This window comes from Arthrobacter halodurans, assembly GCF_041877255.1.
GTDB classification, from domain to species: domain Bacteria; phylum Actinomycetota; class Actinomycetes; order Actinomycetales; family Micrococcaceae; genus Arthrobacter_N; species Arthrobacter_N halodurans.
On sequence record NZ_JBHDLJ010000018.1, the window covers coordinates 1 to 57,095 of the forward strand.

Below are 57,095 nucleotides of genomic sequence, written 5' to 3' on the forward strand. Positions count from 1 at the left end.
GCGCCGGCCGGTTGGGGTGTCCCCTGCTGGGAAATCGTCGCCTGTGACATCAAATCCTCCTCGTGGTTCCTGCGTCGATAGTTGCTCGTCGACAACTGATATATCAGTGTTTGAACCATAGTATGATGGGGATCACAGACGGTCAAGACCCCCGGGCGGCGGATTCCCGGACGTGAGGAGCGGAACCATGGGCAGCACCAGTGTCATCGCGGACGAGGGCCTCTCGCTGGCCGAGCGCGCCTACCGGACCCTGCGCGACCGGCTGATCATGCTGGACATCGCGCCCGGCGAGCCGATCAACGAGGCCCGCCTCGCCGCGGAGCTGGGCTTCGGCAGGACGCCGCTGCGCGAGGCGCTCAAGCGGCTGGAGACGGACCATCTGGTGGTCTCCTATCCACGCCGGGGCACCTTCGCCACCATCGTGGACATCACGGAGCTCGCCGCGATCTCCGAGGTCCGCCAGGTGCTGGAGCCGCTGGCCGCCCGGAGCGCCGCGCTGAACCCGCACCCTGGGATCCGCGCCGAGCTCGCGCAGGTGGCCGACGCGATCGAGTCCCTGGACACGGGCCGGGACCGCCGCGAGCTGATGCAGTACGACCTCGAGGTGCACCGCCTGATCTACCGCGCCGCCGGCAACCACCACCTCGAGGAATCGCTCGTCCGGCTGGACAACCTGGCGACGCGGATCTGGTGCCTGGTGCTGGACCGCCTGCCCTCGATCTCGGGGCACATCACGGAGCACGTGGACCTGTTGCGCGCGATCCTCGCCGGCGACGCGGACCGCGCCGCCTCGCTGGCCGCCGACCACATCGGCCACTTCGAGCGGACGGTGCGCTCGGTGCTGTAGGTCGGCGCCAACCCTTGACTGTGAGGGGGGTCACGGTATTCTTGAGTGCAACCGGGTTGCGTTTATTGCAACAAGTACATCGCCGGCTCCCACCACCCACAGCCCATTCCGGCCCTCCAGAGACCGGACCTTCGAAGGGTCGCCTTCATGTCCATCCACGAACCACAGGCCAACGGCAAGGATCCGATCCTCGGGGATCCGGACGCCACCGCGGAGCACGCGGTAAAGACCGAACAGACCAAGTCCAAAGCCGCGCAGGCCGCCGCGGGCGGCCGCGGGCGGCGCCACGGCGGCGAGCTGCCCCGCTTCCGCGGCCGGCACATCCCGCCGCTGGACCGGACCATCATCAAGGTCCTCCCGCCGCTGCTGATCATCGGCGTCATCATCGCCGTCACCGCCAATCCGGACGGGGCCGCGGAGGTGATCAACCAGATGCGCACGTTCGTCACGTCGGGCTTCACCTGGCTCTTCATCCTCTACTCGGCCATCGCCGTCGGGGTGTGCGCCTGGCTGGCCGTCGGCAAGTCCGGCCGCATCCGCATCGGGGGTCCGCAGGCCAAGCCGGAGCACAGCAAGTTCGCCTGGTACTCCATGCTCTTCGCCTGCGGCCAGGGCATCGGCCTGATCTTCTGGTCCGTCGCCGAGCCGATCATGCTGCGCGACGAAAGCCCGCTGATCCCGGCCGGCGCCAACCCGGGCGAGGGCGGCATCGTCTGGACCTACTTCCACTGGGGCCTCACGGCCTGGGCCATGTATTGCGTGGTCGCCGTCTGCCTCGCCTACTCGCACCACAACCTCGGCAAGACCCTCACGTTCCGCGAGGCGACCGTCGACATCCTGCCGCACCGCGCCCAGCGGCCGGCCGGCGTCGTCGTCGAACTCCTGGCCATCATCGCGACCGTGCTGGGGCTCGCAACGTCCTTCGGCTTCGCCGCCCTGCAATTCACCTCGGGCATCTCCACCTTCACCGGAGTGACCCCCGGCCCGGGCATCTGGATCGCCGTGATCTGCGGACTCGGCGGGCTGGCGGCCATCTCCGCCTTCGTCGGCGTCAACAAGGGCATGAAGCGCATCAGCGAGGCGAACTCGATCCTGAGCATCGTCCTCATCGCGGGCGTCTTCGTCTTCGGACCGACCGTCTACATCCTCTCCAACCTCTCGCAGACCTTCGGGTCGTTCGCCTACAACTTCATCCCGATGAGCCTGTGGACCGACGCCGCCACCGCCACCGCCCCGCTGGAGTCCTGGCAGGACAGCTGGAACGGCTGGTGGACGGTCTTCATCTGGTGCTGGGTCATCGCGTTCTCCCCGTTCGTTGCCGGCTTCATCGCGCGCATCTCGCGCGGGCGCACCATCCGCGAGTTCGTCCTCGGGGTGACCATCATCCCGTCCCTGATCGTCATGATCTGGGTCGGCGTGATCGGCTCGGCCGCCCTCTACTACGACGACGCCACAAACCGCTCGATCTCCGACGACGTCGCCGCGGACACCTCCAGCGGGCTGTTCTCGACGCTGGAGATGATCCCCGTCATCGGCGGCGTGCTGCTGGTGGTCGCGACGATCCTGGTGGCCACCTACTACATCACCAGCCTGGACTCCGGAACGTACGCGCTGGCCGAGTTCGTCTCCGCGCCGAAGAAGGCCGGCCCCTGGTTCCGCGTGGTGCTGGTGCTGAGCATCGCAGCCGTCGCGGTGGTGCTGCTCTCCATCGGCGGCACCGCCGTCGTCGACACGGTGCAGACCGGCACGATCATCGGAGCCTTCCCGTTCTCCTTCGTCATCCTGCTGATGATCGCCAACCTCATCCGGCGCCTGCGCAAGCGGGACAAGGCGATCAAGCGCCTGGAGCGCGAGGTCAACGACCCCAACCACCGCGACGGAGACGAGGACTTCGAGGGCGTCGGCGTCGGCGTCGACGACAGCGAGGGCGACGGCACGCCGAGCCCGAAGGAGCGCACCCCATGACCGCCACCGACGGGCCGCGGAGCCTCCGCCTGGCCGAACTCGACGCGCACACCTTCGCCGCGTGGCTGCGCGACGGATCCGGCACGGTGCTGGTGCCGGTGGGCGCTCTCGAGCAGCACGGACCGCACCTGCCTCTGGGCACGGACGCGATCCTGTCCAGCCGCATCGCGGAGGCCGCGGCCGAGGCCACCGGCTCGCTCGTGGCCCAACCGGTCTCCTACGGCTACAAGTCCCAGCAGAAGTCCGGCGGCGGGAACCACCTGCCCGGCACCGTCAGCCTCGACGCGGCCACGCTCATCGGCCTGACGCGCAACCTCGTCGCGTCGCTGCTGCGCCAGGGCGTGCGGAACGTCGTCTTCGTCAACGGCCACTACGAGAACTACCAGTTCCTCTACGAGGGCATCGACCTGGCCCTGGCAGACCTCGGGCTCCGCGACGGCGACGGGCCGGCCGTGCTCCTGCTGTCCTACTGGGACTACGTCTCCGAGGAAACGCTGCGCACCGTCTACCCCGAGGGGTTCCCCGGCTGGGACATCGAGCACGGCGGCGTGCTGGAGACGTCGCTGATGTTGCACCTGGAGCCGGACCTGGTGGATCTCGGGCGGGCCGTCGACCACCCGCCGGCCGCGCTCCCGCGGTTCGACCGCCTGCCGGTGGTCCCGGGCCGGACCCCGGCCTCCGGATGCCTGTCCGCGCCGGCGGGATCCGACGCGACCAAGGGCGGGCTGCTGTTCCGCCAGGTCACCGGGGACCTGGCCCGCGACATCGCGGCGGAGCTGGGCGGCACACCGGGGTAGGCCGCGGGAGAGGGGACCCGGGCGGTGGGACCCGAAGAGTGGGACGAGGGACGGAATCGGCGGGCGCCGGCTCCGTCCCTCGTGCGTTGCCCACCGAGGGGGGTTGACGTGACGCGGAGCACATGGTGATATGAATGCAACCACGTTGCAAAGAATGCAACCACAAGCATTGGTGGTCCACCTTGTCTGAGAACCCGAGCGGCACCGCTCCCTCCCCGTCCGCCCCGCCCCGGCCCCCGGTCGACGCCGACGCCGACGGCAACCGCTCGCTGAGCGGCCAGCCGCGGCCCGACCACGTCTCCTCCGGCACCCGGCGCCGCGTGGTCACCGCGAGCTTCATCGGCAACTTCGTCGAGTGGTTCGACTACGCCGTGTACGGCTACCTCGCGGTGACCATCACCGCGGTCTTCTTCCCGGAGTCCGACCCGCAGACCGGTCTCATGCTGACGTTCGCGCTCTTCGCGATCTCCTTCCTGGTGCGGCCCCTGGGCGGTTTCGTGTGGGGCCACATCGGCGACCGCATCGGGCGCCGGACGGCGCTGTCCTGGTCCATCCTGCTGATGTCGCTGGCCACGTTCTGCATCGCGCTGATCCCCTCCTACGCCGCGATCGGCGTCTGGGCCCCGCTGACGCTCCTGGCCATGCGCGTCGTCCAGGGCTTCTCCGCCTCGGGCGAGTACGCCGGGGCCTCGGCGTTCCTCGTCGAATACGCCCCCGCCCACCGCCGCGGCCTGTTCGCCGCCGTCGTGCCGGCCTCCACGGCCGCCGGCCTGCTCTTCGGCTCGCTCATCGCGGCCGTGCTGACCGCGAACCTGGACTCCCAGCAGATGACCGACTGGGGATGGCGCCTCCCCTTCCTGCTCGCCGCGCCGATGGGCCTGATCGGCCGGTACATCCGCACGAAGCTCGAGGACACCCCGGCCTTCCGCGAGATCGCGCAGGAGGACGAGGCCGTCAAGGCGCCCGTCGGCGACCTGTTCCGCAAGCACTGGCGCGACCTGCTGCTGGCCTGCGGCGCCGTGCTGCTGAACGCCGTCGGCTTCTACGTCATCCTCAGCTACATGCCGACGTACCTCTCGCAGGAGGTCGGACTGGAGACCACGCTGTCCTACGTCGCCACCACGGTGGCCCTGGCCACCTACATCGGATTCATCTTCCTCACCGGGATGCTGTCCGACCGCTACGGCCGCCGCAAGGTGCTCATGAGCGCGTCCATCCTGTTCCTGGTGCTCACCGTGCCGGCGTTCCACCTGCTCGGGACCGGGAGCTTCGCGGTGATCCTGCTGGTCCAGGTCCTCCTGGGCGCCATGCTCACCCTGAACGACGGCACGCTGCCGAGCTTCCTGGCGGAGATGTTCCCCACCAAGGTCCGCTACACCGGCTTCGCCGTGAGCTTCAACCTGTCCAACGCGATCTTCGGCGGCACCGCCCCGCTGGTCGCGACGTGGCTGATCGCGACCAGCGGCAGCAACCTGGCCCCCGGCTGGTACCTGATGGGCGCCGCGGCGATCTCGCTGGTCGCCGTCGCCCTCTCCGCCGAGACCAGCCGGAAGCCGCTGCGCCACGCGTAGCCCCGCACCCCACCAACCCCCTCCCCCGCGCTGCCCGACTTCCCGCGCAGCCCGATACCCGGCCACCGTGGCCACACCACCCAGAAGGAGCACACCATGACCCCGACCACCCCGAACACCGTCGCCGAACTCGAGCGGCTGAAGGTCCTGCACAACGGCACCAAGCAGGCGCTGACGTTCTCCGACGCCGAATTCGAGCGCCGGCTCGCCGGCCTCCGCCGGATCATGGCCGCCAAGGAGCTCGACGCCGTCGTGCTGACCAGCTACCACTCCATCAAGTACTACTCGGACTTCCTGTTCACGTACTTCGGCCGGTCCTACGCCATGGTCGTCACCGCCGACGACTCCGTCACCGTGACGGCCAACATCGACGCCGGCATGCCGTGGCGCCGCAGCTACGGCGAGAACATCGTCTACACCGACTGGCGCCGCGACAACTTCTACTTCGGCCTGCAGGAGGCCCTGCGCCAGCGCGGCGTCGCCGCCCGCCGGCTGGGCGTGGAGGACGACTCGCTGCCGCTGGACAACCGGAACAAGATCCAGGCCGCGTTCGACGGCGCCACGCTGGTCGACGTGTCCCGGGACGCCATGCGCCAGCGCATGGTCAAGTCCGCCGAGGAGATCGAGGTCATCAAACACGGCGCGCGCATCGGCGACCTCGGCGGCGAGGCCATCAAGGCGGCCATCCGCGAGGGGATCACCGAGTACGAGGTCGCCCTGATCGGCACCGAGGCCATGGTCCACGAGATCGCCCGGACGTTCCCGGATTCCGAGATCCGCGACACCTGGGTGTGGTTCCAGTCCGGCATCAACACCGACGGCGCGCACAACTGGGCCACCACGCGGAAACTCCAGCGCGGGGACATCCTGTCCCTGAACTGCTTCCCGATGACCAGCGGCTACTACACGGCGCTCGAGCGCACGCTGTTCCTGGGCGAGCCGGACGAGCGCAGCCTGGAGCTGTGGAACGTCAACGTGGAGGTCCACCGCCGCGGCCTGGAGCTGATCAAGCCCGGGGCGGTCTGCAAGGACATCGCGGCCGAGCTCAACGAGATCTTCGTCGACCGCGGACTCCTCGCCAACCGCACCTTCGGCTACGGGCACTCCTTCGGCGTCCTGAGCCACTACTACGGCCGCGAGGCCGGGCTGGAGCTGCGCGAGGACATCGACACCGTCCTGGAGCCGGGCATGGTGGTGTCGATGGAACCGATGATCACGGTCCTGGACGGACAGCCGGGCGCCGGCGGCTACCGCGAGCACGATATCCTCGTGGTCAACGAGGACGGCGCCGAGAACATCACGAAGTTCGGCTTCGGGCCGGAACACAACATCATCCCCTGCTAGCAAGCCGGGGACTGTTCCCCGCGGTTCGGGGGCGGCGGGCCGACGGCCCGCCGCCCCCACGCGGCGACACCGAGGAGTCAAGCATGCCCAGCCAGGACAGCGACACGCGCACCGAGCCGCGGAACGCCTCGGTCATCGTCAACGTGGTGCAGGTGCTGCGCTGCTTCACGACCGACACCCCCCTGCTCGGCGTCACGGAGATCGCGGCGCAGGTGGGGCTGCACAAGTCCAGCATCTCGCGCATCCTGGCGACCCTGGAGCAGGAGCGCATCGTCGAGCGGGAAGAGCTCTCCCGCAAGTACCGCCTCGGCATGGGCCTGATCGCCGTCGCCGGGCCGCTGCTGGCCAACCTCGACGTGCGCCGCGTGGCGTTCCCGACGCTCCAGGAACTGGCCGAGTCCACGGGCGAGACGGTGGCCCTCAACGTCTGGGACGGCGCGGAATCCGTGACCGTCGAGCAGATCCCCAGCAACCGGCAGGTCAAGCACACCTCCCCCATGGGCAGCCGCTACGCCACGGCGCTCAGCGCCACGGTGCAGGTCTTCCTGGCCCACGAGGACGAGGCCCGGGCGCGCCGGATGCTCGCCGACGGGACCGTTGAACTCAACGCGGCGGAACCCGACGCCGCGGCGCCCGGAACGGTCGAGGGCTACCTCGAGCGGCTCGCCACGGTCCGCGACCTCGGCTACGCCTGCAACTACGGCGAGACCTCCCCGGAGGAGGTCGGCGTCGCGGCCCCGATCCTGGACCACCGCGGCACGGTCGTGGCCGCGGTCATGGTGGCCGCGCCCTTCTACCGCGTGCCGGAGGAACAGCTCGCCGACCTCGGCCGCGCGTGCGCCGCGGCCGCCGCGCAGATCGGCCTCCGGCTCGGCGGGCAGCCGAAGCGCGCGGCGTCGCCCGGGTCGGCGGGTTCCGCGGGCTGAGACGCCGCGCCGCCTCGCTCCCCCGGTCCCGGGCGCCGGTTCGGGTTCCGCATACCTCTAAAACATATAAAGATACTTTTTATTGCCTAGCTGCGCGGCGCGTGCCACCATGGAGTGACCCACACCACACATCGCCGTCGGGCATCCCGGACGGCCGAACCCGCACAAGGTGGCGCTTCCCATGACTGTTGCCGAGACCGCTCGCTTCTCCGTCCGACGTCCGACCACGCCGCCGGAATCCGGCGCGGGCCTGCCGCCCGCGGGGCATTTCATCGGCGGGGCGTTCGTCCCCGGTACGGGTCCGGGGACCCTGGACGTGGAAAACCCCGCCACGGGGACCGTGATCGCCACCGTGGCCGCGGGAAGCGCCCAGGACGTCGACGCCGCCGTCGCCGCCGCGGTCTCGGCCAAGGACGGCTGGGCCGCGACGACGCCCAAGGAGCGCTCCGACGCGCTCCACCGCATCGCGGGCATCGTCGAGGAGAACCGCGCGTTCCTCGAGGCGTTGGAGTCCCTCAACACCGGCAAGCCGGAGGCCGTGGCCGAGGACGACATCACCAGCGTCATCGACACCTTCCGCTTCACGGCCGGCGCGGCCCGGACGCTGACGTCCCTCGCCGCCGGCGAGTACGCGAAGGGCCACACCTCGGTGATCCTGCGCGAGCCGGTCGGCGTGGTCGGCATCATCACCCCGTGGAACTACCCCCTGCTGATGGCCGCCTGGAAGCTCGCCCCCGTGCTGGCCACGGGGAACACCCTGGTGCTCAAGCCGTCCGAACAGACGCCGCTGTCGACGCTGAAGCTCGCCGAGCTCATCGCCGACGTGCTGCCGGCCGGCGTGCTGAACATCGTCACCGGGACGGGGCCGGTGGTCGGGCAGCGCCTGGCGGAACACCCCGACGTCGACCTGGTCGCCATCACCGGGAGCGTGGGCAGCGGCCAGAAGGTCGCGGCCACCGCCGCCGGCAGCGTCAAGCGGGTCCACCTGGAGCTGGGCGGCAAGGCGCCCGTCGTCGTCTTCCCGGACGCGGACCTCAAGGCGGCGGCGGAAGGGGTCCGCGCCGCGGGCTTCTGGAACGCCGGCCAGGAATGCGGAGCCGCGTGCCGCGTCCTGGTGCACGAGTCGGTCGCCGAGGAGTTCACCGCGCTGCTGGTCGCCGAGGTCCGGTCCATCGTCGTCGGCGCGCCCGGGGCCGGGGACGACGTCGAGGTCGGCCCCATGATCTCCCGGGAGCACTTCGAGCGCGTCAGGGGCGCCCTGGAGCGGGCCGAGGCCGACGGGCTGCACCTCGCGGTCGGCGGCCGCCCCATCGAGGGCCCCGGCTACTTCATCGAGCCGACCGTCGTCACGGGCGTCCCGGCCGGCGCCGGGATCGCCGCCACCGAGGTCTTCGGCCCCGTCGTCTCGGTGGAGACCTTCGCCAGCGACGAGGAGGCCGTCCGGCGCGCCAACGAGACGCCCTACGGGCTCTCCGCGTCCGTGTGGACCACCGACGCCGCCCGCTCGATGACGGTCCCGCGGCGGCTGGACTTCGGCACCGTGTGGGTCAACAGCCACCTCACGCTGGCCTGCGAGGTCCCGTGGGGCGGATTCAAGGGATCCGGCTACGGACGGGACCTCTCGCTCTACGCCCTCGAAGACTTCTCGCGCACCAAGCACGTCATGTTCAACCACGGCGCCTGACGCCCACGCCCGGCATCCGAAGCCCCCCGCCCCCACAGGAGAATCCCATGACCGACATCCACCCTGCCCCCACGAATCCCCCGCGGAACCGGTTGACACCGCCCCTTCCGTTCGAGACGGAGAAGGCCTGGTCCAACTGGGGCGGCAACCAGAGTGCCACCCCGGCCTACACCGTCCGCCCGCGCACCGACGACGAGGCCCTGGCCGCCGTCCGCTTCGCGATCAAGGAGGGCCTGTCCGTCCGCGCCGTCGGCGCCGGTCACTCTTTCACGCCCCTCGTCCAGACCGGCGGCATGCTGATGGACCTGTCCGGGCTCAGCGGCGTCACCGGAACGGACACCGCGCGCCGCCGCGCCCGCGCCAAGGGCGGGACGGTCATCAGCGACTTCGGCGACACCCTCTGGGACCAGGGGCTGGGCCTGGCCAACCAGGGAGACATCGACAAGCAGTCGATCTCCGGGGCGCTCTCCACCGCGACGCACGGCTCGGGCATCGAGCTGGGCTGCTTCTCCTCCGCCCTGCGCTGGGTGCGGCTCATCAACGGCCACGGGGAGATCGTCGAATACGGCGAGGACCAGTTGCGCGAGCTGCGCGCGGCACAGGTGGCGCTGGGCACGCTTGGCATCTTCCTGGACGTCGAGCTGCAGGTCGTGGACCGGTACTACCTCCAGGAGCGGGTCACCTACCCCACGTGGGAGGAAACCCGCGCGACGTGGGACGAGGACATCGCGGGCAACCGGCACTACTCGTTCCTCTGGTGCCCGGGCGAGGAGTCCGCGGGCCTCTACGAGCTGCCGACCCCGGCCGGCGAACCCATGACCAACCGCAGCTACACGAAGAGGTACAACGCCGTCGACATGGACGACGCCGGCATCGACCCCACCGAGGGGGCCCGCCGCGACCGCTCCTACCGGATCTACCCGGGCGGCTTCATGATCCCCTTCCACGAGATGGAGTACTACGTTCCCGCCGAACGGGGCATGGAGGCCGTCGCGGCCGTCCAGGAGCTCATCCGCACGGCGCACCCGGACCAGAAGTACCCCATGGAGGTCCGCTGGGTGCAGCGGGACGACGCCTACCTGTCCCCCTTCCACCAGCGCGACACCACGGTGATCTCGGTCTCCGGCGCCCCGGGCACCAACTACTGGCCCTACCTGCGCGACGTCGACGCCGAGCTCGAGCGGTTCGACGCCCGCGCGCACTGGGGCAAGATCCACTTCATGACCCGGAGCCGCCTCGAGGCCCTGTACCCGGAGCTCGACGCCTTCCTGTCGGTGCGCCGCGAGCTGGATCCCCGCGGGATCTTCCTCAACGACCACACCCGCGCCCTGCTCGGCTAACGCCCCTCCCACCACGTCGGCCGGCGCCCCCGCGGGCGCCGGCCCCGACCGAAAGTCACCGGTAGCGACTATGGAAATCATCGGCCAGGTCATCATCTACATCATGATGGCGTTCCTGCTCATCGGCGCCGTCTCCGCCATCATCGACGACGACAAGGGCTTCGGTAAGGAGTTCAAGGAGGGCATCTACTCCATCGGGCCCATCTTCCTGCCCGTGGCGGGCATCATGGTGTTCATCCCCATCCTCAGCGACCTCATCACCACCTACCTGGCGCCGGTCTACGCGTGGTTCCACGCGGACCCCTCCCTGGCCGCCACCACCCTCATCGCCGGCGACATGGGCGGCTACCACCTGGCCTTCGAGACCGCCGGCGGCCACGGCGCCTGGATCATGGCCTTCGCCGTCAGCCTCACCGCGGGATCGACCATCATCTTCTCGATCCCCGTGGGCCTGGCCATGCTCGACAAGCGCGACCACAAGTACATGGCACTGGGCATCATGGCCGGGCTGCTGGCCATCCCCTTCGCCGTCTTCATCATCACCCTGCTGCTCCAGAGCGGCGGCACCCTGCTGCGCGACGAGATCTCCACAACGTCGGAGTCGAACACCGCCTTCAACCTGCCGCTGGGGGACATCCTCCTGAACCTGGTGCCGCTCGCCATCGTCGTCGTGGCGCTGGCCGCGGGACTGCGCTTCTTCTCGCGGATCATGGTGCGCGTCTTCATCGGCTTCGGCCGGGTCCTGGACGCGCTGATCAAGCTGGCCCTCGCGCTGTCGATCGTCCAGTACTTCACCGGCGTCTTCGACGTCCTCGGGCCCTGGCCGCTGGCGCCGTTCATCGCGGACGCCGACGACCAGTTCCGCGCCCTGGAGGTCGCCGGCTACATCGGCGTCATGCTGGCCGGCGCCTTCCCGATGGTCTACGCCATCCGCACGTGGCTGGCCGTGCCGCTGGAGAGGGTCGGGAAGCACCTCGGGTTCAGCGAGGAGGGCGCCGCGGGAATCCTCGCGGCGGCGGCCAACATCCTGGCCCTCTTCCGCGTCGTGCGGTTCATGCCCCCGCGGGACAAGGTGCTGGCCATCGCCTTCGCCGTCTGCGCGGCCTTCACGTTCGGGGACCACCTGGCCTTCAGCGCGAACTTCCAGCCGAACATGGTGTTCCCGCTGATCGTCGGCAAGCTGGCCGGCGGCGTCATCGGCATCTTCCTCGCCCTCTGGCTGGCCCTGCCCTACACCCGCGTCCTCGAGGCGAAGGACCGGAAGGACGGGACCATCACCGAGGGCGAGTACCTGGAGGGGACCCACCTCTCGCGTAAGGACCGGGAAAAGCTCGCCAGCCCCTGACCGGCGCGCGTCAGGGCAGCGCGGGCGAGAACAGCTTCCAGGCCGCGCCGGCGGGGAACACGTCCGCCGCCACGTCCAGGCTCCCCCACGCGCCGTCGGCGCGCACCAGGTCCCCGGGCAGGTACTCGGCACGGTTGGACGCGATGACCCGCAGGTCGGCGTTCGTCAGCACGACGGGCGCGGCGCACCCGGCGGACAGCAGGAGGCGCTCGTACCGGGCCACGGCGATGTCCGCGCCGGCGATCCCGGCGAATCCCCGGTCGGTGTCGATCGGGACGGAGACCGTCACGGTGTACGCGTTGGTGCCGCCGACGTCGACGTAGGGTCCCACGATCTCCGTGCGGCCGGACGCGGCCGCCGCGGAGAACCAGTTCCGCGCCGAATAGTCGTAGAACAGGTCGCTGCGGGGACTGAGGCTGTGCGCGACGAACTCCAGGCCGCCCCGCCGGTCGTGGCGCCACCACTCGAGCCAGTAGTCGCCGTCCGCGAGGTACCCGACGGCGGCCGCCACCCCGACGCCGTCCATCGGGTGGCCGGGACGGCCCAGGCACGCCTGCAGCTCCCCGCGGATGCCGCCGAGGTCGACGCGGGACGGGCGGCGTCCTTCCGCGTGGACCCCGTCCAGCAGCCGCCGCACGTTCTCCCGCACCGCGCCCAGCTCGTCCAGGGTCAGCCGCAAGTGGCCCGCGATCTCCCCGGACAGCCTCGTCACGTCGTCGTTCCCGGTGTCCACCATCCGCGCCTCCCCGCTCATGCCGTCGCCAACGCCAGGTGGCGGCCGATCAGCACCCGGGCCTCCCGCTCGCAATGCTCCACCGCATGCCGCTGGGCGCCCTCGGCGTCGCCGTCGCGGATGCACTCCACGATCCGCGCGTGGTCGCGCACCGCCTCGTCCGACGGCAGACTCCCCGGCACCCACAGCAGCGGAACCACCCGCCCCTGCGCCTGGACGATCAGCGCGGTCAGGCGCGGCGACTGCGCCACCACGCCGAGCTCGATGTGGAACCGGCTGTCCGCGCGCCGCCGCGCGTCCGCGCTGGGGGCGTCCGCGAAGTGCCGGGCCAGCTCGTCGAGCCGGTGCACCTCCTCGGGGAGCGCGCGCCCGGCGGCCAGCCGGGCGGCGGCGCCGTTGACGGAACCGGCGAAGTCGCCGAGGTCGCGCAGCTCCTCGGTGCTGGCGGCGCGCAGCTGGGCCTCGGCCCGTTCCGCGCCGATGGAGCTGGAATCCTGGACGTAGCTTCCGCCGGCCCGTCCCCGCCGCGTCACCACCAGGCCCTTGTCCCGCAGGATCGTCAGCGCCTGCCGAAGCGTGACGGTCGAAACCCCCAGCTCCCCGGCCAGCTCCGCCTCGCTGGGCAGCCGCTGCCCCTCGATGAGCAGTCCGACGTCGATCGCCATCTCCAGCTGCCGCACCACGCCGTCGGCCCGCTTGGAGACCGACTCGTCGTTGAGCCGGCCCAGCCCGAACGGGAAGATGCCCTTCTCCAAAGTGTTCATGATCCTTGCTGGCCGAGGTGCGGACGTGGGACGGTGCCAATCGGATACAGCACATCACATGTTCGGGGAACTGGCGACCGGCCCGGGCCTCAGTGCCCCCTGAAGGCCTCGGCCAGCCACCACGCTCCGCCGTCGGACGCGATGCGCGCGTCGATCACCAGCGGCGCCTCGCGCGGGCCCGCCAGCCACGTGGTCACCCCGGCGAGGTCGCCGACGCGGCGCACGGTCAGCCCGGCGGCGCCGTAGCCGCGGGCGATCGCCGCGAGGTCCACCGGCGGGAAGCGCACCACCTCCAGGTCGGTCTCGTCGGCGTCGAAGTGGTGGACCTCGGCGCCGTACGCGGAGTCGTTGTAGACGATCACCACCAGCGGGATCCGCTCGCGCACGGCGGTCTCCAGCTCGGAGATGGCCATGAGGAAGCCGCCGTCGCCCACGCCCAGGACGGGCAGCCGGTCCGGGCGGGCGGTTGCGGCGCCGATCGCGGTGTGCAGGCCCAGCCCGATCGACTGGAACGCCTGGGTGAAGCAGAAGCCGAACTCGTCCGGGACGGACAGGTACGCGCTGGGGTAGCCCATGAAGTTGCCGGAGTCGATCGAGACGATCCGCTCGGCGGGCAGCAGCCGGTCCAGCTCGCGGCTGAGCACGCGCGGGTCGATGCTCAGCGCGGTGGACAGGTCCGGGGTGTCCTCGCTGTTCCAGCGGGAGCGCGCGGCGATCGCGGCCCGCGTTTCCCCGGTGCGCAGCCCGGTCCTCCGGTGGCCGGCGGCGCGGAGGCGTGCGTGCACGGCGGCCGCGGTCCGCGCGGAGTCGCCGAGCACGCCGAGGTCGATGGGCCGGTTCGCGCCCAGGCCCGCGTCCTCGACGTCGACCTGGGCGACCTTCGCCGCGGGGCCGATCAGCGCGCCGTGGCGCATGGTCCACATGTTCAGGGCGCAGCCGAAGCCGACGATCAGGTCCGCGCCCGCGATGGCCGCGGCGCTGTAGGGCGAGGAGAACCCGCCGGAGATGCCGAGGGAGAACGGGTCGCCGGCGAAGAGCCCGTGCGCGACGGCGGACGTCGCCACCAGCGCGCCACTCGCCTCGGCGAGGGCGGCGATCTCGGGGCCGGCGCAGCGCCCGCCGCGGCCGGCGACGAACACGGGGCGCTCCGCGGCGCGGATCAGGTCAGCGAGCGCGTCGACCGACTCCTCGGCCGGCCGCACCGGCCGGGGTGCCGGAAGGCGTACGACGCCGGTGCCCGCCTCCGCGGGCACCGGGGCGGCCTGCACGTCGATGGGCAGGGACAGCACCACGGTGCGCCGCTCGTTGACCGCGGTGCGGTACGCGCGGACGGTGTCGGCGACGGCGCTGGCCGGCGAGTGGACGCGCTCGGCGACGGCGCCGACGCTGCGGGCCAGGCCGTCCTGGTCGATCCGGAAGTTGGAGCGGACGGCCGCGGCCGCGCTGTCCGCGGTGAGAACAATCATGGGGGTGCGGCTCTTGGCGGCCTCGCCGATCCCGGTGACCGCGTTGGTCAGCCCGCAGCCCTGGTGCGTGGTGACGATGCCGACGCGGCCGGACATGCGGCCGTAGGCGTCGGCCATGGTCGCCGCCCCGCCCTCGTGCCGGGCCGCCGTGAACGGCACGCCGTGGCGCCGCAGCGCGTTGGTGACCGAGAAGTTGCCGCTCCCGACGACGCCGAACGCGTGGCCGGCCCCGAGCCGGGCCAGCGTCCGGCCGACGAGCTCGGCGACGTTCGTCGGGGCGGGCTGTCCGTTTGTCGGTCCGGTCCTTGGTTCGGTGCTGCTGTGCACGGGAGTCCTCCGTCGGCGGCGGTGCGGGCGAATCTGGGCAAGAGCGTTGTCCCGATCCTACGGCCGTCCTCCGCGGCCGGCGCCCCGGATCAGACGACCGCCGGCTGCTTGAGCAGGTCCCTGAGCGGCACGGCCGGATCCCCGGCGGGCCCGGCGGGTAGTCGGCCGCCGGTGCGCAACGCCGTCTTCACGGCCATGAAGTCCCGCGGGCTGTTGATGCAGTCCGCGGCCAGGATGAGTCCGTCCCGGTAGTAGAGGACCGAGAAGCGCTCGCTGTCCGGCACGCCGCGGAGCACCACCTGGTCGTGGCCGACGGAGAGCCCCGCGATCTGCAGCCGGAGTTCCCCCTGATCGGACCAGAACCACGGCACCGCATCGTAGGTGGCGTCGAGACCCATCAACGTGGCGGCCGCGACCCGCGCCTGCTCCGCCGTGTTGGGCACGCTTTCGAGCCGGATCCTGGCCAGGCCGCCGCGGGCACCTCCCGGCAACGGCATGTTCGCGCAGTCCCCGACGGCCACGGTGGTCCCGTCCGAGCACAGCATGCGCCGGTCGACGACCACCCCGTTGTCCACGTCCAGCCCCAGACCTTCGGCAAGCGCCGTGGAGGGCACGACGCCGATCCCGACCACCACGACGTCGGCGGGCACGATCCTCGGCTGTGCCTCGCCCCCGGGTTCGCCGGAGGTTCCCGCGATCCGGACGCCGGCGACGCGGCCTTCCGCACCCTCGAACGCCTCGATCCGCGCATCCAAGACCACCTCGACGCCCCTCCGGCGGTGCGCCGCGAGGTAGAACCCGCTGGTCTGTTCCGACACGGCCCGGCCGATCAGACGCGGCGCCGCCTCGAGTACGGTCACGCTGGCTCCCGCCGTGCGCGCGGCCACGGCCACCTCCAGGCCGATGAACCCGCCGCCGACCACGGCAACGGAGGTGGCGCCGGCCAGGTCTTCGGCGAGCGCGGCGGCATCGGCGGCGGTGCGCAGGTAGTGCACCCCGGCGAGGTCCGCGCCCGGGCAGACAATCCGGCGCGGGGAGGCGCCGGTGGCCAGGGCCAACCGGTCGAACGCTAGTGCGCGCCCTCCGGCGGTCGTCGCCGTTCCCGACCCGTCCGGCTTCCGGTCGATCCGCAGGATCCGTTCCCCGGTGACGAGTCCGACCCGGTTCGCCTCGAACCACTCCGGGCCCCGCAGTTCGATCGACTGGTTCGTCTGGTCTCCCGCGAGCCAGCCCTTGGACAACGGCGGCCGCTGGTACGGGTGGCGGGCCTCCTCCCCCACGAGGGTGATGGGCGCATCCCATCCGGCGGCCCGGAGCTCCGCCGCGAGTTCGACACCGGCCTGGCCGGCCCCGACAATGAGGATCCCGGGCCCCGTGTGCCCGCTCATTGCTGGCACTCCGGCACACGCACGGTCAGGCCGTCGACCGCCGGCAGCTGGCAGGACAGTCGGCTCCCGCTGCGCCGCTCGGCCGCGGTGCAGTCCAGCAGCTCGTCCTCGTTCGCGCCCACGGGCGGCAGGAGTGCGTCGGACTTTGGGTCGACGTAGACGTGGCAGGTGGCGCACATGGCGTTTCCCCCGCACTCGGCGACGATGCCTTCGACGTTGTTCGCCAGCGCCGCTCGCATCACGGTGTGCCCGGGATCGGCCTCGACGGTCGCGGACGTTCCGTCCGGCTGGAGGTAGGTGAGGCGCCGCTGGATGCCGGGCTCCGGCGTCGTGCACTGGGGTGTGGTCGCGGACTGGCGTGTGGTGGCGGACTGGGGTGTGGTGGTCAGTGGGGACACGGTTCCGTTCCTTCGGTCGACGGCGGCCCTCAGGCCGCGGGGGTCAGGCGCAGCGGAAGGCGTTCCAGACCGCGCAGCGTGTTGTTGAGTTGGATTTCGGGCTCGCCGGCCAGTTCGATCCGGTCCACCAGCCGGGCGACGGCACCTAAGAGGCACTCGCCCTCGAGCCGGGCCAGCATTTGGCCGAGGCACGCGTGGACGCCGAACCCGAAGCCGACGTGGCCGCCGGCGCGGCGGGTGATGTCGAACTCGTCCGGCCGCTCCCACTGGCGCGGGTCGCGGTTCGCCGCGGCGAGGAACATCAGGACCTTCGCGCCCTCGGGGAGCGGCACACCGGACACCTCGGTGTCCGTGTCCGCCGTCCGGAAGAACGTCTGGACGGGCGAGGCGTGCCGGATGGTTTCCTCGAACGCGGCCCGCGCCAGCGAGGGCTTGTCCTTCAGGAGCCGGAATTGCTCCGGGTTCGCGGCCAGACAGTGGAGCGCCGAGCCGATGCCGTGGACGGTGGTGTCGACGCCCGCGGACAGGAAAGACCGCAGCAGCCGGGCTTGGTCCTCCTCGGTGTAGCCGGCCGCGGCCGCCGAGGCGTGCAGTTGCGCCCCGAACCCGCCGGGCTCGATGTTGCCCGGGGTGCATTGCTCCATGATCCAGCCGGCCGCCCGCGAGCCGCGCTCCATCGCCTTCTCGTAGAGGTGGTTGATGGGGCCGAACGTGTTGAAGACCATCGACCCGTAGGGCAGGAGGTTCTCGCGTCCCTCCCGCGAGAGTCCCACCCAATCGGGGAAGACCTGCAGCGGGTAGCGTTCCGCGAGGTCGTGCACGCCGTCGACCTCTCCCCTGGCCGCGACCTCGGCGACGAGCGCGTCGGCCTTCAACTGGAAGTCCTCCTTGAGGGTCCGCAGCAGCTTGGGGTTGAGGATGCTGGTCACGACGTGGCGGGCTGCCGTGTGCTCCGGCGGGTCGGCCTCCAGTAGTAGCGACGGCGGGCGCCACGGCTTCTCCTTCGCGAAGTCGGAGAGGCCGACCCCGCGGGAGGAGACGAACGTGCCGTGGTCTGCGAGAACGCCCGACACCTCCTGGTGCCTGGCCACGGCGTACACACGGTAGCGCTCCAGCCACACCACGGGTCCGGCGTCCCGCATGGCCGCGTGTCCGGCGTAGGGGTTGCGGAGGAAGTCGTCGCTGAACGGGTCGAGGTCCAGGCGGGGGACGCCCGCCGGGGCCTCGGCCGCGCTCCGGGCGGTCCGGGCCATCGCTGTTCCCTTCATTCGTCGGCCCCCGCTACTTCGCGGCCAGCAACGGCGCGACGTCGAGCGGGGCATCGATGATGCCGTACTCCTGCATCAGGTCCGCGGCCTTCTGCAGCTGCTCCTGGTCCAGCTCCCCGGCGAAACGCGGCATCTCGATCGCCTCGACCACCTCGGCGGACACCTTGGTGTAGGTCGGCACCAACTCCACGAGCGCCTCCCGGTCCCCTTGCAGGTCTTCCGTGGAGGCGGTGATGGCCTCCTGGAACGCGGCGACGGCCTCCGGGTTCTGCTGGGCGAACTGCTCGGTGGTGACCCACCCGGCCACGGGCATGTCGGCGATGGATCCGTCGAACATGTCGCCGATCTTCCTGAAACCGGCCGCCTCGGCGCCGGCCTGGAAAGGCTCCACCTGCCAGGCCGCGTCGGCGACCCCCTTCTCGAGGGCCACCTGCATGTCCGGGTAGGGCATCTCGATGAACTTGACGTCGCCGGGCGCCAGGCCCGCGTCGCGGAGAAGCGAGTTCACGGCCACGGTGCCGATGTTCTGGAGGTTGTTCACGGCGAAGGTCTTGCCTTGGAGGTCCGCGACGTCCTCGATGCCGGAATCCGCGGCGACGAAGATGCCGTGGTCGGAGTCTCCGACGTCGTTCCCCGCCACCAGGCGGATCGGCAGGCCCTGCTGGACGGCCAGGAGTGCGGACGTGTAGTTGGTGTAGGCGAAGTCGATGCTGCCGGAGACGAGCGCGGGGATGGCCGCCGCTCCGCCCTGGGTCTGCACCAGCTCGACGTCGAGACCCTGGGCCTCGAAGAGCCCGTCCTGGTCCGCGTGCACGGCCGTGGCCGTGTGGACCAGGGGAAAGTAGCCGACCTGGTAGGTCTCGGCCTCGCCGGACCCGGCGGCCGGCTGGGCGTCTCCGCCGCACGCCGAGAGCGCAAGGAGGAGGGCCGAGCTGCCGACGGCGAGGAGGGCATTGCGGGTGGCGCGGTGAGAAGACATCTTTGTCCTTCCGGAGGCCTGTCGCCAGGCGGTTGCTGATGCGCACCACTATGCTGTGGGTCACACTCGCCCAACAGGTGTCTTTCCGTTGAAAGGAAGAGATGGCCAATTCCTCCGCCGGCCGCTCGTCGTTGAGCCGCGCCATGGACCTGCTCGCCGCGTTTGACCTGGATGCCGTGTTCCTGTCCGTCTCGCAGCTCTCGGCGCGCAGCGGTCTGCCGTTGACAACGACGCACCGACTGGTGGCCGAACTGGTCCAGCTGGGACTGCTGGAGCGCCAGCCCGACCGCACCTACCGCCTGGGGGTGCGGCTCTGGGAGCTGGCATCGAAGACCCCGGGCGCCGTGGGTCTGCGGGAGATCGCCCAGCCGCACCTGCTGGCCGTCCATTCCCGGGTCAGGCAGCACGCGCAACTCGGGGTTCTGGATGGGCGCGACGTGTTGTTCCTCGAGCGCCTTTCCACCCGCGAGGCGGTGGTCAACTTCACGGTCATCGGCGGGCGCCTGCCGCTGCATGCCTCGAGCAGCGGCCAGGTGCTGCTGGCCCACTCCCCCACCGCTTTTCAGGAGGAGATCCTGGCGTCGGAACTCGTGGCCTACACCCATAACACCGTGCACCGCCCGGCGGATCTCCGCTCACTGCTGGACGGGATCCGGCACGACGGCTTCGCGGTGGCTGACGGCTTCCTCCACGAGAGCGCGCGCGGCATCGCCGTTCCGGTGCGCGGCGTGAACAACGACGTCGTGGCGGCCATGAGTGTCGTCGTTCCCAATAACGATTCCTCGCCGATGCCCCACGTGAGGCTGCTCCTCGCCGCCGCCGCGGCAGCGTCGAAGGACCTCTTGGCCGCCTACTCCCCCGGGTCGGAAGACGTCGCCGGGGGCGCGTTTCGCGTGCTTATGCGATCGAGCGAGCAGTCCATGGCTGTGTTCCCGGGGATGCCGCGGGCCGTGTCGAGACCTCGCCCATGAGCGCATCGCGGAAGTCGTGACCAAGTACCTCGAACACAGGCCTCCAAGCTAACTTGCGTGGGTCGTGGGTTTACCTGTGGCTGAGTTGGCGCGTAGCTGAAGTTGGTAGCGCCAGTCCGGCGAGTTGGTATGAGATCTCGTCACATTGTGGACGCTAGACATCCCGGCTTCGGAGACGCCGGAGCTCAACACTTCGTGGACAACAACCGGCACGGCGCGGGCGCCCCGTCGATAATGTATCCGGCATTGAAGATCTACGGGACTTGGCCTCTGCGCCGGGCGGACTGGGCACAGATCTCCGCTCCTTTCCGCTCCCAATTCGGGGTCGGATGCGCCATCTCAACGCCTTGGATGGTGTACTAGAACACATAGCCGCCTCGCACCTGCAGCGCCATCATCGGCAAGGGGAAGAAGAACACGACCTCGCCGCTGGCGATGTCCGACAGTAGGAACTCGTCGTCGGTGATCGTGCGGTGAAACTCGCGCCCGGTGAAAGTCGTCGGCAGCGACACGTGATACCCCTGAAAGTAGACCTACCGGTTCGCCCGCGTGACCTCCACGATGGACTGGTCCGCCGCCTTAGGCGACGCGCCTGCCGGTACTGGGACGCCTTCGCCTCGAGCACCTCAAGCGCGATCGGCTCGGTCGCTGGCGTGTGTTCGAGCGTAGACCTTGATGAAGCTGCTGTGCGTGGACTCGAGGTTTTCCGCTCCGGAGCATATTTGTCCTGGGTTGAGCAGGGATGGTGGCCGGTGACGAGAACTGAGTGGGTCTCGGCCATACAAGTGTGTACAGCCATCAAAATGCCCTGTGGCGTCCTGATCGGAGATCGGGACGCGCCGCATCGTCGGAATCACCTGGTAACTTAAAGGGGCAACATTAGGACATTAGGAGGTCCCCCGGTGATACCGGTTATTGACGTATTCGCCGGCCCCGGCGGCCTTAACGAAGGATTCTCTAGCGTCCTTGATGAGACCGGCAACCATATTTTTCGTACAGTAGCGTCGATAGAAATGGAGAAGTCGGCTGTACGCACGCTGCGCTTTAGAAGCGCCATGCGGCACTATCGCCGAACAGTTGCCGGGTCACAGTCGGCTCTGAACGACTTCTTGGCCAACCGAAGTTCACTCCACGAACTGATGGAGAACGAAGATTTTAAACTAAGCCACAAACATGCAGCCAGAGAGGTGCATGAGTTCGAACTCGGACCGGACAATCGCCCAGATTCGGACGCGATAATTTCCGAGGCCCTCGGCGCCGCGAGGGAGCAGCCGTGGGTACTAATCGGAGGGCCGCCTTGCCAAGCCTATTCCCTGGCAGGTCGTTCTCGCAGGACGCATGATGAAGCCTTTCAGGACGACCACAAGCACTTCCTATACAGGGAATATCTGCACATAATTCGGGCTCACAAACCAACCGTTTTCGTCATGGAAAATGTAAAAGGACTGCTCTCCTCGACCAACAGAGGGCAGAACATGTTTGATCTCATCCGTGGCGACTTGGAAAAGCCGAGTGACGACCTTGAGTATGAGCTCTACTCCATGGTCAAGTCTGACCTTGCACGACTCCAGGGTCAGGACTTTCTCATCCGGGCAGAAGACTACGGCGTCCCTCAGAAGCGGCATAGGGTTATTATCGTCGGCGTCCGTCGTGGGAGCGGACTCTCTGCGCCCGCAGTGCTCGAACAACGCGATCGCGTCTCTGTTGGGCAAGCCATCTCCGACTTGCCGAAGCTACGCTCGAGCGTCTCCCGCGGCATCGACGCCCATGGGGACTTATGGGCCACCCTCTCGGACAGTGTGCGCACACTTCTCGCCGCCCAAGACATCCGGTTCGAAGCTTCCGGGCCGTGGCCTACGAGTTCGAAGGAACGGCCGAAGGCCCAGTATGACGTCGAGAACGCTTCGTTGCGCGAATACTTCTCGTTCGTGCGACCGATACTCGTTAAGGACCTTCCGACTTGGAACCACGAGTCCCGCGGCCATATGACGAAAGACCTATTGCGTTATGGCGTCATGAGCGGCATGTCGAAGGAACGGGGCCGCAGCGTCAAGGTTCGTGAGCTTGACCGATCCCTGTGGCCCGCGCACAAAAACATAGACGCTCTCGTTGTGCCGTTCGCGGATCGATTCCGTGTGCAAGTTGCGAACGAACCATCGACCACGATCGTGTCGCACATTGCGAAAGATGGGCACTATTACATTCATCCGGATCCTGCCCAAATGCGCAGCCTGACAGTTCGAGAGGCGGCCAGGCTACAGACCTTCCCGGACGACTACATCTTTCTGGGCAACCGCACCCAGCAATTCACGCAGGTCGGAAATGCCGTCCCACCACTACTGGCTAAGTTAATCGGTGAACGCATTGCCACGATTATGAGGTATTAGCTAGTGCCATTGCCTCCTCGCTCTCCGTGAAGACCTCCTCGACGAAGAGCCGAATCTGCGACTCGTCCATTACGAAAATGCTCACTACGGCCAGCCGACGGGTCAATCGCTTCATCACGTCTCGAAGTAGTTCCATACGCTGAGACGAGGCCGTGGATTCAATGTGGCGCCTCGCTATCGCAGCGGCGAGCCTGGGGTAACCTGCGATGCGCGGACGTTCGACAATCTGAACCGCTTCGTCTTCCGCAAGCTGGGAAGCTTGCGACGTGCCCAGTAGTTGGGCGCGCCACCAAAGCCGACCGAAAGTACTGCGGTTGAACGTGAAGATTCGGTCGATGGAGACTCGCCAGTCGGCCTCGCCCATTCCTGGAGACCCATAGCGCCAGACCATGATGTCGGGCAAAAGCCGCACATTGAGGAAAATCCAAACTTCGTTGCAGGCGGCGTCAGCAGGAAGTATGCCCATGGAATCGTGGAGAACCCCTACCGCTGCACGGTCGAATCTCGTCTTGTCGGACCGGCTGACCTCCCTAGGGAACCCATAGTCCTCGGCTAGGGCTACCAACTTCATTCGTATTCGCCTGAGGTCGTCATCCGAACACCGGGCACTGGCCATCGGATAGAAGAGTGCCCCCGCCGTCGTGGCGGTAGCGGCATATGCCGACAACTCGTCCATGCTCTTCACACGAAGTTCGTCCCAGAGCAGCGCGCCATGCGCGAAGGTGTAGCGCGGATAGCACTTGAGCTGAGGCTTCAATTTGCCACCTTATTCACGATCGCCTGTAGTTCCGTTTCTACACGCCCTGGGTCCTCTTCAAACTTAGCCCTCGCAACGGCGATACTCGGCGCGATCAGATTAACGACGGACGTTAGGAGCTCCCCGAGGGACCCTTCGGGATACTGCTCACTAGTGTCGATCTCTTCGGATGCGAGTGCCTCACGCAATAGCTGTCGCACGAAATCGGTCCGGAGCAGATGCATCCATGTTGTCCCCACGTCACCATCGGGGCGCTCCAAGAGTGGCTGCAACAGCTTGTTGTCGGTATTGAGCCACAACCAGAGGACTGCGTCCGCCGAAGCATGCAGGTCGCGACTCATGACCTTCAGCCACCACATCGCAGTGGACGGATTAGTGATGCCTTGACCCGCGAACGACACGGGAAGAATGGGCACTTGACCTCCGCTGCCTTCCAACGTCAGACGCGTCTCTCTGGACAATACGACGTGACCAAGTTTCGAAGGAGCAAATGGGGACGTCACGAAAGTGGGAACGTCCAGTGTGACCATGGTGAGTTCCACGGTGAGAACGCCGCCGAGCGACGAGCCCGACAACTCCATGCGTAGTTCTTGAGATCCGCCCGCGACGTCTAACGGCCTACTTGCACTGATGACTGGTGAGCCTGAGCATCTAGCGACCAATACCCAGCCCAGTCTCGTTTCCTCTGAAATCGAAAGCTCGTTGCGCACCGCTCCAACATCGACCGAAACCATGCAACTGACCGAAACCGTTGAGTAGTAATTCCAGTCCTTCAGGAAACCACTCTCCACTGACGTGACCCTGCCGTTTAACGCGAACTCCCAAGTCACATCCACCGCCTCGGGGTCGTCGACAACCAAGTGGCCCAAACTCACAGTTCTCACGTCGCGACCTCAATCAATTCGAGCGTGGCCTTGACCGCCGTGTCCTCAGGCTGGATAAAAACGGCGGTCAATTCAGACACAGCCGGTATCTCAATGTCTGCTATCTGACGAACTTCCCGCTCGCGTCCGACCAACCAACCGGCGAAGTCAGGCGTGGAACCTCGGGCGGGGCCCTCGTCGCGTTCAGTTCCTCCGCCATCCACCACGATCTTCGCCGTAGCTCGCAAGGCGAACCTTTCGCCAGACTTGCCGCCCTTAATTGCATAGGGGAAGCCGACATAGGTGGTGCCGTCCATTTGAAGGAGATATGGGGGACGGACCAGCTGCGCTGACGCCCGCCTGCTTGGCGGCGGTCCAGGTGGTGAAGTGGGACCCGGTTCATTCGCGCTAGGAACCGATGCGCCCCTGCCGGTGAAGGACCCCATGAGAGTTCCCAAGGCAGAGGAAATGTGGCTCGCGCCCTGAACTTGGTCGGCTCCCGACGCATTCGCCGTCGAAGAATTCTGGACGCTGAAGAACTCTCGGATGCGATTCAGTGCAATATTCACGAAGTTGGCTTGTCTGGCCTTCTGATTCTTGGCTGCAATCCAGTCATCGTGGGTGACGGGCTCGGCTTGAGCGAAGTCGGTATCCACGTCAGGATGACACTTGAATACGGCATACGTACCTCCCTCCGCCGGCGGAGCGGAGATTGGCATGTACTTGACAATCAGCTTTGGCGACCTCATGAGCGCCACAGTATTCATGAGTTGCTCATCATCATTCGAAACCTCTGCGACGTGGCGCGCGACCAGATGGCCAAGTAGGCGTTTCGGTCTCTGCGAGCGAACCTCATCGCCCCGGCTGAGTCCCCCAGGCCCTTTGGATCTTCCTCCCTGCCACCGTTCAAGTTCTTGATATGCCTTGACGAAGTGGCGCACTAGGGGCTCGTTCGATGGTTCAATCGGCGCTAAGGCTAGGCCGTCAATGCTAAATGAGAAATCTACGCTCGGTCCCGCCCCTAGATCCACGGCATGGGGCCAAGCCCACGTAACCGCGGCTTCCCGCAATGCTTGAACGCGGGCATCGAGTTCCACGTTTCCGAGTCGCTCAGCGTACGCCTCCGGCGCGAGGATCATGATCGACGTCCCAGACTCATCACTTTCCGGAACAGGCATCCCGACAGTTTGCGCGAGGAGCCGAGCCTCCACGCCAATAAGCGGGTCAACAACTCCATCGTCAGCAATTACTCCCCACCAGTTGCGACCAGTGAACTTATAGCCGTCTTGAACGTAGTCAGAATCGCCACCGGACACTGCGATCAGTCGGGGCTCAATGGCACCGTTTATCCGCGGCTGCGAGTAGACGAGACAAACGCCGATTCGACTGGCGGAGTACAGGACGCCCTTACCGAGTCCATACGTGCCTCCTTCGAGCCCCTTGCTATGAGACCGGCCGAAGTTCCTGATGAAATCGGCGAAGTCAGTTCTTTGGCCCTCTGCAGGCGCGATATTAGCGCGGATCGGACCGCCGAGACCTCGCGTTTGCCTATCCGCGATGGTCAGGACCCGCATGCGACCTCGACTGGTCTTCTGGCGGATATCCCTCGACTTACCTTCTGGCGGCAGTTCGGAAAACACTTGATGCAGTAGCGCATCAGTCTGTTCTGTAGTCAGTTCCTTTTCCGCAATGTCGAATCTGATTCTCTCCTGAAGTCTTGCATCCCAAGAATTCTGCAGTGTCTCGCGAAGCAGAACGTTCCACATGTCGAGGCTTGTCTTGCCCATGGCGTTTTGTATGGATTGTGCGTCACCGCTGCCAGCGGCGTCCCACTGATGCCTATAGAGGCCGAGTTGGATTGTCATGGGACCAGCTCCACGACCAATGCCGCGATATCGAGCGAATCGTTGCGTTGCGAGGCGAGATCAACCGAGTACTGGAGACCGGTGATCTGGTCAAGAATCTGACTCGCGACCGTTTCCTGGGTCAGCCGGGGGAAACTCTCATCGACCAGCGAAGTCCGTTCACAGATCAATGTGTACCGCCGTTCCGCGTAGTGTCCGGCGTCCGCTTCGCTGTAGCCCATTTTTTCGACTAGTTCGAAGAGTTCGTATCGTGAGAGCCCATTCTCAACCAAGCGATACAGCAATTGGGGTACGGAGGTTCCGACAGGTGACGACTCGAATTGATAGCCTCGAATGAACAGCGTTCCCCCAGGGGGGGCCTCAAGTTGCTTGGATCCGTGAATCGTAACCGTAAACGATTCCCTGGAGACCGTCGCTTTCACTTCAACAGACGCACTCGCAAATACAAAGTCATGTCGTGCTCGGCGTGGCCCCAGCCAGTAACGAAGTGCGTCAGCACCATTGTGGAACGTCAATTCATCCAAGAACGTCAATTCTCCGAGTAGGCCAACAAGCTGAGCGTCCGACAGCAACGGCGGTTTGGTGTCGCGGAGCAGTTCTTTCCACCGCTCCAAAGTGTCCCTGGCAAGGGCGGGCGCTTCTTGGGGGCACTCCGAGGCGGCTTCCAAGATGTCATCGACTAGCAGACAGAAGGGCCCTAAAAGCCGTGGCTCGCGGCATTGCAGAACGAGAAATTCCTGGGGGCCAGCCTGCGACTTGATCGTGCGCTGTCCAAATGTCACTGCCCGATTCTGCCAATCTTCGACGCAAGTCTGGTGCCCCGCCACTGGGATTAGGAGCGACGGATTCCCACTCCCGTCAATCGCATGCGCTAGTGGGCCAAACTCAGTAAGGACGTCGGAAGTACGGACAATCAGTCTTCTTGCTGCGGACACTTGGGTCCCAAGAAAAGCAAAGATTGCGCTGGACGTTTCTACTACGGCGGTCACAGCGTTTTTGCCTCTTCGATCTCAGCGCGTTTTTCATCAAGGTCGTCGGCCATTTCGGCCTCAGAATCGACATCCTCCAGATATCCGGCGTCCACCTTCGCGGCGTAATAGTCCACGGCGTCGTAGTGGTTGGGCGTTTCTGGGAACATCACGCTGATCCCAATCACGTGGTCCGCTGCGGATAGCGGCATTCGAACTGCGCTCTCTATTCGCGCGGAAGTCTCAGTCCCAGCATCGGGCCTTTCAACCTCAGAGTTGCGATTGATGGGGTAGACAACGAGCAGTCCGGACTTTCCGTGTCCTTGCTTGTGTCGAACGAATCGCAGGACATCATCGGAGACTTTCCCTTCCTGACCTTTGGAGAACGTATCCGCAATACCCTTCTTGGAGTAGTCAAGATCTGCCACTCGGTCCCAGCGCGACGTGATCGCTTTAAGATTCGCAGTTCCGTCGTCGTTGGTCATCATTTTGCGACGCCTCAGCAGACGCAACGGAGTCTCAAGACCGAGTGTCATTTCAGATGGCTTTTCATCTTGGCGTTCTATGAAGACCACGTTCCAGTTGAGCAGGGCGCCCTGGTCATTCTGTTTTGCTATGTATTGCTTCACGGCATCAGGATTGATCGTCCGCGCATCTTCGTGGACTTGGTAGGCCTCAATGAAGCGGATAATTTCCCCCGAACTAATCCCTTGGAACCCGCGGAACGTTGGGCTATCGAGCTCGTCTTCTCGGTGTCCCGCTCCTTTGGCCCTCAACACGAGGTCTTCGACTGCTTGCTGGTTACTTTTCAGCCAATTGGCGTCTTGATCTCTGAAAAGGATGGTTTGGATTTTCTTGCCTGAGAAGCTGACACTCACCTTCACGGCGTCGCGCATCTTGGCGGCGGAAGTGATCGCCATCTGAGGGTGCGTTCGAATGCGCACGGGAAGATCCATAGGTGTCTTCCCTTCGCGAGCGTAGATCTCAATCTCCTCCCGTATTTCCATTTCGACCGTCGCCAGCGCCATGAACCACTGTCGAAGTTCGTTCGTCATCCAGATACGAACTAGGTCCTCGTAGCCGTTCCTGTAGCCGAACCACCTGCCCATTTGCAGGAGCGTGTCATAAGCCGTGGATGCCCGAATGAAGTAGCTGGCGATGAGCCCTTCCAAGGTGAGGCCGCGCGAAAGGGTGTTTCCCCCAACCACGATGACCGTTGCTGGCGAGCCCGCCTCGTAGTTCAAACGATCCGTCGATAGATAGTTGTCCACTACGATTTTCACTGCATCCAATGTTGCCCCAAGCCCTTGCCTCAGCTCTGAGAAGTCGAAGTCTCTATTGCCGAAATCGGCGCCGAGGACTCGCTGACTTTCTGAGGTCCATAATTCGGACATCTCCTGTTCGAGCGCACTCTGATCACTCTGGAAGGCGGCCCGAATGTCCTCTAGCTCTTCCTCAACCGCGTCAGCGGATTCCATGTGAACCTTGGCCAGCATCGAGGTGTGAACCAACATTGAAGAATGTCTCACATCTCCTGACCTCATCCGCCGGGCGGTAGTGGCCAAGACGAACCACAGCATCGCACGCCTGAGGGAGTCGGGAACTTGGGGAGCCCAGGTTTCTTGGTCGGCCTTCTTTCGAGGCGGGCGGAGCATTGCCACATCTTCCTCCGCGATCGGCCGGACTATATCCATTCCGTCATCTGGGATCGCGCCCTCTTCGCATTCGAGGGATCCGAATACACGCTCCGGGCCAAAATACGCTTCCGGTCTCGGAAGATTAACTACGAAGCTTCGGGGATAGAGACCTTTCTCGTTCTGCGGGTCAATGAGTAGGTTGGCAAACGGGGTTGCCGTGTAGGCAACATACGCCGCTTTGGGATGGGAGAGCAGCTCCGCGATCAGGGCGTTGATTGTGGATTGACGCTTACTACCTACGTCAATGGAAGCTTGGTCAGCTTCATCATCGATAATCAGTATGGGCAACTTTGCCAACGTAGTTGTCGAGGCCTTCTTCAGCCACTTATTCAGCCTGCGAAGCCGAGCAGGATTCTTCTTTACAACCGCCAATAGGCGAAGTTCGTCGCTATTGAGGAGCGCATTTGGATTCGTGGTCTCAGCGAAATCCTGATCCTCCGTCGTAAGGAGGTGAAAGCGACCGGCGCATGGGGCAACAACATAGTCGCCAAGCCTTTGTTGAGTCTGTTGCCGCAAGTTGTCAGTAATACCGGAGAGCACGATGATCAACTTGTACCCGACATCGGCAGCTTTGGCGATGACGGACATGAAGTTCGTGGTCTTGCCGCTCTGCACGTAGCCAAGGACCAAGCCGCGCGTGTCAATCAGTTCGTCGCCAGGTTTCGCTCCTAGTGAAACGACCCGAGTGGAGGATGCGTCAATATCCTTTATCGCGTCGGACAGTTCACTCGCTAGCCTGCTCCTTAGTGGGGGCCAGAAGAAGTCACCGTCCTTAGGCCCCCCATACCAACTCTTGGCTCCATTCTTGATGACACCGCCCTCGCGGTCCAAGGTGCCCTCTGAGTCATCCCAGTACTCAATGATCTTCATACGCTTCTCGTATTCGGCCCGAGCAGCCGAGACGAGGGCAGGCGACACTTTCAAGAATCCTGACTGAAGCTTCTCGCATACGACAGCCACGGCTTGGCCGCCCCGAACAAGGAACTCGATATGGTCCGCTACTTCGCGGACGTCTTCGGCAACATCTGCGGTGTCGGTCTTTGCGTCAATAAGTTCGTTTGTCATTCTGCCCCCAGGTGTGCCAGCTCTATATTGCCGATGGTAACCAATCAATGCCCTTTATGTGCCCGTTAGATGCGAATTTTCTCTTGAGTTCCCTTTTGCCTCAGCTATGCTGCACCTGAAGAACGAAGCCACGAGGGCAGCGATCCTCCCAACAATCCGGAGCAACTGTTATGGCACGCGTGAAGTCGCTACTGTCAGGCAACCAATCCGCGCGTGAGCATCCCTCGGAAGTCGACTGCTACTGGCAAGTAATCGGAAACCAGTCCGAAGACAAGCTCCTGCACTTGACCACCTTTGGATCCGCCAATCGAGCCTCCCGACCTAAGAGCAGCCAGTCCCTGCAGGTGGATGCTGAGTTCGCACAGAAACTCGTCGACCTGCTGAGGAGAGTCTTCCCCACGGTGCAGTAGATGTCCGACGCCGACTCACGCCATAGCGTCGTAGAGACCAATCGCTGAGAGTGGGCGATGGTCAACAACGGCGTCTCAGGACGACTCCGGCGTTCGGCGTTAATAAGCGGAACGCTCAAATCACATATCCACTCGAGTCCCGTGCGCCAGCAATGTTTCTCCTCTTCCGCGCATGCCGAATTATGATGGCGCGATAGCACCGCCGGGTGGACGCGACCGGCAGACGACGAAGCATGTATTCGTACGCGCGCAACAGGAAAGCCCACATCATTATGGTTTCAAGAGACGTCCCGGACCGCGAAAGCGATTCTGACGCCGCGCAGCACGGCGGCGTGCAGTCCGTGGATCGGGCGCTCGCGATCCTGGAGATCCTCGCGCGCACCGGGCACGCCGGCGTCAGCGAGATCGCCGAGGAAATCGGCATCCACAAATCCACGGCCTCGCGGCTGCTCGGCTCGCTCGTGGCCCGGGACATCGTCCAGCAGAACAACGAGCGCGGGAAGTACCAGCTGGGGTTCGGCGTCCTGCGCCTCGCCAGCTCCATCCCCGGACGTCTCAGCCTGGTCCGCGAGGCCAGGACCGTGATGGAGGCCCTCGCCGAGGAGCACAAGGAGACCGTCAACCTCGCGGTCCTGCGCTCCAACTACGCCGTCAACGTCGACCAGGCCATGGGCCCGTCCACCCTGGCCACCTACGACTGGGTGGGGAGCCTGACCCCGCTGCACGCGACGTCCAGCGGCAAGGTCCTCCTGGCCGCGCTGCCCGCCGAGGAGCGCGAACGCGTCCTGAAGGAGACCGGCCTCCCGGCACGCACGCCGCTGACCATCACCAGCCGCAAGCAACTCGAGCTCCAGCTCCTGGAGGTCTCCCACCGCGGCTACGCCGTCACCCGGGAGGAGTTCGAGATCGGCATCAACGCCATCGCCGTCCCCGTCCACAACCACGCGGGGACGGTCATCGGCGCGGTCAGCATCGCGGGACCGGCCTTCCGGTTCGATCCGGAGGACAAGCCGGGCCTCGTCGAGTCCCTCCAGGCGGCCGGCCTCCAGATCAGCGCCAACATGGGGTACACCGGCCCGTAGCGGGCTAGGAGGCGCCCTCCCCCAGCCTTTCCTGCACCCAGTCGTGGAACGCCCCGATGTGGTGCTCGCTCGGGACCAGCACGCCGCCGTTCGCGTAGACCCTCGATCCCATGGCCGGCTGGCACCGCTCGCAGGCGTCGAAGTCCTGCTGGTTGACGCGGTGGAACAGCTCCACGGACGCCGTGACGTCCTTGCCGCTCTCCACCACGCTGGGCAGGTACAGCCAGTCGCACTCGACCACGGTGCGGTCCACCGCCATCGGGAACATGCGGTGGATGATCACGTGGTCCGGGACCAGGTTCACAAACACCGTGGGCTTGATGGTGATCGCGTAGTACCGCCGGTCCTGATCCTCGCCGACCCCGGGGATCGCATCGAGGCCCTCCGAGCCGTCGATGGTGAAACCCTTGACGTCCTCGCCGAACTCCGCGCCGTGCCCCACGAAGTACTGCGCTGCCAGCCCGTCGGCGAACTCCGGCAGGACCTCGGTCAGCTCGGGGTGGATGGTGGCGCAGTGGTAGCACTCCATGAAGTTCTCGACGATGAGCTTCCAGTTGGCCTTGACGTCGTAGCGGATCCGGCGCCCCAGGCTGAGGTTGGCGACGTCGTACCCGTCGATCGCGTGCACGTCGCCGAGCCGCTCCTCGATCGCGCCCATCACGTCCGCCTCGAACGACGGCGGTTCGTCCGCCAGGCACACCCACACGTACCCGAGGTACTCGCGGACGTGGACCTTGACCAGCCCGTACTCGTCCCGGTCGATGTCCGGCATCTTGGTCAGGTTCGGCGCCGCGATGAGCTTGCCCTCGAAGTCGTACGTCCACGCGTGGTACGGGCACTGGAACGAGCGGGCGGCCTCGCCCTGCTCCTCCAGGCACAGCTTCACCCCGCGGTGCCGGCAGATGTTGTAGAACGCGCGGACGCCGCCCTTGCGGGTGCGGCTGATCAGCACGCTCTCCCGGCCGACCTGCACGGTCCGCCAGGCGCCGGGCTTGTCCAGGTCGGCGGAGCGCACGGCGCAGAACCACATCTGCTCGAAGATGCGCTCCTGCTCGGTACGGAAGACGGCCGGGTCCACGTACGCGGCGCCGGGCAGAGTCGGGATCAGGCTGGGGGTGCTCATGCCGGGGGTGCTCACGCCGGCGGTGTTCAGCTCAAGGGACACGGTGTACTCCTTACAGGACAGACAAGACGGGGACGAGATCCGCGGGGACCGGGGTCGGGAGGCTCCGCCGCCACTTGGTGAAGAGCCGGGGCTGGTTCATGCCGAGGACCGCCACCAGGTCGTCCCCGCGGTGGTACAGGGCCACGAAGCTGCGGCCGGCGGTGTCCCCCGCCGCGATCTCCAGCCGGTCGTAGCCGGCGGCATGGCCGGCGAACTGCAGCCGGACGCCATGCTGATCGGACCAGAAGTACGCGGGCTTCGGCGCCGGCGGGGTGCCGCCCAGCAGGGCGGCCACCGCGAGGGCGGGCCGCTCCGCCGCTCCGGCCCAGTGCTCGACCCTCCGGTGGGATCCCCGGGCGTCGTCCCACCAGGCGGCGCAGTCCCCCACCGCGGCGACGCCGGGCAAGCTGGCGCGTCCCGCGGCGTCGCATAGGACGCCGCCGTCGGTCAGCACGCCGGACCCGGCCAGCCACTCGGTGTTCGGCACCGCGCCGATCCCGACCACCACGACGTCTGCGCCGACGTGCCGGCCGTCGGCGAACCGCACCCCGGTCACCCGGCCGCCGTCGGTCCGGAATTCCGCGATGCGCGCGGACGGGACGACGTCGACCCCATGGTCTCGGTGCAGTCCGGCCACGACGGCGCCCATCTCCGTCCCGAGCGGTCCGGCGAAGGGCTCCGCGCGGCGGTCGAGCAGGGTGACGCGCAGGCCGCGGGCGACCGCCGCGGAGGCCACCTCGGCTCCGACGAATCCGCCGCCGACAACGACCATCCGCCGGCCGGGCACCAACTCGGGTGCCAAGGCCCGCGCGTCGTCGAGCGTGCGGAGCGTGAAGACGTTGCCGAGCCCGGCGAGCGCGGGAAGGGTCCGCGCCCGGGCGCCGGAGGCGACGACGACGCCGTCGGCCCGCACGGTGGTCCCGTTGCCGAGCACGACGGTGTGCGCGGCACCCTGCGACAACCCGCTCTCCGACGAGGCGCCCCTTAACAGCACGGCCGGCGAGCCGAGCAGCCATTCGGCGCCGAGGTCGTCGCCGTCGCACTCCAGGGACAGGTCGGCTTCCGCGATCGCGCCCAGCAGGAAGTCCTTGGACAGCGGCGGCCGGTCGTAGGGCCGGTGCGGCTCGTCGCCGACGATGACGAGGCGCCCGGCGAAGCCCTGGGAGCGGGCCGCGCGGGCGGCGGAGAGTCCGGCGAGGGACGCCCCGACGATCGCAAGGGTCTGCATAGGCGGCGTCTTCCTCCAATTGCTTCTGACGCAACAACGTCCGTGATAGTCAACAGCGTGGGCGCCGCCGTCGTCCCCTGTCAATGCCTGTGCGTGTGATGTGGCGTTGGCCGGGGAATCCTTGACAAGCCTGGGGGGCGGGCGCACTCTGTTGCATATTGCGGCGACAGTTGATCACTGCGGAACTCAACGTGATCCGTTGCCAGCGAATCCCGGACGAAAAGAGGTCGCACCATGTTCAAGGCCTGCCCGCTGAGCCAGCTCGTCCCCGGGGAAGCCCTGCGGCTCGACACCTCTCCGCCGATCGCCGTGTTCCACACGGAGGAGGGCGAGCTCTTCGCCATCGACGACACGTGCACGCACCAGGACGCCTCGCTCGCCGACGGCTGGGTGGAGGGGTGCGAGGTCGAGTGCCCGCTCCACGCCTCCCGGTTCGACCTGCGGACGGGCGCCGTCGACGCGCCGCCGGCCAAGCTGCCGGTCCGCACCCACGGGGTGAGCGTCGTCGACGGCGACATCATGATCACGGAGTCCGGGGAAGTTCCCAACCTTCCGCCCGGCCTGACGATCGACGGCCACCGCTAGCAGCATCCCCCGCACCCGACCGAAGGACGCCCCATGGCACTGAACAGCGACATCGGCCTCGGCCAGGAGCCCGCTCCCCCCGGCCCGCGCGGCGACAACGAACAGATCCTGGACGAACTGCGCCGGACCGACGCCGAACAGGCCCACCAGGACCGCGGCCGCCGGCCCGCCGGCCTCGACAGGACGGTCTTCGGCATCACGGGGGTCCTGGCGCTGGCCTTCGTGGCGTGGGGCCTGCTCGGGACCGCGAACCTGTCCACCACGTCGCAGTCCGCGCTGGACTGGGTCATGGAGAACACGGGCTGGCTGTTCATGGTCCTGGCCTCGTTCTTCGTGGTCTATGTGCTGTGGCTGGCGCTCGGCCGCTTCGGCGACATCCCGCTCGGCAAGGACGGGGAGAAGCCGGAGTTCCGGACGGTGTCCTGGATCGCCATGATGTTCGCCGCCGGCATGGGCATCGGCCTCATGTTCTACGGCGTCGCGGAGCCCCTCTACCACTACGTGTCGCCGCCGCCGGGAACCGTCGACGGCCAGACGCCGGCTGCCATCCAGACCGCCATGGCCACCTCGATCTTCCACTGGACCCTGCACCCCTGGGCGATGTACGCCGTCGTCGGGGTCGCCATGGCTTACGGGACCTACCGCCTGGGCCGCAAGCAGCTGATCTCCTCCGCCTTCACCTCCCTCTTCGGCAGCAAGACGGTCGAGGGTCCGGTGGGCAAGTTCATCAACATTCTCGCCATCTTCGCCACGCTCTTCGGCACCGCGGCGTCCCTGGGGCTCGGGGCGCTGCAGATCGGCAGCGGCCTGTCCTCCAACGGCTGGGTCGGCGAGCTCGGCACGCCCGTGCTGGTGGGGATCGTCGCGATCCTGACCGTCTGCTTCGTGGCCTCCGCCGTCTCCGGCATCCGCCGCGGCATCCAGTGGCTGTCCAACATCAACATGGTCCTGGCCGTGCTCCTGGCGCTCATCGTCTTCGTGGCCGGTCCCACGCTGTTCATCCTCAACCTCATCCCCGCGGCCGTGGGCGACTACGCGCGGGACTTCGCCGAGATGGCCTCCCGCACCGAGGCCGTCGGCGACGAGTCGCTGCGCACCTGGCTGTCCGGCTGGACCATCTTCTACTGGGCCTGGTGGGTGTCCTGGACGCCGTTCGTCGGCATGTTCATCGCCCGCATCAGCCGCGGACGCACCATCCGCCAGTTCGTCACGGGCGTCATCCTGGTGCCCAGCCTCGTCAGCGTCATCTGGTTCGGCATCTTCGGCGGCACCGCGTTCAGCATCCAGTCCGCCGCGGACCAGACGGACGATCCGTCCGACGGCCTGGTGACCATGGTCGACGGCGCCCCCACCATCTCCTTCGACGGCGCCCTGTTCGACCTCCTGGGGAACCTGCCGCTCTCCAGCGGGATCGCCGCGGCCGTCGCGGTCCTGGCCATGGTGCTCGTCGGCATCTTCTTCGTCACCGGCGCCGACTCGGCGTCGCTGGTCATGTCCACGCTGAGCTCCGACGGCTCGACCGATCCGTCCCGCGGGCTCGTGATCTTCTGGGGCACGCTCACCGGGGCCGTCGCCGCGGTCATGCTCCTGGCCGGCGGCGAGGCGCCGTCGGAGGCGCTGTCCGGGCTCCAACGCATCACCATCGTGGCGGCCCTGCCATTCGTGCTGGTCATGCTGCTGCTTTGCTTCGCCCTGACCCGCGACCTCCGCCGGGATCCGCTGTCGCTGCGGCGCCGGCTGGCCCACAACGTCGTCGAACGGGCCATCCGCACCGGCGTCGACCAGCACGGCGGCGTTCCGTTCGACCTCGTCACCAAACACGAGTGCGACGAACGCTGCGCGGAGGACGGGCACTGCACCGTGAACCAGGAGGAGCGTCCATGAGCCGCACGCCCCGCGTCGTCATCATCGGGGCCGGCATCGTCGGCGCGAACCTCGCGGACGAGCTGGTCGCCCGGGGCTGGGACAACATCACCGTCGTCGAGCAGGGACCGCTCGAGCTGGCCGGCGGGTCCACCTCACACGCCCCGGGACTGGTGTTCCAGACCAACCCGTCCAAGACCATGACCGAGTTCGCCGCGTACACGGTGGACAAGCTCCTGTCGCTGCGCGCCGACGGCGTCTCCTGCTTCAACCAGGTGGGCGGGCTGGAGCTGGCGACCACCGAGGCCCGGTTGCACGACCTCAAGCGCAAGCTGGGCCTCGCGACGTCGTGGGGCATCGAGGCCCGGCTGATCGACCCGGACGAGTGCGAGAAGCACTACCCCCTGCTGAACACCGACCCCTTGGCGAACGGCAACCGGGTGCTCGGCGGACTGCTGGTCCCGAGCGACGGGCTGGCCTCCGCGGCCCGCGCCGTCCAGCTACTCATCCGGCGCACCAGGGACGCCGGCGTGGCGTACCTCGGCTCCACCCGGGTCACCGGGATCGCCCAAGCGGCGGGCCGCGTGACCGGCGTCGAGACGGACGACGGCGTGGTCCCCGCGGAAATCGTGGTGTCCTGCGCCGGGTTCTGGGGGCGCGAGGTCGGCAGGATGGCGGGACTGGAGGTCCCGCTGCTGCCGCTGGCCCACCAGTACGTCACCACCACCGCCCTGCCGGAGCAATTCCGCCGCAACGACCCGCCCGCCGCGCAGCTTCCGGGACTTCAGGGTCCTTCGAGCGAGGCCCGGCTACCGATCCTCCGGTACCAGGACCGGGACCTGTACTTCCGCGAGCACGGCGACCGGATGGGCATCGGCAGCTATGCGCACCGCCCCATGCCCGTCGACATCGGCACGCTTCCGCGCGTGGGGGCGGACGAGATGTCCGCCCACCGCATGCCGTCGCGGCTGGAGTTCACGCCGGAGGACTTCCTCCCCTCCTGGGAGGACAGCCGGGACCTTCTCCCGGCCCTGCGCGGCGCCGAGATCGAGGACGGCTTCAACGGGATCTTCTCCTTCACGCCCGACGGCGGCCCGCTGCTGGGCGAGGCGCCGGAGCTCGGCGGGTTCTTCGTCGCGGAGGCGGTCTGGGTGACGCACTCCGCCGGCGTGGCCAGGGCCATGGCCGAGTTGCTGGTCGAGGGACAGTCGCGCACGGACCTGCACGGTTGCGAGATCACGCGCTTCGAGGAGGTCCAGACGTCCGACGCGTACGTCGACGAGACCTCGCGGCAGAATTTCGTCGAGGTGTACGACGTCATCCACCCGCTGCAGCCCCGGGAATCGCCGCGGGACCTGCGCGTCAGCCCGTTCCACGCGCGCCAGAAGGAGCTCGGCGCGTTCTTCCTGGAGTCCGCCGGCTGGGAGCGGCCGCACTGGTTCGAGGCCAACCGTCCCCTGTTGGACGAGCTGCCGGACGAGTGGCGCGCCCCGGAGCGGGACGAGTGGTCCGCGCGGTTCCACTCCCCCGTCTCCGCCGTCGAGGCGTGGAAGACGCGCACCGCCGTCGCGCTGTACGACATGACGCCCCTGAAGCGGCTCGAGGTCGCCGGGCCGGGCGCGCTGGGGCTGCTGCAGCGGCTGGGCACCGGCAACATCGCGAAGAAGCCGGGGGCGGTGACGTACTGCCTGCTGCTGGCCGGCGACGGCGGCATCCGCAGCGACGTGACCGTGGCCCGGCTGGGCGAGGAGCGCTTCCAGCTCGGCGTGAACGGCAACGTGGACTTCGCGTACCTGCGCACGGAGGCGGCCCGGCAGTCCGCGGCGGACCCCGCGCGCTGGGTCCACGTCGCCGACACCACCGGCGGCACCTGTTGCATCGGGCTCTGGGGACCGCTGGCGCGGGAGGTCATCGGCAAGGTCAGCGGCGACGACTACTCCAACGACGCGCTCCGCTACTTCCGGGCCAAGAGGGTCCATATCGGCGGGATCCCCGTGACGGCGATGCGGCTGTCCTACGTCGGCGAGCTCGGCTGGGAGCTGTACGCGTCGGCCGAGCACGGGCTGCGGCTCTGGGACCTGCTGTTCGAGGCGGGGCGGGAGCACGGCATCGTCGCCGCCGGGCGCGGGGCGTTCAACAGCCTGCGGCTGGAGAAGGGCTACCGGCTGTGGGGCACGGACATGACCTCCGAGCACCGCCCGGACCAGGCGGGCCTGGGCTTCGCCGTCGCGAAGGGCAAGGAGGGGTTCGTGGGCGCCGAGGCGCTCGCCGCCCGCGCGGACCGGCCCGAGGAGAAGGTCCTGCGCTGCCTCACGGTCGACGACGGCACGTCCATGGTCCTCGGCAAGGAGCCGGTGTACGTCGACGGCGAGGCCCGCGGCTACGTCACCAGCGCCGCCTACGGCTACACGGTCCGCGCGCCGATCGCCTACGCGTGGCTGCCCGCCACGGTCGGCGTGGGCGACGCGGTGTCCATCGAGTACTTCGGCGAACGGATCGCCGCGACCGCCAGGGCCGAGCCGCTGGTCGATCCGGGGATGGAGCGGCTGCGCGGCTGACAGACTCCGGGGCCGGGGGCGGCCCCGGTCAGCCTTCCTCGACCGGCGAGCCGTGCCGCACGAGCCACGGGCCGACCGCGCGCAGGCCGCCGGCGATGGTCCGCACCGGCCCGTAGACGGTGAACCGGCCGTAGGGGCGCTGCTCGACGGCGAGCGCGGTGAAGTCGTCGCCGTCGGCCGCGTGCTCGCTGTCGTCCGCGAGCGCGAGGCCGCGCAGGGACTTGTCCGGCACCCCGGCGGAGGACGCGACGGGGATCCCACCGACCGTCCACGCCTCGCCGAGGGCGGAGTAGAACGCCGGGCCGCGGACGATGTAGCGGCCGTGCTCGGTGCTCTGGAACAGCGCGTGGAAGCGGGCGCCGTCGCGGAGAGTCTTGCACGCGGCCTTGAGGGCGGGGAGGTCGCGCTTCGCGGTCCCCTGGACCGCGTCCGCGCCGGTGGGCGCGGGCGCGGTCGGCAGGTCGGTGTCCGGGACCACGACCCCGCCGAGGTAGGCGTCGACGAAATCCTTCTCGGAGACGACGGCGATGCCATACTCGTGCGCCTTGCGCGCCTTGGACGAGTCGACGTCGGGGTCGCCGGCGACGAGCAACGCGGTCTTCTTCGAGACGCCGGGCCCGACGACGAACCCCGCGTCCTTCGTGGCCTGGGCCAGGTCGTCCTTGTTGGTCAGCTCCAGCGAGGTGAAGACAATCTGGTCGCCGGGCTGCAGTTCGGGTGCGCTCATGGTGGTCGAGTCTATCGGCGGTCGCGGCTCTCGGCGAAGGTCCCCGCGCCCCTAGAGGTGCCCCTCGCCCGCGCCGGCCCAGCGCAGCACCCGCAGGGCGCGCAGGGTGTTCCAGCGGCTCGGCTCGCCCTCCGGCGCGTCGACGTCGAAGTGGGTCTCGCCGGGCCACCGGATGCCGGCCGCCCAGCGGCCGTCCTCGCCGCGCCGGCCGACCACGGCCTCGACCGCATGCTCCAGCCGCGGGTCGAAGGGGCCGCCGGCGTCGCGGAAGTGATCCAGCGCGCGCAGCACGTCGTAGAACCAGTACGGCGGGAAGGAGAAGTTGAGGTAGCGGTTCTCCACCACGTCGCCCGTGGACAGCCGCCGGAACAGCGACCGCTCGAGCAGGTATTCCTCGCCCCGGCGTCGTGCCCGCGCGACCTCGTCCGGAGCGCCGGGCACGGCGCGCTCGTACTCGAGCAGGCCCTCGACCACGCACAGGGTCGTGTCGAAGGACGAGCGCGTGGACTCGGGCGCCTCGCAGTTCCAGCCGCCGTCGTCGAGCTGCTCCTCGAAGAGCCGCGCGACGATGCGGTCGCTGCCCGCGCCGACCTCCCCGAAGTACGCGCCCTGCGCCAGGACGCCGCCGTTGACGCACGGCTCCACCTCGCCGTGGAAGTAGGGCAGGTTGTCCCAGTGGCGCCAGGTCACGCCGTCGCGCACCCTGTCCGCCGCCGCGGCGACGGCCGGGTCCTTCGGGTCGGCGCCGAGCCGGCGGAGCAGGGCCAGCGTCCACATGACGCTCCGGCGGTCCCCGTCCTCCCCGTACTCGTCGCCGCCCCAGTAGCCGCGCTCGTCCTGGAGGGCGAGCAGCTGGGCGCCCCATCCCTCGCGGGCGACGCGCTTCCGCTCGGCGTCCACGGCGGGCGCGGGCTCGTCGAGCAGGTCGCGCATGACCTGCCAGCGGAGGGAAGGATCGGACTCCAGCAACCACTCGGTGACCTGCATTCCCCCATGCTGGCGGAACGTGGGCGCATGCGCCAGCCCCCCGCCCCCACCATGTCGCCGAACCACCACGTAGGCTGGGCCCAACCCCAGCGAAAGGTCGCCCCATGAGCACGCTGAACACCGAACGCACCGGACAGGGCCGTCCCCTGGTCCTCGTCCACGGCCTGGGCTCGAGCCTGCGCACCTGGGACACCGTGGTGCCGGCGTTGAGCGCGCACCGCGAGGTCGTCGCCGTCGACCTGCCGGGGTTCGGCGCCAGCGCGCCACTCACGGGAGAGGTCGGCATCGCCACGCTCACCGACGCTCTGGAGCGGTTCCTGCGCGAGGAGGGGCTGGAGGACGCCGACGTCGTCGGCAGCTCCATGGGCGCCCGCATGGTCGTGGAGCTGGCGCGCCGCGGCCACCGCGGCGCCGCCGTGGCGCTGGACCCGGGTGGTTTCTGGGACGACCGGCAGCTGCGCGTTTTCGACGCGAGCATCACGGCCTCGATCGCGCTGGTGCGACGCCTCAAGCCGGCGCTGCCGTTCCTCAGCCGCCATGCGGTCGGGCGCACCCTGCTGCTGTCGCAGTTCTCCGCGAAGCCGTGGCGGCTGGACCCGGACGTGGTGCTGACCGAGCTGCTGGGCTACACCACGTCCGCGAGCCTGGACGAGGCTCGCCGGTCGCTGGTCCACGGGCCGAAGCAGGCCGGCGCGGACGGCGCGACCGCGGGACGGTTGGCGCTCGTCTGGGGCAGCCGGGACCTCGTCACGCCGCCGAGCCAGGCGGGACGCGCCACCGAGCTGTACCCGCACGCGACCCTGCGCTGGATCGAGGACTGCGGGCACTTCCCGCACTGGGACCAGCCGGATGAGACCGCGCGCTTCATCCTGGACTTCACCGACGCCGCGGACTCCACGGACGCCGCCTGACTCAGGACAGCACGTCCTTGGTGGCGAACCGCCCGTAGGCCAGCGCACCGAACACCAGGATGTAGCCGGCCTGCAGCAGGGCGTTCTCGCCGAAGGACGTCCACAGGATCGGCTCGCGCAGCAGGTCCGCGAAGCCGAGCCAGTGGTGGGTGAACAGCCACGGGTGCAGCCACTCCAGCTGCGGCAGCTGGCCGAGGATCTGGGCCGCGACGGACAGGACGGCCGTCGCGGCCATCGCGCCGACCGGCACGTCCGTCACCGTGGAGACGAACAGCCCGATCGCCGAGAGCCCCAGCAGCGACACGGACACGTACGCGGCCACGAGCCCCACCCGCAGGAAGGACTCAGCCAGCGGGATCGTGTCGCCGGACAGGAGGGTCACCGGGCCCACCGGGAAGAGCAGCAGCCCGATCCCGATCCCGCACAGGGCCACCATCAGCGCCGCCGCGAGGCAGAACACGGCCGCGCCGGCGTACTTGATGGCCAGCAGCCGCCCGCGCGAGACGGGCGCGAGCAGCAGGTAGCGCAGCGTCCCGTGCCCGGCCTCCCCCGCGATCGTGTCCCCGGCGACGACGGCGACCGTCAGCGGCAGGAACAGCGGCACGCACATCAGCAGCCCGACGAGCGCGACGAACAGGCCGTTGCCGGCGACCCGGTCCAGGAACGCGGGCCCGCGGCCGGTCGGCGGGCCGGAGGTGAGCCGGACGGCGACCGCCACCAGCACGGGGACGGCGCCGAGGGCCAGCAGCATCGCCCACGTGCGGCGGCGCCGGAAGATCAGGTGGAGCTCGGAGGCGAGCAGGCTGCTACTGGGCAAGGTCGAACCCCTCCCCCGTCAGCGCGACGAACCGGTCCTCGAGGCTGGGCCGCTCGACGGCGAAGCCGCGCACCCGCACGCCGGCGGCCACGAGCGTCTCGACGATCAGCTCGGGCTCCGGGGAACCGTCGGGCAAGGGCGCCCGGACGACGTCGTGGCCCGCGGCGCCGTCCGGCACCAGACCCAGCCGGGCCAGCACGGCGCGCGCCCCGGCGTCGTCCGGGGTGGTGACCCGCACCTCGGCGACGCCGTCGGCGCGCAGCTCGGCGAGCGTGCCCTGAGCCACGCGGTTCCCGACGCTCATCACGGCCGCGTGCGTGCACATCTGATCGATCTCGGCGAGCAGGTGGCTGGAGACGAAGACCGTGGTGCCCTGCCCGGCGAGCGACGCGATGAGGTGGCGCACCTCGCGGGTGCCCTGCGGGTCCAGCCCGTTCGTGGGCTCGTCGAGCACCAGCAGCTCGTGCGACGTCGCCAGCGCGTTCGCGATGCCGAGGCGCTGCTTCATGCCCAGCGAATACGCGTGGACGGCGAGCCGGGCCGCCTTCCCCAGGCCCACGGTGTCCAGCGCCCGGTCCACCCGCGCGGCGCGCGTGGCGGAGTCGGCGCGGCGGTCCGCGGCGTCGAGCCGGAGGAGGTTGGCGCGCCCCGACAGGTACGGATAGAAGGCGGGACCCTCGACGAGCGCCCCGACCCGCGGCAGCACGTCCATCGCGGCCTCCGGCATCGGCCGGCCCAGCACGGTGATGGTCCCGCTGCTCGGCGTCGCGAGTCCCAGCAGCATCCGGATGGTGGTGGTCTTGCCGGACCCGTTCGGGCCGAGGAAGCCGAAGACGGAGCCGCGCGGCACGTCCAGGTCCAGGCCGTTGACCGCGCGGCGTTTGCCGAACGACTTGCTCAGCCCCTGCGTCTGGATGGCGAGGTCCCCGTCCGGGGGCGCCGCGCTCACCCGGCGTCTGCCGCGGCCTGCAGCCGCTCCACGGGCACGGACCCGACGAACACGCGGCCGTCGTCGGCGATCAGCACGTTCACGAGCGACGTGTGGAGCAGCCGGCCGCCGTCGACCGGCGCGGCGAGCCCGTTCAGCAGCGCGGAGTCCTGCAGCTCTTCCGGCACCTTCTCGGCGGGGATGACGACAACGGCGTCCCATCCCGTGCCGTCCGCCAGGCCGTGGCGCCGGGCGGCGTCGCCGGACATCTTGTCTTCATGGGCTTCGCGCCACTTCTCCGCGCCTTGCCACTTCTCCGCGCCGTGCCACTTCTCCGCGCCGTGCCACGTCCCGGCGTCTTTCCGGTTTTCGAGGTCGCCGCGGTCGGGCAGGTCGCGCTCCTCGACCGTCGCGCCGGCCGGGGGTTCGAAGTCGAAGATCTCGGCGTCCGGGGCCTCCGGGGTGAACTTCGTGAACGCGACCGACAGGGCAGGCTCCTCCTGGTCCACGGCCTCGACGGTGACGGCCAGCGGAGCCCCGGTCTCGGCGTCGACGCCGATGGTCACGCCCTCGACCAGAGTGTCGTCGGTGGCCGGCGTCAGCACCAGGTTGTAGACGTCGCGGCCGGCGACGGAGCCCTCCTCGACGGTGACCTCCGTGCCCGGGTCCGCCATCCCGAGGAAGCGGTCGGCGAGTTCGTCCGGCGTCGGCAGGGCCTGCGGGGCGCGGCCGCCCCAGAGCGACCTGGCGTCCTCGAGCGCCGCCTTCGCCTCCGAGGGCGCCATCGGCAGCGTGGTGTGGACGGCGGTGTTCTCCTCGGAGCTGTAGTGCCACACGTCCGTGCCGTTGAGGACGAAGTCCTCCTGCTCCAGCCCGTCGAGCTTCTGCAGCCGGGCCTTGTCGGTCCCGTCGACGTAGATGCGCGCCTCGTGCGTGCCCGAGAGCATGTTCAGCAACCCGGTCATGCCGGCGTCCGCGGAGTCCGAGGAGTCGGTGGTGTCCGCGTCGGCGCCGGTGTCAGTGGGGGAACCGAGGTCCTCGCCGTCGCCGCCGCCGACGTCGGGCAGCTGCGGGATGCCGAGGTCCGACGTGGCGAGCACGTGCCCGGAGAAGGACTCGAGCTCGGAGCCGGCGACCATCGCGAGCACCTCCTCCGGCGTCTTGTCCGGGAGATCCACCTGCGCGGAGGCGGCGTACGAGGAGCCGATCGCGACGGCCGCGATCACCACGGGAACGGCCGCGGCGGGCATCCATTTCTTCAGCACAACGGGTTTCATGACGGTTTACCCCAGTCCAACGATTGGTACCTCCACGGTACGCCGATTGCCGCGGGTGGGCGATGAAACCGAGGAATATCGCTGGGAAAATTCGTGTGCCGAGCGACCATCGCGACACCGTCCGTCGACGCAGCACAGCCAGGTCTGGCTACGCTTCCGACTGCGGGGGCGGAAATCGCACCCAGGTTCCGTGGTCTCCCGGGCGGGATGAACCGCGGTGGACGCTCCGAGACCGGGCCCGGACAAGCCGTCGCACTTGTTTCGGGTACATGCGGCGCAGCTTGCGACGCAGCCTCTTGTAGCCACGGTGGTCGGTCACCCCCTCAGCCATGGACCACAGCTCTTCCGGATGCACGTTCGGCGGCAGCTTGGCCCACCAATCCTTGGTCAGGACATCGTAGGAGTCGGGGCCGTCAATGCCGGCCTCGCCCAGCATTCGAGCCACGTCGCGGGAGAGTTGGTCATCTAAAGTCGTGCGGGCGATGGGAGGCAGGTCGCGCCGCATCGAATGGGTGTTGGACACCGCCCCCAGTCCGAGGTCCAGCAGCGCGGCCACCACCACCATGCTCCACGGTTGGTGCTCCACCGGCACGCGGGTGGCATGCCGAGACGGTTCCATGCCGACGGGCACTTGGGTCCAGTTCAGGCGCCTCACTTCTGGCCCGGAAAATAGCATCGCTTGTTCCCCTTCGGGCAGTACCATTCCTTGGATTTCAATCCTTGTGTGGTCCACGTGCGGCTGTGCCCGGCCGCCTTGAACTTCGTGTAGTAGACGGAGAAGTAGGTGTCGGCGTTGTGGAGCTTATTGCCCCGTTCCTCATCCGCGACGATACGCCTACCCGGGGCTATCTGACGGTCTGCGGGTGCGGCGCAGGGGTCGGCGGCACGGACACTGGTCGGTTGCGAGCCCGCTTCGTCGACGGCGTACTTCATGTGAGGCCCCCGTGCAGGACCTCCACCCCGGGAGGAGCCGGTCCGGCGGAAGCCTTCTGTCCGAGACGCTAGTCGCTGAGCTTGATCACCTCGAGGGGGAAGTTCGACCCGGCGTCGCAGGTGTCCAGGCGGCACTCCTGGATGAATCCGGTGAAGACCGCCTCCCCGTCCTCGAACGCCATTTCCAGGGCCACGACGTCGTAGGTCAGCTCGGCCGTGCCGCCGGCGCAGGTGAACTGCTCGAAGTCGCTCCCGCTGGCGATCCTGCCCTCGGAGACGCGCTGGGTGATGCTGGCGAAGACGAAGACCGTGTCGCCCTCAGTGCACGACACGGTGAACGTGCCCTGAACGGCCGCGCCGCCGGCGATCCGCTCGCCGTCGCCGACCTCCGTGAAGCCGCCCGCGTGCGCGGGGGCGGCAAAGGCCGCCAGCCCGAGGCCGGCGGCGAGCGCGGCGGCTGCCGCGGCCCTCAGTGTTTTCTTCATCGTCCTGTCCCTCCGATGGCGGAGCGAGCGCTCGCTTCGCAGCTGGTACCGTCCGCCGGGGCCGCTCGGCATGCCCCGCTTGTGGTGGACCTTCAGGTTAGCCCTCGCGGCCGGGTCCCCACAGGCCGCGCGTGGACTATTTCGGCCGCGGTTTGGTCGCGATCCGGACTTGATCCGCGCGCGGCCCGCCCGCCTCCGTGACCGGAGCTGTGAACCGCGCCACGGTGCCGTGCCAACTCCTGTACTAGAGTGGGGAATGTGCTGGGGAGCACTCTTGGGGAACGGACCTTCGGTCCCACGTCCGCGGTGGCAGGGTCACCGCCTGCCGTGGCGGTCGGGCGTCGGGTATTTCCCGAGGCCCTCCGGGACAGCGCTCATGTCTGCGACCGATCCGATCGGAGATCACCATGTCCTCCCAGGTCCCCCAGCTCCCACTCCTGCCCGCCGCGCCCCGGCGTCGTCGGCGGCCCGCCCGCTCCCGGCGCCTGTGGGCGCTGATGCTGGTCTCGCTCCTCGCCGTCACGGGCTGCACGCCCGGCAGCGGGGGCGACGACGCCGCCCAGGGCGCCGAGCCCGCCGCCGCATCGAACGGCCTCGGCACCGACGGGTTCGTCCGCGCCGCGGGAAGCGGCCTCGAGGTCGACGGCGGGCCCGTACGGCTTGAGGCGGTGAACTTCTCCAACCTGTACCACCGCGACATCGACGGGTCCGAGCTCCTGGAGTCCCCGCACCACTCGGAGCAGGACTTCGCGCGGGTGAAGGAGCTGGGGTTCAACAGCGTCCGCTTCGCGTTCGATGGCGACTGGTACGCGGAGGACCCGGAGGTCTTCTGGCAGTGGCTGGACCGCAACATCGGGTGGGCGCGGCAGCACGAGGTGCGGCTGATCCTGGACCTGCACACGCCCATCGGTGGCTTCTGGCTGGACCCGACCAGCGAGGACGTCAGCTTCGACCTCTGGTCCGACCCCGAGCTCCAGCAGGCCAACGCGGACCTGTGGACCGACATCGCCGCGCGGTACAAGGACGAGACCGCGATCGCGGCGTACGACCTCCTCAACGAGCCCGTCACGAGCGACTCCACGGGCGAGCAGTGGGAGGAGCTGGCGCAGCGGCTGGTCGACGCGGTCCGCGCCGAGGACCCCCACCACCTGCTGGTCGTCGGCGGCGTCTACGGCGTCGGGGAGGCCTACGGCGCCGCGGGGATCGACCCGCACTTCCTGGTCGACGACGACAACGTCATGTACGACTTCCACTTCTACGAGCCCATCAAGTACACGCACCAGTACGCCTCCTGGGTCGAGGGGCCGATCCAGGACGGCGGCCGCTACCCGGACCCGGACGTGATCCTGCCGACCGGCGAGCGGACCTACCTGACCGAGAGCGCCATCAGCACCCCGTCGCTGCCCGTGGGCACGTCCGGCTGGGCGGCGTACGACAGCGGCCTGGTCGAGATCGAGGACGAGTCCGCGATCGCCGCGATGCCCCTGGTCGTCGCGCAGGGCGGCATGCGCGGGACCGCGTACTTCGACGCCGTGCGGGTGACCGAATACGACGCCGACGGCCAGGAGATCCGGCGGGTCGTTGACGACCAGCTCGACGGCGACGGCACCCTGGACTGGTACCAGTGGTCGAGCGACGACGCCGCGCCGGCGCCGGAGTTCGCGCGCGAGTCCTCGGGGCGCGAGGACGGGGCGAGCCTGTCCGTCACCGACGCCACGCGGGCGGACGCGCTCGCCGGGTGGAGCAACGACGCGCACCTGTTCAAGGTGGTCCCCGGGAACCAGTACCGCATCCAGGGCTACATGCGGGGCGAGGACATCGCGCCGGCGTCGGCCGCCGCCTCCCCGCAGATCGTCCTGAAGCTCGACGTGTACGCCGAGACGGAGGGGGCCGCCGGCGGCGGCTTCCTGCCCCGCGACAAGACCTTCCTCGAGTACCAGATGGAGGAGAACCTGGCCTTCGGCGCCGAACACGGGGTGCCGATGTCGGTCATGGAGTTCGGGGCCGTCCGCCAGGCCTTCCAGATGGAGGGCAAGGGCGGGGAGCAGTGGGTCGGCGACATGCTCTCCCTGCTGGAGGAGAACAACCTCAGCTTCTCCTACTGGGAGTACCACGGCACCGAAATGGGCCTCTACCTCAGCGGCAGCGGCGAGCCGGGCGAGCCGAACACGGCGCTGCAGGATCTCCTGCGGCGCGAGCTCGGCGGGGAGGGCGGCTGACCTCCCCGCCGGCCCGGCCCGGCGCGGCGGGACCTAGCGGACGCTCTGCTCCGCGAGGATGGCGTCGATCTGGCCCATGGCCTCCCGCATGCCCTCCTCCATGCCCATCTTGGACATCTCCTCCAGTTGCTCGAGGCTCTCGAACCGCGAGAGGGTCGTCATGCGCGTGGACTTGCCCGTCGCCTCCAGGGTCACGAAGCAGCGCGTCGTGCCGAGGAAGCCGCTGGGTTCGCCGTCGTCGCCGGCGAACCCGTCCTCGAAGTCGAGTGCGCGCGGCGCCTCGACGGCGCCGAACTTCCACCAGCCGCGCGCCGTGGTGCCGTCGGGCCCGGTCATGAAGTAGCGGCATTCCCCGCCCGGCTCGAACTCGAAGCGCTCGAACGTCGCCGGCCAGGTCGGCGGCCCCCACCAGCGCTCCAGCTGCCGCGGGTCCTCCCACACCTGCCACACGCGCTCCACGCCGGCGTCGAACTCGGCGACGAACTCGAACGTCAGCTTCTCCAGGTCCTTCCGCGAACTCACAACGGTCATGATCCCTATCCCTTCTCTTGTTCGGAGAGGATGTCCCCGATCCTGTCGGCGCGTCCGCGCCACAACTCCCCGTAGGCGTCGAGCAGTCGCGCCGCCCGGCGCAATGCCTCGGGATTCCCGTGCACGATCTGCTCCCTCCCACGCCGTTCCTTGGTGACGAGCGCGGCCCGCTCGAGCACCGCGACGTGTTTCTGGACCGCGGCGAAGCTCATCTCGTAGTGCCGCGCCAGCTCCGACACGGACTGCTCCCGCAGCAGCGCCTGCCGGACGATGTCGCGGCGGGTCGCATCCGCCAGGGCCTGGAAGATGCGGTCGATCTCCGCGTCGCTCAGTTCAAGTACAACCATTTGGTTGTACGTTAGCGCCGCCGGTACCCCCGCGCAAGGGGTGGCGCGAACTTTTCCACCGCGGCCCGCGGACCCCCGGGCCGCCTTCGGAACCTCTGGACAGCGGGCGGCCGCCGACCATACTGGGGGGATGGACAAGCTCACCAGCGCCCAGGTCCTCGAGTCCGGACTCGACGACTGGCGCCTCCTGGCCCAGGCCCTGCACGCCCGCTTCCGCACGAAGGACTTCGCATCCGGGCTGCGGTTCGTCAACGCGGTCGGCGAGGCCGCGGAGGCCGCGAACCACCACCCCGACCTGACGCTGACCTATCCCCTCGTGGACGTGAAGCTGAGCAGCCACGACGCCGGCGGGATCACGCAACGCGACGTCGACCTGGCGCGGACCGTCAGCGGCATCGCACGGGAGCAGGGCGTGGCCGCCGAGCCGCGCGTGGTCGCCGAGATCGAGCTGGCGCTGGACACGGCCGACCTCGCCGCCATCGGGCCCTTCTGGGCGGCGCTGCTGACCGGCGACGCCGGCGCGATCGACGGCGACGACCTCGCGGACCCGAACGGCCGGGTCCCGTTGCTCTGGTTCCAGCACACCGACGCCCACGAAGCCCCGCGGCAGCGCTTCCACCTGGACGTGTGGGTCCCGCACGACGTCGCCGAGGAGCGGATCGCGGCGGCCGTCGCGGCCGGCGGCACCGTGGTCGACGCCGGGCAGGCGCCGTCGTTCACGGTCCTGGCCGACGCGGAGGGCAACCGGGCCTGCGTCTGCACGTGTCTGGAGCGGTGACCGGGTCTCCGTGGGTCGTCAGCCCTTCTTCGCGGCCTTGGCCGCGGCGCGCCCACTCGCCGCGCCGACGCCGACCGAGTCCGCCGAGAGCCGCTGCGCCAGCCAGATCGGCAGGATGGAGACCAGGATCAGGACCACCGCCACCACGTTGACCACCGGCGCCTGGTTGGGGCGGAACAGGTTCTGCAGGATCCAGATCGGCAGGGTCGTCTCCCCGGCGCCGATCGTGAACGTGGTCACGATGATCTCGTCGAAGCTCAGCGCGAAGGCCAGGAGCCCGCCGGCCAGCAGCGCGGAGCGCAGCTGCGGGAACGTCACCAGGCGGAAGGTGGTGAACACCCCGGCGCCGAGGTCGGCGGAGGCCTCCTCCAGTCCGGGGCTCATGCGCCGCAGCCGGGCGATCGCGTTGTTGAAGACCGTGACCATGCAGAACGTGGCGTGGGCGACGATGACCGTCCACAGGCTCAGCGGCACCCCGAGGATGGTGGTGAACATGTTGTTCAGCGCGATGCCGGTGACGATGCCGGGCAGCGCGATCGGTAGGATGACCAGCAGGTTCACCACCTCCCGCCCGAAGAATCGGTAGCGCTGCAGGGCCATGGAGAGCAGCGTCCCCAACACCAGCGACAGGACGGTGGAGACCACCGCGACCCAGAGTGAGGTGGCCAACGCCTCGCGGACGCCGGTGGAGTCGAAGGCCCGCCCCCACCATTCGAGAGTGAACCCGCTGGGGGGCCAGCCGAAGGTGCGGTCCGCATTGAACGAGTTGACCACCACCAGGAGCAGTGGGGCGTAGATGAAGAACAGGACCAGTCCGGTGATCACACCCAGGACGGTTTTGGCGCTGCGCGAGAGTCTCACCGGGGGCTCCTAGAGGTTGTTCAGGGCGCCGGTGCGGCGGACCACGAAGAGGTAGATCGTGATGATCACGATCGGGATGAGGGACACGGCCGCCGCGAAGGGCAGGTTGTTCGCGGCCCCCACGTTGGCGTAGACGACCGTGCCGAGCATCTGCGTGGTGCCGCCGACGATCTGCGCGGTGATGTAGTCGCCGAGGGAGAGCGAGAACGTGAAGATGGTGCCGGCGATGATGGACGGGACCAGGATCGGCAGCATGACGAGCCGCAGGGTGGTCCAGGGCTTCGCCCCCAGGTCGCCGGAGGCCTCCAGCAGCGAGTCCGGCACCCGGTCGAACCCGGCGTGGATGGGCAGGATCATGAACGGCAGCCAGATGTAGGACAGCGTCAGGATGACTGCGGTCTGCGAATAGCCGGGTGTCTGCAGCCCGATGGGCGCGCCGAGCCACTCCAGCAGCCCGCCCTCGGCGAGCACGTTGCGCCACGCGTATGCCTTGACCAGATAGCTGGCCCACAGCGGCATCAGCACGGCGACGACCAGAAGCTTCTGCCAGCGGGCGCTCGCCACCTTGGCGATGAAGAACGCGATCGGGAGCGCGATCACGAGGTCGATCAGCGTGACCGCCACCGCGATCCACAGTGTGCGCAGGGTGATGATCTGGTACACCGGGTCCGTGGTGACGGCGACGATGTTCTCGAGCGTCCACTCGGTGGACACCTTCCCCGTGAAGGTGTCCACCGTCCAGAACGCGGTGATCAGCAGCGCGGCGAGCGCGGCGATGTAGACGAGGACCAGCCAGCCTGCGGGCGCGGTGACCAGACCGGCGAGCCGGAGCCAGGAGTTCCGGTGCAGCAGGGCGGAGACTCTGCGATGCTCCAGCGGTGGCACTCCGGTCCGCGCGGACCCGCCGGGCCTTCCGGCCGGGGATCCGGACGGGTGCTGTATTTGCGTCGCCATGCCGCGCCCCACTCAGCCCTTGATCTCGGTCCAGGCCTTGGTCCAGGCCGAGTAGTCGGTGCACTTCACGTCGGTGCGCCCGTCGACGCACTGCTCCACCGGGGTGGTCCAGTACCAGATCTGCTCCGCGTACGCCTCGTCGCCGGAATGGAACGTCTCGCAGTGGTTCTTGTCCTTGGTCAGGTCGCAGGCCTTGGGGTTGGCCGGGGATTCGCCGAAGTACTCGGCGACCGCGGCGTTGGCCTCGGGGCTCGCGATGTAGTCCAGCCACAGGTAGGCGCAGTTCTTGTTCGGCGACTCGGCGCCCACCATCCAGGTGTCGGACCAGCCGGTGGCCCCCTCCTCGGGGAGCACCGTCTCCACGGCGGCGCCGCCGGCCTGCGCGATGTTCGCGCCGACCTGCCAGGTGGTGCCGACCACCGTGCTCCCGGAGGTGAAGGACTGGACCTCCTTGACGACGTCGGACCAGTACTCGCCAACGTGCTCGCGCTGCTTCTTGAGCAGGTCGACGGCGGCGGCCAGCTGGGTCTCGTCCAGCGCGTACGGGTTGGTGATGCCGAGGTCCGGCTGGTGCTTCATGAGGTACAGCGCCGCGTCGGCGATGTAGATGGGCGAGTCGTAGGCGGTGACCTTGCCGGAGTAGTCGGCAGCGTCGTCGAACACGGCGGACCAGGACGTCGGCGCCGGGTCGACCTTGTCCGTGCGGTACATCAGCAGGTTGGCGCCCCAGCCGTGCGGCATGCCGTAGTTCTGGCCGTCCACCGTGTTCCAGGCCTTGTCCTTGAGGAACGGGTACACGTCGGGATAGTTCGTCAGGAGGTCGGTGTTGACCGGCTCCACGTCCCCGCCCGCGATGAGCCGCAACGAGGCGTCGCCGGAGGCGGAGACGACGTCGTACTGCCCGGTGCGCATGAGCGTGACGGCCTCGTCGGAGGTGCCGAACGGCTTGAAGGAGACTTGGCAGCCGGTCTCCTCCTCGAACGGGGTGACCCAGTCGACGTCAGGGTCGTTGCTGCCGTCCTCGACGTAGCCCGGCCAGGCCAGCACCGAGAGCTGGCCCTCGCCCGCGCCGATCTCGGTCTTCTCCGTGGCCTCGGGGGCTTCTCCGCCGCCTTGCGTGGTGCCACAGGCGCTGAGCGCGAGCGCGGCCACGGCGAGCACGCCGAGCGCGCGGGCCGACTGGTGGGGTGTCTTCATGATGGCCTTCTTTCGTGGGGTGATGTGGGCTAGCGGGAGGTCGTGGTCGCGGCGTCGGGGAGCCAGACGGCGTCGCGGTCGGCCCAGGCGACGGCGACGCGCCGTCCCAGCAGCTCGGCCTCGGTGCCCGGAAGCTGGTCGCCAGTGAGCACCACGACGCCGGGGCCGGAGTCCAGCCGCACGTGCACCTGGGTGGCGTGCCCGACGTAGACCAGCGAGGAGACCGTGCCGGGCACCGACGTCGTGCCCTGGGAGGCTCCCTCGGCGGCTCCATCCGCGGCGCCGCCCACGCCCGGCACACCGGCATTCCAGCGCACGCGCATGCGCTCCGGCCGGATCGAGAACGCGCCGGCCCGGCCGTAGATGGCGGCGGCGGCGTCGGGCCCAAAGACGTTGGAGGTGCCCACGAAGTTGGCCACGAAGCTGCCGGTCGGGCGCTCGTAGATCTCGTGCGCGGTGCCGATCTGCTCCAGCCGGCCGTTGTTGAAGACCCCGATCCGGTCGCTCATGGTCAGGGCCTCCTCCTGGTCGTGGGTGACGAAGATGAAGGTGATCCCCAGCGAGCGCTGCAGCTCCTTGAGTTCGATCTGCATGCGCTGGCGCAGCTTCAGGTCCAGCGCGCCGAGCGGCTCGTCCAGGAGCAGGACCTTGGGCTCGACGACGAGCGCGCGGGCCAGCGCGACGCGCTGGCGCTGGCCGCCGGAGAGCTGGGAGGGCTTGCGGCCCAGGAACTGGCCCAGCTGCACGCGCTCCAGCGCGGCGGCGGCGCGCTCGCGGCGCTCCGTCTTGCCCATGCCGCGCACCCGCAGTCCGTAGGCGACGTTGTCGACCAGGGACATGTGGGGGAACAGCGCGTAGTCCTGGAAGACCGTGTTGACGTCCCGCTCGAACGGGGCCGAGCCGGAGACGTCCCGTCCCTCGAGCTCGATGGTCCCCGAGGTCGGCAGCTCGAACCCGGCGATCAGCCGCAGCACCGTGGTCTTGCCCGATCCGGAGGGGCCGAGCATGGAGAAGAACTCGCCGCGGCGGATATCCAGGTCCACGCCGTCGACGGCGACCGTGTCGCCGAAGGTCTTCGTCAGCCCGCGCAGCCGGATCGCGGGGACCTCCGCGGTCCCGCGCTCGCTGCCCGATACAGCCGTTGCCGTCATGTGGTTCCTCTCTGCCGTGCTGCCGGGCGCGGACTCGTGTGGGACGGGTCACTCCGGTCGATGTGGCTAAACAGTATTACTTCGGAGGTTTTATGCATAGACCCCCGCGACGGTTTCTTGTTATGTTGAGCGCGCCACACGATTTCGACGACGCGGGAGGGCCGAATGTCGCTGCTGTCACCGCTCGGCGGGTCCCGCAGTCTCGCCGCCGTCTTCACACCGATCCGCTCCGGCGCGCTGGTGGAGGAGGTCGCGCAGCGCATCGAGGCCGCCGTGGAGACCGGGCTCTTGGCGAGCGGACAGCGTCTGCCCAACGAAGCCGAGCTGGCCGCGGCACTGGGCGTGTCCGGCACCACCGCCCGGGAGGCCCTTGCCCGGCTGCGTGCCCAGGGCATGATCCGCACGGTGCGTGGCCGCAACGGCGGCAGCGTCATCGCCGACAACGTGCTGCCTTCCCCCGGCAGGGCGCTCGAGCGCCTGCGCGCCCTCACCCGGCTTCAGCTCTCAGACCTGGGCCTGCACTACCGCGCCATCGCGACCGCCTGCGCCCCCGTCGCCGCCCGGCGCTCCGACGCGGCCGACGTCGAGCGCCTGCGCTCGTTCGTCCATCCGGTCCACGAGGATCCCCTGGCCTGGCGGCTCGCCGACTCGGAGTTCCTGCTGGAGGTGGCCGCCGTCGCGCGGTCCGCGCGGATGGCGCGCGAGCTGCTGCGGCTGCAGGCCGAGTTGGGAATCATGACGCTGCTGCCCTACACCGACGCCGTGTTCCGCGACCGCAGCGTAGCGCTGCGCACCGCGGTCGCCGATGCGATCGAGTCCCGCGACGCCGACCTGGCGGCCGCACGGACCGAGGAGATGGTCCGCGGCGCGTTCGACTGGCTGCTGATGGAACAGGCGAGGGAAGCCGCATGAGCGTGGAACACCTGCCCGCGGCGGCGGACCCGCACGCGTCGGACGTGCGGGCGATCGCCGGGTTCGTCGACACGGTGGAGGCCCTCATCGCCGCGTGGGCGGCCGAGGTGGGGGCCGGGTTGACCGCCCTGACGTCCAAGCCCACCGGCACGGCCATCGACAAGCTGGTCCGACCGACGGTCGAGGAGTGGATGGGGGCGGCGGACCCGGTGGCCGCCGGCGCCGGCTTCGTCGCCAACGCCGGGCTGCTGGGCCCGGACCGCAGCTACATCGCGTGGTGGCAGGGCGCGGATCTGGAACGCGTGGACGCGCTGGCGAATTTCAGCCCCAGCTCCATGAGCCGGTACGTGGGGGCCGAGTGGTTCAGGTTCCCCGTCGCGACCGGCCTGCCCCACGTCACCGGTCCCTATGTGGACTTCCTCTGCACCGACGAATACGTCTGCACGTTCACCCACCCCGTGACGGTGCGCGGCTTGGAGACCATCGCCGGGGTGGTCGGCGCGGACGTGACGGTGCAGTCCTTCGAACGGCGGACCCTCGCCGCGCTGCGGCGGATCGGTCCGACGGCGGCGCTGGTCAACCAGGACGGGCGCGCGATAGCCGCGAGTGCGCTGGGGGCCTCGGCCGGCGACCTGATGGTCCGCGACCCCGGGGCCGCCGTCTACGACGCCGGGCGCAGCTTCCACATCTGGACGGCGGCCTCGGCACAGGACGCCTGAGACGCGGCTTCCGCTCCGACGCGGCTACGCCTCCGGCGCCGGCTCCTCCTTCGCTGGGCTGACGTTGACCGCCCAGACGACGCCGAACTTGTCCTCCAGTTCGCCGTAGACGTCGCCCCACATCTGCTCCTTGAACTCCACGCGCAGCGTCGCGCCGTCGAGCAGCCCCTCGAACCACGTCCTGCCGGTCTCCACGTCGTCGCCCCAGACGCACAGGGTGGTGTTCCCCTCGCCGTGCGGCGCCTTCCCCTCCGGGTGGTCGGCGGCCATGAGGACGAAGCCCGGGGTCTCCAGCTGCCCGTGCATGACCTGCTCCGCGAGCGCCGGGTCCGGGTGGTGGTAGTCCCCGTGGGTGGTGATGCCGAGGTCGCCGCCGAAGATCCCGTGGTAGAACTCCAGGGCGTCGCGGGCCTGGCCGTTGAACGCCAGATAGGGACTCATTTTCAGCATGGTGCTGCTCCTGTCGGTGCGGGTGGGCGGGTGTCGGAGGAGCCGCCTCGGCTCCCGAGGCCAGCCAACCGCCCGCGTCCGCCGCCGTCAAGACCCCGCCGTCAAGACCCTGTCGTCAAGACCCCGCCGTCGGGACCCCGTCCCCACGACATCCCCACGACCGCGGCGTCGCGGGCAGGAAATGGCTACGGCAGCCAGTGGTCCACGTGCGCCCAGGGAATGGCGACCACCTGGACGTCGTCCTCATGGACGATCCGGCCCGGCGACGACGTGCGCAGCTCGACCCAGGGCACCTCGTACCGGTCCAGCAGTTCGAGGTACGGGTCGGTGAGGACGAAGAGGTGCTCCGCAGAGTCCCTGAACCAGGAGCGGGCGCCGGGATTCAGCGCGCGGTCGTAGCAGTCGGGCGTCGCGGCCGTGGGGTTGGGATAGGTGGCGTTGGCGTTGTCGTTCGCCCGGCGCAGCCACGCGGCGTCGGCGGCGGTCAATCGGCCCGAGGAGGCCAGCCCGTTGGCGAGGGCGAACACGCCGGGGTAGGTGCCGCGGCGGTTGGGCACCGCGCTTTGGAATCGTCGGAACGTCGGCATGCAGACAAGGTACCCATGGCAACCACCCGCCGCAACAACCCTCCGCAACGACCCTCCGGCGTGTCCGCTACCCGCGGCGCGTGGTCCGCGCCGTCGCGGGGGCGGTCCACGGATCCTCCGGCCACGGGTGCCGCGGGTAGCGTCCCCGCATCTCGGCCCTGACCTGCGCGTACGGTCCGGACCAGAACGAGGCCAAGTCGTCCGTCACGGCCAGCGGCCGCCCCGCCGGCGAGAGCAGGTGGAACAGCACGGGCACGCGGCCGCCGGCCACCCGCGGCGTCTCCGCCCAGCCGAAGCACTCCTGCAGCTTGACCGCCACCACCGGGCGGCCGCCGTCGTCCCCATCGGGGTCCGGGTAGTCGATCCGCACCCGCGAGCCGCTGGGCACCTCGAGGCGCTCCGGGGCGAGCTCGCCGAGGCGGGCCGCCTCCGGCCACGGCAGCAGCCGCCGCAGCGGATCCGCCAGGTCGACGCCCTGCGCGGCCGCCCCGCCGGCCAGCCGGTCCAGCTCCGGTCCCAGCCAGTCCGCCAGCCGCGCCACCAAGGCCGGCTCGGAGACGTCTGGCCACGGGTCCCCGAGCTCGCGGCGCAACAGGGCCAGCCGCCTGCGCAGGGCGTCCGCGCCCGGCGACCAGCCGACCACGCCGAGCCCGTCCGCCGCGAGGGCGCGCGCGACGGCGTCGCGCCCCTCGTCCGCCGAGGGCCGCACCGGCGTCGT

General features: G+C 68.6%; 51 protein-coding genes (1 of these 51 running past the window's edge). 20 read left to right on the forward strand and 31 right to left on the reverse strand.

Features of this window, described 5'->3' with window-relative positions:
• Positions 1-187: 187 nt before the first annotated feature.
• From ACETWP_RS15990 to ACETWP_RS16030, 9 genes are all read left to right on the forward strand, one after another.
• Complete coding sequence (locus ACETWP_RS15990) at positions 188-847, forward strand: GntR family transcriptional regulator (protein ID WP_373973267.1); 660 nt, start codon at positions 188-190, stop codon at positions 845-847.
• Positions 848-994: 147 nt separating this feature from the next.
• Positions 995-2,812 (forward strand): BCCT family transporter, encoded by a 1,818-nt coding sequence (locus tag ACETWP_RS15995; RefSeq protein ID WP_373973268.1) that lies wholly within the window; start codon positions 995-997, stop codon positions 2,810-2,812.
• Positions 2,809-3,609, forward strand: coding sequence for a creatininase (locus tag ACETWP_RS16000; protein ID WP_373973269.1), 801 nt, complete (start codon positions 2,809-2,811; stop codon positions 3,607-3,609). Before ACETWP_RS15995 ends, ACETWP_RS16000 begins: the two co-directional genes overlap by 4 nt.
• Before the next feature lie 269 nt (positions 3,610-3,878).
• Positions 3,879-5,180 (forward strand): MFS transporter, encoded by a 1,302-nt coding sequence (locus tag ACETWP_RS16005; protein ID WP_373973331.1) that lies wholly within the window; start codon positions 3,879-3,881, stop codon positions 5,178-5,180.
• Positions 5,181-5,276: 96 nt separating this feature from the next.
• A complete protein-coding gene (locus ACETWP_RS16010; protein WP_373973270.1) occupies positions 5,277-6,524 on the forward strand; it encodes a M24 family metallopeptidase in 1,248 nt (415 codons plus the stop codon).
• A gap of 83 nt (positions 6,525-6,607) precedes the next feature.
• Positions 6,608-7,450 carry an IclR family transcriptional regulator gene (locus tag ACETWP_RS16015; protein ID WP_373973271.1) on the forward strand — a complete coding sequence of 281 codons (843 nt, stop codon included), beginning with the start codon at positions 6,608-6,610 and terminating at the stop codon, positions 7,448-7,450.
• 181 nt (positions 7,451-7,631) lie between these two features.
• The gene (locus ACETWP_RS16020; RefSeq protein ID WP_373973272.1) at positions 7,632-9,134 is read left to right on the forward strand and encodes an aminobutyraldehyde dehydrogenase; all 1,503 of its coding nucleotides are present in this window, start codon (positions 7,632-7,634) and stop codon (positions 9,132-9,134) included.
• A 47-nt stretch (positions 9,135-9,181) separates the two neighbouring features.
• Positions 9,182-10,474 (forward strand): D-arabinono-1,4-lactone oxidase, encoded by a 1,293-nt coding sequence (locus tag ACETWP_RS16025; protein WP_373973273.1) that lies wholly within the window; start codon positions 9,182-9,184, stop codon positions 10,472-10,474.
• 70 nt (positions 10,475-10,544) lie between these two features.
• Entirely contained in the window at positions 10,545-11,819 is a 1,275-nt protein-coding gene (locus ACETWP_RS16030) for an ethanolamine utilization protein EutH (RefSeq protein ID WP_373973274.1), read from the forward strand.
• A 10-nt stretch (positions 11,820-11,829) separates the two neighbouring features.
• Here ACETWP_RS16030 and ACETWP_RS16035 read toward each other — a convergent pair whose 3' ends face one another.
• The 7 genes from ACETWP_RS16035 to ACETWP_RS16065 form a co-directional block, all read right to left on the reverse strand.
• Positions 11,830-12,573, reverse strand: a complete 744-nt coding sequence (locus ACETWP_RS16035; RefSeq protein ID WP_373973275.1) for a cache domain-containing protein — start codon at positions 12,571-12,573, stop codon at positions 11,830-11,832.
• Entirely contained in the window at positions 12,570-13,316 is a 747-nt protein-coding gene (locus ACETWP_RS16040; RefSeq protein ID WP_373973276.1) for a FadR/GntR family transcriptional regulator, read from the reverse strand. The genes ACETWP_RS16035 and ACETWP_RS16040 overlap by 4 nt, the downstream gene beginning before the upstream one ends.
• Positions 13,317-13,405: 89 nt before the next feature.
• Positions 13,406-15,109, reverse strand: a complete 1,704-nt coding sequence (locus ACETWP_RS16045) for a thiamine pyrophosphate-binding protein (RefSeq protein ID WP_373973277.1) — start codon at positions 15,107-15,109, stop codon at positions 13,406-13,408.
• 89 nt (positions 15,110-15,198) lie between these two features.
• A complete protein-coding gene (locus ACETWP_RS16050) occupies positions 15,199-16,497 on the reverse strand; it encodes an NAD(P)/FAD-dependent oxidoreductase (protein ID WP_373973278.1) in 1,299 nt (432 codons plus the stop codon).
• The gene (locus tag ACETWP_RS16055) at positions 16,494-16,895 is read right to left on the reverse strand and encodes a 2Fe-2S iron-sulfur cluster-binding protein (RefSeq protein WP_373973279.1); all 402 of its coding nucleotides are present in this window, start codon (positions 16,893-16,895) and stop codon (positions 16,494-16,496) included. Before ACETWP_RS16055 ends, ACETWP_RS16050 begins: the two co-directional genes overlap by 4 nt.
• Before the next feature lie 29 nt (positions 16,896-16,924).
• The gene (locus ACETWP_RS16060; RefSeq protein ID WP_373973280.1) at positions 16,925-18,148 is read right to left on the reverse strand and encodes a cytochrome P450; all 1,224 of its coding nucleotides are present in this window, start codon (positions 18,146-18,148) and stop codon (positions 16,925-16,927) included.
• Positions 18,149-18,176: 28 nt separating this feature from the next.
• Positions 18,177-19,142, reverse strand: coding sequence for an ABC transporter substrate-binding protein (locus ACETWP_RS16065; RefSeq protein WP_373973281.1), 966 nt, complete (start codon positions 19,140-19,142; stop codon positions 18,177-18,179).
• Positions 19,143-19,243: 101 nt separating this feature from the next.
• Between ACETWP_RS16065 and ACETWP_RS16070 the strand changes: the two genes are divergently transcribed.
• Complete coding sequence (locus tag ACETWP_RS16070; RefSeq protein ID WP_373973282.1) at positions 19,244-20,113, forward strand: IclR family transcriptional regulator; 870 nt, start codon at positions 19,244-19,246, stop codon at positions 20,111-20,113.
• A 359-nt stretch (positions 20,114-20,472) separates the two neighbouring features.
• On the opposite strand, the gene ACETWP_RS16075 is transcribed toward ACETWP_RS16070, so the two are convergent.
• Complete coding sequence (locus tag ACETWP_RS16075) at positions 20,473-20,625, reverse strand: hypothetical protein (protein WP_373973283.1); 153 nt, start codon at positions 20,623-20,625, stop codon at positions 20,473-20,475.
• Between the two features lie 390 nt (positions 20,626-21,015).
• On the opposite strand from ACETWP_RS16075, the gene ACETWP_RS16080 reads away from it, so the two are divergent.
• Positions 21,016-22,500, forward strand: a complete 1,485-nt coding sequence (locus ACETWP_RS16080; protein WP_373973284.1) for a DNA cytosine methyltransferase — start codon at positions 21,016-21,018, stop codon at positions 22,498-22,500.
• Here ACETWP_RS16080 and ACETWP_RS16085 read toward each other — a convergent pair.
• The 5 genes from ACETWP_RS16085 to ACETWP_RS16105 are packed head-to-tail and all read right to left on the reverse strand — an operon-like array spanning position 22,487 to position 29,715.
• Positions 22,487-23,257: a DUF6339 family protein gene (locus ACETWP_RS16085; RefSeq protein ID WP_373973285.1), complete on the reverse strand. Its 771-nt coding sequence runs from the start codon at positions 23,255-23,257 to the stop codon at positions 22,487-22,489. The genes ACETWP_RS16080 and ACETWP_RS16085 overlap by 14 nt on opposite strands.
• Complete coding sequence (locus tag ACETWP_RS16090) at positions 23,254-24,117, reverse strand: hypothetical protein (protein ID WP_373973286.1); 864 nt, start codon at positions 24,115-24,117, stop codon at positions 23,254-23,256. Before ACETWP_RS16090 ends, ACETWP_RS16085 begins: the two co-directional genes overlap by 4 nt.
• Positions 24,118-24,137: 20 nt before the next feature.
• A complete protein-coding gene (locus tag ACETWP_RS16095) occupies positions 24,138-25,985 on the reverse strand; it encodes a hypothetical protein (protein ID WP_373973287.1) in 1,848 nt (615 codons plus the stop codon).
• Positions 25,982-26,974 carry a PD-(D/E)XK motif protein gene (locus ACETWP_RS16100; RefSeq protein ID WP_373973288.1) on the reverse strand — a complete coding sequence of 331 codons (993 nt, stop codon included), beginning with the start codon at positions 26,972-26,974 and terminating at the stop codon, positions 25,982-25,984. The genes ACETWP_RS16095 and ACETWP_RS16100 overlap by 4 nt, the downstream gene beginning before the upstream one ends.
• The gene (locus ACETWP_RS16105; protein WP_373973289.1) at positions 26,971-29,715 is read right to left on the reverse strand and encodes a Z1 domain-containing protein; all 2,745 of its coding nucleotides are present in this window, start codon (positions 29,713-29,715) and stop codon (positions 26,971-26,973) included. Before ACETWP_RS16105 ends, ACETWP_RS16100 begins: the two co-directional genes overlap by 4 nt.
• 682 nt (positions 29,716-30,397) lie before the next feature.
• On the opposite strand from ACETWP_RS16105, the gene ACETWP_RS16110 reads away from it, so the two are divergent.
• Entirely contained in the window at positions 30,398-31,207 is an 810-nt protein-coding gene (locus ACETWP_RS16110) for an IclR family transcriptional regulator (protein ID WP_373973290.1), read from the forward strand.
• A gap of 4 nt (positions 31,208-31,211) precedes the next feature.
• On the opposite strand, the gene ACETWP_RS16115 is transcribed toward ACETWP_RS16110, so the two are convergent.
• Both ACETWP_RS16115 and ACETWP_RS16120 read right to left on the reverse strand, forming a co-directional pair.
• Positions 31,212-32,330 (reverse strand): aromatic ring-hydroxylating oxygenase subunit alpha, encoded by a 1,119-nt coding sequence (locus ACETWP_RS16115; RefSeq protein WP_373973332.1) that lies wholly within the window; start codon positions 32,328-32,330, stop codon positions 31,212-31,214.
• A gap of 52 nt (positions 32,331-32,382) precedes the next feature.
• Positions 32,383-33,600 (reverse strand): NAD(P)/FAD-dependent oxidoreductase, encoded by a 1,218-nt coding sequence (locus ACETWP_RS16120; protein WP_373973291.1) that lies wholly within the window; start codon positions 33,598-33,600, stop codon positions 32,383-32,385.
• Positions 33,601-33,834: 234 nt separating this feature from the next.
• On the opposite strand from ACETWP_RS16120, the gene ACETWP_RS16125 reads away from it, so the two are divergent.
• Genes ACETWP_RS16125 through ACETWP_RS16135 form a run of 3 tightly spaced genes read left to right on the forward strand, consistent with a single transcriptional unit; the run spans position 33,835 to position 38,606 of the window.
• Positions 33,835-34,185 (forward strand): bifunctional 3-phenylpropionate/cinnamic acid dioxygenase ferredoxin subunit, encoded by a 351-nt coding sequence (locus ACETWP_RS16125; protein ID WP_373973292.1) that lies wholly within the window; start codon positions 33,835-33,837, stop codon positions 34,183-34,185.
• Positions 34,186-34,218: 33 nt separating this feature from the next.
• Positions 34,219-36,069 (forward strand): BCCT family transporter, encoded by a 1,851-nt coding sequence (locus tag ACETWP_RS16130; protein WP_373973293.1) that lies wholly within the window; start codon positions 34,219-34,221, stop codon positions 36,067-36,069.
• Positions 36,066-38,606: a GcvT family protein gene (locus tag ACETWP_RS16135; protein WP_373973294.1), complete on the forward strand. Its 2,541-nt coding sequence runs from the start codon at positions 36,066-36,068 to the stop codon at positions 38,604-38,606. Before ACETWP_RS16130 ends, ACETWP_RS16135 begins: the two co-directional genes overlap by 4 nt.
• A 28-nt stretch (positions 38,607-38,634) precedes the next feature.
• Here ACETWP_RS16135 and ACETWP_RS16140 read toward each other — a convergent pair whose 3' ends face one another.
• Both ACETWP_RS16140 and ACETWP_RS16145 read right to left on the reverse strand, forming a co-directional pair.
• Positions 38,635-39,333 carry a BRCT domain-containing protein gene (locus ACETWP_RS16140; RefSeq protein WP_373973295.1) on the reverse strand — a complete coding sequence of 233 codons (699 nt, stop codon included), beginning with the start codon at positions 39,331-39,333 and terminating at the stop codon, positions 38,635-38,637.
• Between the two features lie 51 nt (positions 39,334-39,384).
• The gene (locus tag ACETWP_RS16145) at positions 39,385-40,320 is read right to left on the reverse strand and encodes a hypothetical protein (RefSeq protein WP_373973296.1); all 936 of its coding nucleotides are present in this window, start codon (positions 40,318-40,320) and stop codon (positions 39,385-39,387) included.
• A gap of 104 nt (positions 40,321-40,424) precedes the next feature.
• On the opposite strand from ACETWP_RS16145, the gene ACETWP_RS16150 reads away from it, so the two are divergent.
• A complete protein-coding gene (locus ACETWP_RS16150; protein ID WP_373973297.1) occupies positions 40,425-41,231 on the forward strand; it encodes an alpha/beta fold hydrolase in 807 nt (268 codons plus the stop codon).
• Between the two features lies 1 nt (position 41,232).
• Here ACETWP_RS16150 and ACETWP_RS16155 read toward each other — a convergent pair whose 3' ends face one another.
• From ACETWP_RS16155 to ACETWP_RS16175, 5 genes are all read right to left on the reverse strand, one after another.
• Positions 41,233-42,048, reverse strand: a complete 816-nt coding sequence (locus ACETWP_RS16155; RefSeq protein ID WP_373973298.1) for an ABC transporter permease — start codon at positions 42,046-42,048, stop codon at positions 41,233-41,235.
• Positions 42,038-42,997, reverse strand: coding sequence for an ABC transporter ATP-binding protein (locus tag ACETWP_RS16160; RefSeq protein WP_373973299.1), 960 nt, complete (start codon positions 42,995-42,997; stop codon positions 42,038-42,040). Before ACETWP_RS16160 ends, ACETWP_RS16155 begins: the two co-directional genes overlap by 11 nt.
• Positions 42,994-44,253 (reverse strand): LolA family protein, encoded by a 1,260-nt coding sequence (locus ACETWP_RS16165; protein ID WP_373973300.1) that lies wholly within the window; start codon positions 44,251-44,253, stop codon positions 42,994-42,996. Before ACETWP_RS16165 ends, ACETWP_RS16160 begins: the two co-directional genes overlap by 4 nt.
• A gap of 148 nt (positions 44,254-44,401) precedes the next feature.
• Positions 44,402-44,956, reverse strand: a complete 555-nt coding sequence (locus tag ACETWP_RS16170) for a hypothetical protein (protein ID WP_373973301.1) — start codon at positions 44,954-44,956, stop codon at positions 44,402-44,404.
• A gap of 298 nt (positions 44,957-45,254) precedes the next feature.
• The gene (locus ACETWP_RS16175; RefSeq protein WP_373973302.1) at positions 45,255-45,671 is read right to left on the reverse strand and encodes a hypothetical protein; all 417 of its coding nucleotides are present in this window, start codon (positions 45,669-45,671) and stop codon (positions 45,255-45,257) included.
• A gap of 407 nt (positions 45,672-46,078) precedes the next feature.
• Here ACETWP_RS16175 and ACETWP_RS16180 point away from each other — a divergent pair, with 407 nt between their 5' ends.
• Complete coding sequence (locus ACETWP_RS16180) at positions 46,079-47,890, forward strand: cellulase family glycosylhydrolase (RefSeq protein WP_373973303.1); 1,812 nt, start codon at positions 46,079-46,081, stop codon at positions 47,888-47,890.
• 33 nt (positions 47,891-47,923) lie between these two features.
• On the opposite strand, the gene ACETWP_RS16185 is transcribed toward ACETWP_RS16180, so the two are convergent.
• Positions 47,924-48,421, reverse strand: coding sequence for an SRPBCC family protein (locus ACETWP_RS16185; RefSeq protein WP_373973304.1), 498 nt, complete (start codon positions 48,419-48,421; stop codon positions 47,924-47,926).
• 5 nt (positions 48,422-48,426) lie between these two features.
• Positions 48,427-48,768: an ArsR/SmtB family transcription factor gene (locus ACETWP_RS16190; RefSeq protein WP_373973305.1), complete on the reverse strand. Its 342-nt coding sequence runs from the start codon at positions 48,766-48,768 to the stop codon at positions 48,427-48,429.
• Positions 48,769-48,898: 130 nt separating this feature from the next.
• On the opposite strand from ACETWP_RS16190, the gene ACETWP_RS16195 reads away from it, so the two are divergent.
• Entirely contained in the window at positions 48,899-49,546 is a 648-nt protein-coding gene (locus ACETWP_RS16195; RefSeq protein ID WP_373973306.1) for a 4a-hydroxytetrahydrobiopterin dehydratase, read from the forward strand.
• 18 nt (positions 49,547-49,564) lie between these two features.
• Here the strand turns inward: ACETWP_RS16195 and ACETWP_RS16200 are convergent, their stop codons facing one another.
• The 4 genes from ACETWP_RS16200 to ACETWP_RS16215 are packed head-to-tail and all read right to left on the reverse strand — an operon-like array spanning position 49,565 to position 53,709.
• Positions 49,565-50,407 (reverse strand): ABC transporter permease, encoded by an 843-nt coding sequence (locus ACETWP_RS16200; RefSeq protein ID WP_373973307.1) that lies wholly within the window; start codon positions 50,405-50,407, stop codon positions 49,565-49,567.
• A 9-nt stretch (positions 50,408-50,416) separates the two neighbouring features.
• Positions 50,417-51,361, reverse strand: coding sequence for an ABC transporter permease (locus ACETWP_RS16205; protein WP_373973308.1), 945 nt, complete (start codon positions 51,359-51,361; stop codon positions 50,417-50,419).
• A gap of 12 nt (positions 51,362-51,373) precedes the next feature.
• On the reverse strand, positions 51,374-52,558 hold the full coding sequence (locus ACETWP_RS16210) for an ABC transporter substrate-binding protein (protein ID WP_373973309.1): 1,185 nt from the start codon (positions 52,556-52,558) through the stop codon (positions 51,374-51,376).
• Between the two features lie 29 nt (positions 52,559-52,587).
• Positions 52,588-53,709 (reverse strand): ABC transporter ATP-binding protein, encoded by a 1,122-nt coding sequence (locus ACETWP_RS16215; protein WP_373973310.1) that lies wholly within the window; start codon positions 53,707-53,709, stop codon positions 52,588-52,590.
• A 165-nt stretch (positions 53,710-53,874) separates the two neighbouring features.
• Between ACETWP_RS16215 and ACETWP_RS16220 the strand changes: the two genes are divergently transcribed.
• Both ACETWP_RS16220 and ACETWP_RS16225 read left to right on the forward strand, forming a co-directional pair.
• Positions 53,875-54,621: a FadR/GntR family transcriptional regulator gene (locus ACETWP_RS16220; protein WP_373973311.1), complete on the forward strand. Its 747-nt coding sequence runs from the start codon at positions 53,875-53,877 to the stop codon at positions 54,619-54,621.
• Entirely contained in the window at positions 54,618-55,340 is a 723-nt protein-coding gene (locus ACETWP_RS16225) for a cache domain-containing protein (RefSeq protein ID WP_373973312.1), read from the forward strand. Before ACETWP_RS16220 ends, ACETWP_RS16225 begins: the two co-directional genes overlap by 4 nt.
• A gap of 24 nt (positions 55,341-55,364) precedes the next feature.
• On the opposite strand, the gene ACETWP_RS16230 is transcribed toward ACETWP_RS16225, so the two are convergent.
• From ACETWP_RS16230 to hrpB, 3 genes are all read right to left on the reverse strand, one after another.
• Entirely contained in the window at positions 55,365-55,790 is a 426-nt protein-coding gene (locus ACETWP_RS16230) for a VOC family protein (protein WP_373973313.1), read from the reverse strand.
• Positions 55,791-55,975: 185 nt separating this feature from the next.
• A complete protein-coding gene (locus ACETWP_RS16235; RefSeq protein WP_373973314.1) occupies positions 55,976-56,347 on the reverse strand; it encodes a hypothetical protein in 372 nt (123 codons plus the stop codon).
• Between the two features lie 97 nt (positions 56,348-56,444).
• Positions 56,445-57,095: the 3' end of an ATP-dependent helicase HrpB gene (gene hrpB, locus ACETWP_RS16240; RefSeq protein WP_373973315.1), read on the reverse strand. It continues 2,121 nt past the right edge of the window; only the last 651 of its 2,772 coding nucleotides appear in the window; its start codon lies beyond the right edge, outside the window — the gene reads right to left on this strand; the stop codon is at positions 56,445-56,447.

Excerpts from the sequence above, each read along its gene's own strand:
- ACETWP_RS16140 (WP_373973295.1), bottom strand. The coding sequence starts at position 39,333 with ATGAGCGCACCCGAACTGCAGCCCGGCGACCAGATTGTCTTCACCTCG.
- ACETWP_RS16040 (WP_373973276.1), bottom strand. The coding sequence starts at position 13,316 with ATGAACACTTTGGAGAAGGGCATCTTCCCGTTCGGGCTGGGCCGGCTC.
- ACETWP_RS16065 (WP_373973281.1), bottom strand. The coding sequence starts at position 19,142 with ATGTCTTCTCACCGCGCCACCCGCAATGCCCTCCTCGCCGTCGGCAGC.
- ACETWP_RS16115 (WP_373973332.1), bottom strand. The coding sequence starts at position 32,330 with ATGAGCACCCCCAGCCTGATCCCGACTCTGCCCGGCGCCGCGTACGTG.
- ACETWP_RS16095 (WP_373973287.1), bottom strand. The coding sequence starts at position 25,985 with ATGACAATCCAACTCGGCCTCTATAGGCATCAGTGGGACGCCGCTGGC.
- ACETWP_RS16000 (WP_373973269.1), top strand. The coding sequence starts at position 2,809 with ATGACCGCCACCGACGGGCCGCGGAGCCTCCGCCTGGCCGAACTCGAC.
- ACETWP_RS16145 (WP_373973296.1), bottom strand. The coding sequence starts at position 40,320 with ATGCAGGTCACCGAGTGGTTGCTGGAGTCCGATCCTTCCCTCCGCTGG.
- ACETWP_RS16225 (WP_373973312.1), top strand. The coding sequence starts at position 54,618 with ATGAGCGTGGAACACCTGCCCGCGGCGGCGGACCCGCACGCGTCGGAC.
- ACETWP_RS16050 (WP_373973278.1), bottom strand. The coding sequence starts at position 16,497 with ATGAGCGGGCACACGGGGCCCGGGATCCTCATTGTCGGGGCCGGCCAG.
- ACETWP_RS16025 (WP_373973273.1), top strand. The coding sequence starts at position 9,182 with ATGACCGACATCCACCCTGCCCCCACGAATCCCCCGCGGAACCGGTTG.
- ACETWP_RS16020 (WP_373973272.1), top strand. The coding sequence starts at position 7,632 with ATGACTGTTGCCGAGACCGCTCGCTTCTCCGTCCGACGTCCGACCACG.
- ACETWP_RS16175 (WP_373973302.1), bottom strand. The coding sequence starts at position 45,671 with ATGAAGAAAACACTGAGGGCCGCGGCAGCCGCCGCGCTCGCCGCCGGC.
- ACETWP_RS16125 (WP_373973292.1), top strand. The coding sequence starts at position 33,835 with ATGTTCAAGGCCTGCCCGCTGAGCCAGCTCGTCCCCGGGGAAGCCCTG.
- ACETWP_RS16190 (WP_373973305.1), bottom strand. The coding sequence starts at position 48,768 with ATGGTTGTACTTGAACTGAGCGACGCGGAGATCGACCGCATCTTCCAG.
- ACETWP_RS16070 (WP_373973282.1), top strand. The coding sequence starts at position 19,244 with ATGGCCAATTCCTCCGCCGGCCGCTCGTCGTTGAGCCGCGCCATGGAC.
- ACETWP_RS16135 (WP_373973294.1), top strand. The coding sequence starts at position 36,066 with ATGAGCCGCACGCCCCGCGTCGTCATCATCGGGGCCGGCATCGTCGGC.
- ACETWP_RS16165 (WP_373973300.1), bottom strand. The coding sequence starts at position 44,253 with ATGAAACCCGTTGTGCTGAAGAAATGGATGCCCGCCGCGGCCGTTCCC.
- ACETWP_RS16210 (WP_373973309.1), bottom strand. The coding sequence starts at position 52,558 with ATGAAGACACCCCACCAGTCGGCCCGCGCGCTCGGCGTGCTCGCCGTG.
- ACETWP_RS16220 (WP_373973311.1), top strand. The coding sequence starts at position 53,875 with ATGTCGCTGCTGTCACCGCTCGGCGGGTCCCGCAGTCTCGCCGCCGTC.
- ACETWP_RS16015 (WP_373973271.1), top strand. The coding sequence starts at position 6,608 with ATGCCCAGCCAGGACAGCGACACGCGCACCGAGCCGCGGAACGCCTCG.
- ACETWP_RS16010 (WP_373973270.1), top strand. The coding sequence starts at position 5,277 with ATGACCCCGACCACCCCGAACACCGTCGCCGAACTCGAGCGGCTGAAG.
- ACETWP_RS16170 (WP_373973301.1), bottom strand. The coding sequence starts at position 44,956 with ATGGTACTGCCCGAAGGGGAACAAGCGATGCTATTTTCCGGGCCAGAA.
- ACETWP_RS16120 (WP_373973291.1), bottom strand. The coding sequence starts at position 33,600 with ATGCAGACCCTTGCGATCGTCGGGGCGTCCCTCGCCGGACTCTCCGCC.
- ACETWP_RS16030 (WP_373973274.1), top strand. The coding sequence starts at position 10,545 with ATGGAAATCATCGGCCAGGTCATCATCTACATCATGATGGCGTTCCTG.
- ACETWP_RS16105 (WP_373973289.1), bottom strand. The coding sequence starts at position 29,715 with ATGACAAACGAACTTATTGACGCAAAGACCGACACCGCAGATGTTGCC.
- ACETWP_RS16205 (WP_373973308.1), bottom strand. The coding sequence starts at position 51,361 with ATGGCGACGCAAATACAGCACCCGTCCGGATCCCCGGCCGGAAGGCCC.
- ACETWP_RS16130 (WP_373973293.1), top strand. The coding sequence starts at position 34,219 with ATGGCACTGAACAGCGACATCGGCCTCGGCCAGGAGCCCGCTCCCCCC.
- ACETWP_RS16180 (WP_373973303.1), top strand. The coding sequence starts at position 46,079 with ATGTCCTCCCAGGTCCCCCAGCTCCCACTCCTGCCCGCCGCGCCCCGG.
- ACETWP_RS16035 (WP_373973275.1), bottom strand. The coding sequence starts at position 12,573 with ATGAGCGGGGAGGCGCGGATGGTGGACACCGGGAACGACGACGTGACG.
- ACETWP_RS16060 (WP_373973280.1), bottom strand. The coding sequence starts at position 18,148 with ATGGCCCGGACCGCCCGGAGCGCGGCCGAGGCCCCGGCGGGCGTCCCC.
- ACETWP_RS16185 (WP_373973304.1), bottom strand. The coding sequence starts at position 48,421 with ATGACCGTTGTGAGTTCGCGGAAGGACCTGGAGAAGCTGACGTTCGAG.
- ACETWP_RS15995 (WP_373973268.1), top strand. The coding sequence starts at position 995 with ATGTCCATCCACGAACCACAGGCCAACGGCAAGGATCCGATCCTCGGG.
- ACETWP_RS16230 (WP_373973313.1), bottom strand. The coding sequence starts at position 55,790 with ATGCTGAAAATGAGTCCCTATCTGGCGTTCAACGGCCAGGCCCGCGAC.
- ACETWP_RS16215 (WP_373973310.1), bottom strand. The coding sequence starts at position 53,709 with ATGACGGCAACGGCTGTATCGGGCAGCGAGCGCGGGACCGCGGAGGTC.
- ACETWP_RS16150 (WP_373973297.1), top strand. The coding sequence starts at position 40,425 with ATGAGCACGCTGAACACCGAACGCACCGGACAGGGCCGTCCCCTGGTC.
- ACETWP_RS16195 (WP_373973306.1), top strand. The coding sequence starts at position 48,899 with ATGGACAAGCTCACCAGCGCCCAGGTCCTCGAGTCCGGACTCGACGAC.
- ACETWP_RS15990 (WP_373973267.1), top strand. The coding sequence starts at position 188 with ATGGGCAGCACCAGTGTCATCGCGGACGAGGGCCTCTCGCTGGCCGAG.
- ACETWP_RS16110 (WP_373973290.1), top strand. The coding sequence starts at position 30,398 with ATGGTTTCAAGAGACGTCCCGGACCGCGAAAGCGATTCTGACGCCGCG.